47 protein-coding genes (1 of these 47 only partly in view) are annotated in these 57671 nt (G+C 74.2%); 31 read left to right on the top strand and 16 right to left on the bottom strand.

What is annotated here, in order from left to right; all coding sequences use genetic code 11:
• Positions 1-72: 72 nt before the first annotated feature.
• The 6 genes from WME76_RS06390 (at position 73) to WME76_RS06365 (ending at position 9183) form a co-directional block, all read left to right on the top strand.
• Positions 73-1395, top strand: a complete 1323-nt coding sequence (locus tag WME76_RS06390) for a hypothetical protein (RefSeq protein WP_437959299.1) — start codon at positions 73-75, stop codon at positions 1393-1395.
• A gap of 144 nt (positions 1396-1539) precedes the next feature.
• Positions 1540-2766 (top strand): hypothetical protein, encoded by a 1227-nt coding sequence (locus WME76_RS06385; RefSeq protein ID WP_437959298.1) that lies wholly within the window; start codon positions 1540-1542, stop codon positions 2764-2766.
• The gene (locus WME76_RS06380; RefSeq protein WP_437959297.1) at positions 2767-3807 is read left to right on the top strand and encodes a diacylglycerol/lipid kinase family protein; all 1041 of its coding nucleotides are present in this window, start codon (positions 2767-2769) and stop codon (positions 3805-3807) included.
• 242 nt (positions 3808-4049) lie between these two features.
• A complete protein-coding gene (locus WME76_RS06375) occupies positions 4050-5591 on the top strand; it encodes a serine/threonine-protein kinase (RefSeq protein WP_437959296.1) in 1542 nt (513 codons plus the stop codon).
• Between the two features lie 5 nt (positions 5592-5596).
• Entirely contained in the window at positions 5597-8200 is a 2604-nt protein-coding gene (locus WME76_RS06370) for a Kelch repeat-containing protein (protein WP_437959295.1), read from the top strand.
• Entirely contained in the window at positions 8197-9183 is a 987-nt protein-coding gene (locus WME76_RS06365; protein ID WP_437959294.1) for a hypothetical protein, read from the top strand. The genes WME76_RS06370 and WME76_RS06365 overlap by 4 nt, the downstream gene beginning before the upstream one ends.
• Before the next feature lie 31 nt (positions 9184-9214).
• On the opposite strand, the gene WME76_RS06360 is transcribed toward WME76_RS06365, so the two are convergent.
• The 8 genes from WME76_RS06360 to WME76_RS06325 all read right to left on the bottom strand — a co-directional run bounded on the left by WME76_RS06360 (position 9215) and on the right by WME76_RS06325 (position 16768).
• Entirely contained in the window at positions 9215-9691 is a 477-nt protein-coding gene (locus tag WME76_RS06360; protein WP_437959293.1) for a hypothetical protein, read from the bottom strand.
• Positions 9692-10073: 382 nt separating this feature from the next.
• Positions 10074-11264 (bottom strand): hypothetical protein, encoded by a 1191-nt coding sequence (locus WME76_RS06355; protein ID WP_437959292.1) that lies wholly within the window; start codon positions 11262-11264, stop codon positions 10074-10076.
• 85 nt (positions 11265-11349) lie between these two features.
• Positions 11350-11724 carry a response regulator gene (locus WME76_RS06350; protein WP_437289971.1) on the bottom strand — a complete coding sequence of 125 codons (375 nt, stop codon included), beginning with the start codon at positions 11722-11724 and terminating at the stop codon, positions 11350-11352.
• 107 nt (positions 11725-11831) lie between these two features.
• The gene (locus WME76_RS06345) at positions 11832-13199 is read right to left on the bottom strand and encodes an ATP-binding protein (RefSeq protein WP_437959291.1); all 1368 of its coding nucleotides are present in this window, start codon (positions 13197-13199) and stop codon (positions 11832-11834) included.
• Entirely contained in the window at positions 13196-13882 is a 687-nt protein-coding gene (locus WME76_RS06340; protein WP_061619168.1) for a response regulator transcription factor, read from the bottom strand. Before WME76_RS06340 ends, WME76_RS06345 begins: the two co-directional genes overlap by 4 nt.
• A 58-nt stretch (positions 13883-13940) precedes the next feature.
• Complete coding sequence (locus tag WME76_RS06335) at positions 13941-14186, bottom strand: hypothetical protein (RefSeq protein WP_437959290.1); 246 nt, start codon at positions 14184-14186, stop codon at positions 13941-13943.
• A gap of 19 nt (positions 14187-14205) precedes the next feature.
• On the bottom strand, positions 14206-14772 hold the full coding sequence (locus WME76_RS06330) for a Spy/CpxP family protein refolding chaperone (RefSeq protein ID WP_433935121.1): 567 nt from the start codon (positions 14770-14772) through the stop codon (positions 14206-14208).
• Positions 14773-15094: 322 nt separating this feature from the next.
• The gene (locus WME76_RS06325) at positions 15095-16768 is read right to left on the bottom strand and encodes a hypothetical protein (protein ID WP_437959289.1); all 1674 of its coding nucleotides are present in this window, start codon (positions 16766-16768) and stop codon (positions 15095-15097) included.
• A gap of 393 nt (positions 16769-17161) precedes the next feature.
• Here WME76_RS06325 and WME76_RS06320 point away from each other — a divergent pair, with 393 nt between their 5' ends.
• From WME76_RS06320 to WME76_RS06305, 4 genes are read left to right on the top strand one after another with little or no spacing between them, the layout of a single operon-like run.
• Positions 17162-17758 carry a hypothetical protein gene (locus tag WME76_RS06320; protein ID WP_437959288.1) on the top strand — a complete coding sequence of 199 codons (597 nt, stop codon included), beginning with the start codon at positions 17162-17164 and terminating at the stop codon, positions 17756-17758.
• Positions 17755-19329 carry a GMC family oxidoreductase N-terminal domain-containing protein gene (locus WME76_RS06315; protein ID WP_437959287.1) on the top strand — a complete coding sequence of 525 codons (1575 nt, stop codon included), beginning with the start codon at positions 17755-17757 and terminating at the stop codon, positions 19327-19329. The genes WME76_RS06320 and WME76_RS06315 overlap by 4 nt, the downstream gene beginning before the upstream one ends.
• Positions 19330-19384: 55 nt before the next feature.
• Complete coding sequence (gene ltaE / locus WME76_RS06310) at positions 19385-20485, top strand: low-specificity L-threonine aldolase (RefSeq protein WP_437959286.1); 1101 nt, start codon at positions 19385-19387, stop codon at positions 20483-20485.
• Positions 20482-21594, top strand: coding sequence for a tetratricopeptide repeat protein (locus tag WME76_RS06305; RefSeq protein ID WP_437959285.1), 1113 nt, complete (start codon positions 20482-20484; stop codon positions 21592-21594). Before ltaE ends, WME76_RS06305 begins: the two co-directional genes overlap by 4 nt.
• Before the next feature lie 61 nt (positions 21595-21655).
• On the opposite strand, the gene WME76_RS06300 is transcribed toward WME76_RS06305, so the two are convergent.
• A complete protein-coding gene (locus tag WME76_RS06300) occupies positions 21656-22267 on the bottom strand; it encodes a hypothetical protein (protein ID WP_437959284.1) in 612 nt (203 codons plus the stop codon).
• Between the two features lie 7 nt (positions 22268-22274).
• Between WME76_RS06300 and WME76_RS06295 the strand changes: the two genes are divergently transcribed.
• The 8 genes from WME76_RS06295 to trxA all read left to right on the top strand — a co-directional run bounded on the left by WME76_RS06295 (position 22275) and on the right by trxA (position 33035).
• Positions 22275-23039: a hypothetical protein gene (locus WME76_RS06295; protein WP_437959283.1), complete on the top strand. Its 765-nt coding sequence runs from the start codon at positions 22275-22277 to the stop codon at positions 23037-23039.
• Positions 23040-23254: 215 nt separating this feature from the next.
• On the top strand, positions 23255-25147 hold the full coding sequence (locus WME76_RS06290) for an FHA domain-containing protein (RefSeq protein WP_437959282.1): 1893 nt from the start codon (positions 23255-23257) through the stop codon (positions 25145-25147).
• Entirely contained in the window at positions 25144-26961 is a 1818-nt protein-coding gene (locus tag WME76_RS06285) for a Stp1/IreP family PP2C-type Ser/Thr phosphatase (protein ID WP_437959281.1), read from the top strand. The genes WME76_RS06290 and WME76_RS06285 overlap by 4 nt, the downstream gene beginning before the upstream one ends.
• A 33-nt stretch (positions 26962-26994) precedes the next feature.
• Positions 26995-28068, top strand: a complete 1074-nt coding sequence (locus WME76_RS06280) for a S1 family peptidase (RefSeq protein WP_437959280.1) — start codon at positions 26995-26997, stop codon at positions 28066-28068.
• The gene (locus tag WME76_RS06275) at positions 28068-29666 is read left to right on the top strand and encodes an FHA domain-containing protein (RefSeq protein ID WP_437962081.1); all 1599 of its coding nucleotides are present in this window, start codon (positions 28068-28070) and stop codon (positions 29664-29666) included. The genes WME76_RS06280 and WME76_RS06275 overlap by 1 nt, the downstream gene beginning before the upstream one ends.
• Positions 29667-29684: 18 nt before the next feature.
• A complete protein-coding gene (locus WME76_RS06270; RefSeq protein ID WP_437959279.1) occupies positions 29685-31214 on the top strand; it encodes an ABC transporter permease in 1530 nt (509 codons plus the stop codon).
• Positions 31211-32206, top strand: a complete 996-nt coding sequence (locus WME76_RS06265; protein WP_437289957.1) for an ABC transporter permease — start codon at positions 31211-31213, stop codon at positions 32204-32206. Before WME76_RS06270 ends, WME76_RS06265 begins: the two co-directional genes overlap by 4 nt.
• Positions 32207-32393: 187 nt before the next feature.
• Complete coding sequence (gene trxA / locus WME76_RS06260) at positions 32394-33035, top strand: thioredoxin (protein ID WP_437959278.1); 642 nt, start codon at positions 32394-32396, stop codon at positions 33033-33035.
• A 118-nt stretch (positions 33036-33153) separates the two neighbouring features.
• Here trxA and larC read toward each other — a convergent pair whose 3' ends face one another.
• Both larC and larB read right to left on the bottom strand, forming a co-directional pair.
• Positions 33154-34581 carry a nickel pincer cofactor biosynthesis protein LarC gene (larC, locus tag WME76_RS06255; protein ID WP_437959277.1) on the bottom strand — a complete coding sequence of 476 codons (1428 nt, stop codon included), beginning with the start codon at positions 34579-34581 and terminating at the stop codon, positions 33154-33156.
• A 68-nt stretch (positions 34582-34649) separates the two neighbouring features.
• Positions 34650-35402 (bottom strand): nickel pincer cofactor biosynthesis protein LarB, encoded by a 753-nt coding sequence (larB, locus tag WME76_RS06250; protein WP_437959276.1) that lies wholly within the window; start codon positions 35400-35402, stop codon positions 34650-34652.
• A 246-nt stretch (positions 35403-35648) separates the two neighbouring features.
• Here larB and WME76_RS06245 point away from each other — a divergent pair, with 246 nt between their 5' ends.
• Together WME76_RS06245 and WME76_RS06240 are read left to right on the top strand one after the other, a co-directional pair.
• Complete coding sequence (locus WME76_RS06245) at positions 35649-36401, top strand: hypothetical protein (protein ID WP_437959275.1); 753 nt, start codon at positions 35649-35651, stop codon at positions 36399-36401.
• Positions 36402-36493: 92 nt separating this feature from the next.
• Positions 36494-37858, top strand: coding sequence for a TldD/PmbA family protein (locus tag WME76_RS06240; RefSeq protein ID WP_437959274.1), 1365 nt, complete (start codon positions 36494-36496; stop codon positions 37856-37858).
• A gap of 263 nt (positions 37859-38121) precedes the next feature.
• Here the strand turns inward: WME76_RS06240 and WME76_RS06235 are convergent, their stop codons facing one another.
• Positions 38122-38751, bottom strand: coding sequence for a helix-turn-helix domain-containing protein (locus WME76_RS06235; protein WP_437289952.1), 630 nt, complete (start codon positions 38749-38751; stop codon positions 38122-38124).
• 200 nt (positions 38752-38951) lie between these two features.
• A complete protein-coding gene (locus WME76_RS06230; RefSeq protein WP_437959273.1) occupies positions 38952-40547 on the bottom strand; it encodes a lamin tail domain-containing protein in 1596 nt (531 codons plus the stop codon).
• 78 nt (positions 40548-40625) lie between these two features.
• Here WME76_RS06230 and WME76_RS06225 point away from each other — a divergent pair, with 78 nt between their 5' ends.
• The gene (locus WME76_RS06225) at positions 40626-40970 is read left to right on the top strand and encodes a helix-turn-helix domain-containing protein (RefSeq protein WP_437959272.1); all 345 of its coding nucleotides are present in this window, start codon (positions 40626-40628) and stop codon (positions 40968-40970) included.
• 42 nt (positions 40971-41012) lie between these two features.
• Here WME76_RS06225 and scpB read toward each other — a convergent pair whose 3' ends face one another.
• The gene (gene scpB, locus WME76_RS06220; protein WP_437959271.1) at positions 41013-42620 is read right to left on the bottom strand and encodes an SMC-Scp complex subunit ScpB; all 1608 of its coding nucleotides are present in this window, start codon (positions 42618-42620) and stop codon (positions 41013-41015) included.
• The gene (locus WME76_RS06215; protein WP_437962080.1) at positions 42607-44238 is read right to left on the bottom strand and encodes a segregation and condensation protein A; all 1632 of its coding nucleotides are present in this window, start codon (positions 44236-44238) and stop codon (positions 42607-42609) included. The genes scpB and WME76_RS06215 overlap by 14 nt, the downstream gene beginning before the upstream one ends.
• Between WME76_RS06215 and WME76_RS06210 the strand changes: the two genes are divergently transcribed.
• The 5 genes from WME76_RS06210 (at position 44129) to WME76_RS06190 (ending at position 49767) form a co-directional block, all read left to right on the top strand.
• Positions 44129-44536, top strand: coding sequence for a hypothetical protein (locus WME76_RS06210; protein ID WP_437962249.1), 408 nt, complete (start codon positions 44129-44131; stop codon positions 44534-44536). The two genes, WME76_RS06215 and WME76_RS06210, sit on opposite strands and share 110 nt — an antisense overlap.
• Positions 44537-44648: 112 nt before the next feature.
• Positions 44649-47153, top strand: a complete 2505-nt coding sequence (locus tag WME76_RS06205) for a protein kinase domain-containing protein (RefSeq protein WP_437959270.1) — start codon at positions 44649-44651, stop codon at positions 47151-47153.
• A 142-nt stretch (positions 47154-47295) separates the two neighbouring features.
• Positions 47296-47991 (top strand): hypothetical protein, encoded by a 696-nt coding sequence (locus tag WME76_RS06200; RefSeq protein ID WP_437959269.1) that lies wholly within the window; start codon positions 47296-47298, stop codon positions 47989-47991.
• Positions 47992-48168: 177 nt separating this feature from the next.
• Complete coding sequence (locus WME76_RS06195; RefSeq protein ID WP_437289945.1) at positions 48169-49017, top strand: MaoC/PaaZ C-terminal domain-containing protein; 849 nt, start codon at positions 48169-48171, stop codon at positions 49015-49017.
• A 51-nt stretch (positions 49018-49068) separates the two neighbouring features.
• On the top strand, positions 49069-49767 hold the full coding sequence (locus tag WME76_RS06190) for a peptidylprolyl isomerase (RefSeq protein ID WP_437289944.1): 699 nt from the start codon (positions 49069-49071) through the stop codon (positions 49765-49767).
• Positions 49768-49938: 171 nt separating this feature from the next.
• Here the strand turns inward: WME76_RS06190 and WME76_RS06185 are convergent, their stop codons facing one another.
• Positions 49939-51063 carry a DUF6599 family protein gene (locus tag WME76_RS06185; protein ID WP_437959268.1) on the bottom strand — a complete coding sequence of 375 codons (1125 nt, stop codon included), beginning with the start codon at positions 51061-51063 and terminating at the stop codon, positions 49939-49941.
• 11 nt (positions 51064-51074) lie between these two features.
• Here WME76_RS06185 and WME76_RS06180 point away from each other — a divergent pair, with 11 nt between their 5' ends.
• The 5 genes in view from WME76_RS06180 to WME76_RS06160 are tightly spaced (at most 22 nt apart) and all read left to right on the top strand, a layout consistent with a single transcriptional unit that may run on beyond the window.
• Positions 51075-51914 (top strand): pilus assembly FimT family protein, encoded by an 840-nt coding sequence (locus WME76_RS06180; RefSeq protein WP_437959267.1) that lies wholly within the window; start codon positions 51075-51077, stop codon positions 51912-51914.
• Positions 51911-52510 carry a type IV pilus modification PilV family protein gene (locus WME76_RS06175; RefSeq protein WP_437959266.1) on the top strand — a complete coding sequence of 200 codons (600 nt, stop codon included), beginning with the start codon at positions 51911-51913 and terminating at the stop codon, positions 52508-52510. Before WME76_RS06180 ends, WME76_RS06175 begins: the two co-directional genes overlap by 4 nt.
• Before the next feature lie 5 nt (positions 52511-52515).
• Positions 52516-53823: a PilW family protein gene (locus WME76_RS06170; protein ID WP_437959265.1), complete on the top strand. Its 1308-nt coding sequence runs from the start codon at positions 52516-52518 to the stop codon at positions 53821-53823.
• Positions 53820-54419, top strand: coding sequence for a hypothetical protein (locus tag WME76_RS06165; protein WP_437959264.1), 600 nt, complete (start codon positions 53820-53822; stop codon positions 54417-54419). Before WME76_RS06170 ends, WME76_RS06165 begins: the two co-directional genes overlap by 4 nt.
• Before the next feature lie 22 nt (positions 54420-54441).
• Positions 54442-57671: the 5' portion of a hypothetical protein gene (locus WME76_RS06160; RefSeq protein WP_437959263.1), read on the top strand. Its footprint extends 424 nt past the window's final position; only the first 3230 of its 3654 coding nucleotides appear in the window; the start codon lies at positions 54442-54444; the stop codon falls past the right edge of the window.

The following is a 57671-nucleotide window of genomic DNA, read 5'->3' as shown; positions in this document are numbered from 1 at the left end:
GCTCGCGCGCGCCGCCCTCGCGCCGACCTGGCAGGCGGCCTGCCCATCTCCGGTCTTTCCGAGGGAGCGAGCGTGAACGAGTACACCCGGCGCGAGGAGGTCCGCGCCACCTTCATCGCGTCGGCCATCCTCGTCCTGTGCATCGCCGCGGCGGTCCTCCAGCTCGTGACCGTGGAGGGCAGGCTCATCCCCGACCCGAGCGCCCGGCGCCAGGCGGAGGAGTCCGAGGCCCGCATCGCCCCCGCGCGCGCCTGCGCCCTCGCGGGCGAGAAGCTCATCGGCGAGATCGAGGTGTTCAAGAAGCTCGCGGACGCGGCGCGCATGTCCGACCCCGAGAAGCCCGGCGCCGGGGGCGCGCTCAAGAACCTCGAGCCACGCGCGCCCGCAGGCGGGGAGCCCGCAGCGCCGACGACGACCACGAGGACGCGCCCGCTGCGCAACCCGCCGCCGCCGAGGCCCAGCGAGCCCGACAAGCAGCTCGCGTGGGCCTCCGCCCAGCCGGTCTACAAGCAGGCCAAGATCCTGGCGGGCTGCCGCGAGGCGACCGACGCGATCCTGGGGGCGCGGGTGAGCGCGATCCCCGCCTGGGACGCCATCGCCAGGGCGGCCGCGATCACGCCCCCCGGCGCCGCGGAGACCGAGCAGTTCGAGGCGGCGAAGCAGCTCCTGTCGCTGCTCGGCGACATCCCCGCCGACAAGGTGGCGCAGGCCACGAAGGACGCCGAGGCCGCGTACAAGGCGACCGCCGAGCGCGACCGGGAGCGCGCGCTCACCGCGATGGTCCGCGAGCCGCTGCCGCAAGGGGTCTTCTCGCGGCGCGTCGCCGTGAGCGTCGGCGTCGGGCTGACCGTCTGCGCGCTGCTCATCAGCTACCTGGGCGTGCGGGCCGCCTCGATGCGCCGCCTCGCCACCCTGCTGCCGCTGCGCGACGCGGTGCGCAGCGGGCGCCCGGGCATGCAGGCCGCGGAGATCCTGAAGACCGCGGCCGCGCACAACAGCGGCGAGCCCGGCATCGTGATCGGCGCGGCCATCGGCGGGCTCTCCGCCGCCCTCCTCGCCCCCAAGGACGCCGATCTCTTCGTCGCCGGCGTCATGGCCGGCCTCCTCATCGGCCTCGGCGCGCAGTGGGCCTTCCGCCTCGCGCTCGGGGCGAGCCGCTGGCGCGCCCGCGCCACCGAGCTCGCCGACGTCGAGAAGCCCGCCATCCCGATCGTGCTCGTCCTGAGCGGGGTCAAGCCCGGCCTGGAGCCGGAGTTCATCCAGTTCCTGCGCTCGCTGCCCCCCGCCGACGCGGCCGCGGCGGTCGAGAAGCTCGCCTCGCAGGCCGAGGAGCGCATCCTCGCCGCCGCCGACGCGGGCGCCGCCCTCCACCAGGGCAAGCCGCCGCCGCGGTGACGCCGGCCGGCGCGGGGGAGCGCCGCCGGCCCCCTGCGCGCCGCCTGGCTCGCGCGGAGCGCCGCGGCGGACAGGGCGGAGGCGGCGCCCTTGCACCGAGCGCTCGATCCACACGCCGTTCCATGGAATGGAGGCCAACCCGACATGAGACATCCTCTGCAGGCCCGCCGGCCCCTCGGGCGCTGGGCGCTCCTCCCGCTGCTCGCCGCCACCTGGTGGCTCGCCGCGCCCCCTGCAGCGGCGCAGGACCCGGCCGCCCCGCAGGCCAGCGCGCCGCCGGAGCCTCCGCCGGCGGCGCAGGCCGCGCCGCCGGCCAGCCCCCCGCAGGCCGAGAGCCCCCCGCAGGGCGACCAGCCCCAGGCCGAGAGCCCTCAGCAGGTCGAGAGCCCTCAGCAGGTTGACCGCGTGCCGGCGACGGACGCCGCCGGCGCGGAGGCATCGCCCTCCACGGCGGGCGGCGCGGCCGCGGGTGATCGCGCCGAGCGGAGCCCGGCGCGGCGCGAGCGGCCCGGGGCGACGAGCAGCCGCTCCGCCCCTTCGAAGAAGCGCCGCGGCGACATCAACCCGTGCATGACGCCCGACCCGGGCTGGGGCGTCTACGACCGGTGGTCCCGCGCGCCCTCGATCGGGCAGATGATCATGCCGCACCGCGGCGGGGTCACGAAGCGCGGCGGCTTCGACCTCATCATCCACTTCCACGGCCACGAGGCGCTCCGGAAGGAGTTCGTCAAGACGGCCGAGGGCGCCGTCCTCGTCGGCATCGATCTCGGGATCGGCTCCGGCGCCTACACGAGCGCGTTCTCGGCGCCGTACGTCTTCGAGAACCTGCTCGACAGCATCGAGCGCGCCGTGGCGAAGAAGACCGGCAAGAAGAAGGCGTACGTCCGGAAGCTCGGCCTCTCGTCGTGGAGCGCGGGCTACGGCGCCGTCGAGCAGATCCTGCGGCAGCCGGCCGGCAAGCGCGTCGACGCGCTGGTGCTGCTCGACTCGCTGCACGCGGGGTACGTCGACGAGCAGCAGCGCAAGCTCAAGGTCGCGCAGATCGAGCCGTTCATCGCGTTCGCGCGGCGCGCGGCGGCGGGCGAGGCGTTCATGTTCATGAGCCACTCCTCCATCCTGCCGCCCGGTTACGCGTCCACCGCGGAGACGGCGGACTTCATCGTGAAGCAGCTCCGGGGCAAGCCGAGGGGCTCCTCCCGGCGCGACGTGCTCGGCCTCGACATGATCCAGCGCTACGACCGCGGCGACTTCCACGTCCGCGGGTACACGGGCGACGACAAGCCCGACCACTGCGCCCACCTCGGCCTGATGGCGGACGTCATGCGCGTCCACATCAACCCGCGGTGGAAGACGCCGAGAGGACGGCGCTAGATGGGCGGCATCGGCGTCATCATCAACCCCCGCTCGCGCCAGAACCTGAGCGATCCCCGCGCCGCGTTCCGGCTCGCGCGCACGCTCGGGGACCACGGCGTCGTCCGCACCGCGCGCACCCGGGAGGACCTCGCCCGCATCGCCGAGGACTTCCGGAAGCTCGACATCGACGTGCTCGGCATCTCCGGCGGCGACGGCACGAACCACGTCACCATCACCGGCTTCCTCGACGTCTACGAGGACGAGCCGCTGCCGCCGATCGCCTTCCTGCGCGGCGGTACGATGAACACCGTGGCCAACGCCGTCGGCGTCCCGCGCGGGCGCCCCGACGGCCTGCTCGCCGGGCTCATCGCCCGCTACACCGACCGCGGCCGCCACCCGCTGCGCTGCATCGAGCGCCACGTGATGCAGATCGGCGCCCACTACGGCTTCATCTTCGGCACCGGCTGCGTCCACGGGTTCATCGCCGAGTACAACCGCAGCGAGGAGCGGAGCGCGATCTGGGCCGCGAAGGTCCTGGCCCGCGCGAGCGCCGCCGTGCTCCTCAACACCGACACGCAGGTCGCCGCGCGCTGGCAGGGCCGCGTGCACTTCGAGGACGGCTCGGCGTTCCCCGACCGCGACTACCTCGCCGTCGCCGCCGGCACCGTGGACCAGATCGGCCTCGGGTTCCGTCCGTTCCACCGCTACGACGAGCTCCCGGAGAGCTTCCACATGCTGGGCATCCACACCACCGCGCTCGGCTTCGTGAGGAAGCTGCGCGACGTCTGGCGGGCGCGGCCGATGGGCGAGGAGCACACCTTCGAGAAGATCGCGCGGCGCGCGGTGCTCGAGGCCAGGTCAGGCGTGGTCCATTACGTGTGCGACGGCGACGTCCATGAGCACAGGGGTCCGCTCACGGTGCGCATCGGGCCCCGCGTGAGGATCCTCGTGGAGCACAAGGCCGGCCACCGACCCGTCGGAGGTCGTCGCACGTTGCGCGACGTGTGTGCCCCGGGCCACGACGCGCCCGCTCGCGGAGGCCGCGCGCCGTCGGGGTGACCGCGCGCGCCGTTGCGCTGGCCACGTACGTTGAGACCACGCGCGGATCCGCCTCGCGATCGGCCGCGCGAGACCATGGCTGTAGGGAGCGAGCACGGATAGAATACGCTCGCTCCATGCCGCCGCGCTCAACCTCCGCGCCCGCCCCATCGACGGGCTCGACCCTGCGGGCTGAGGACGGGAGCCGCCCCTCCCCTTCTTCGGCGGCGTTCCCGCGCGCGAGCGCCCCCGACTCGAGCGACATGGAGCCGCTCGATGTGTCGCTGCAGTCGCCGCCGCTCCCGTCCTTCGAGCCGTCGCCCTCGCGGTCGACGCGGCGCATCTACCGCGAGGGCGACGTGATCGGCGGCAAGTACCGGCTGCGCTACGTCCTCGGCGAAGGCGGCATGGGCATGGTGTGGCTGGCCCACAACGACGTCCTGCACATCGACGTGGCGATCAAGTTCATCCGCCGCGAGGTCAACTCGACCGAGGCGACGCTGCGCCTCGCGCAGGAGGCGCGCGCGGCCGCGCGCATCGATCACCCGTCGATCGTCCGGGTGCTCGACTTCGGGGAGTCCGATCACCGCGACCCGTACATCGTGATGGAGGTCCTCCGGGGAGAGCAGCTCGTCGAGGCGATCGAGCGCCGGAAGCGCTTCGCGCCCACGGCCGCGCTCCGCATCCTCCTGCCGATCGCGAGCGCCCTCGCCGCCGCGCACGATCGCAGGATCGTCCACCGCGATCTCAAGCCCGAGAACATCTTCCTCGTGAAGAACGACCGCGGCGACATCACCCCCAAGATCGTCGACTTCGGCATCGCGAAGGTGTGGAGCGAGACCGCGGGCGGCGACGTGACCATGGCGGGCACGGTGCTCGGCAGCCCCGACTACATGTCTCCCGAGCAGGCGCGCGGCATCACCGACGTCGACGGGCAGACCGACGTCTGGGCCTTCTCCGTCGTGCTCTACGAGACGATCACGGGCCAGAAGCCGTTCCAGGGCGGCAACTACCACGACCTCGTGGCGGCGATCCTCGTCAAGGACGCGACGCCGATCACCGAGCTCGGCGCCGGCGACGCGGCGCTGTGGAGCATCATCGCGCGCGGGCTCGCGAAGGAGCGCTCCGGTCGCTGGCGGACCATGCGCGACATGGGCGTGGCGCTCGCGCGGTGGGCGACCGAGCAAGGCGTCGAGGAGGACGTGACCGGCACCTCGATCGCCGTGCACTGGCTGAGCGACGGCGGGCAGCGGCCGCTCTCCGAGCGGCCGGCCACGCGGGTGCCGAGGGGCAGCGTGGGCCAGGAGACGCTCGCGAGCGGGGACGTCGCTCACCTCGACGTCGCCCACCTCGACGCCGCGCGCCTGGACGTCGCGCGCCCGAACGGCGGGCGGTGGCTCGTCGCGCTGCTCGCGGTGGCGGCGATCGCGGTGCTCGGCGCGCTCGGCCTCGCGCTCTTCTCCCAGCGCGCCGCGCCCTCGCGCGACAGCGGCGCGGACGCCCCGCCGGCGGCGCAACCCACGGCGCCGCGAGACGCGCCGCCCCCCGCCTCGGCCGCGGCCTCGCCGCCCGTCATCACCCCGGGCGCGGCGCCGCAGCGCGCTGCCGCGCGGCAGCCCGACGGTCCGCAGCGCGCCGCCAGCGAGCCGCGCCGCGATCCGGCGGGCAGCGGCGCCGCGGACGCCGGCGCCAAGGAGGCCGCGACGCCTCCGCGGCCCACCGGCGCGCGGCGCGCCGCGACCCCGCGGACGAGCCCGAAGACATCTGGCGCCGCCCTGCCGGTCCCGGCCCGGCCCAACTTCTGACGTCGATGCCCGCCCAGGAGAGCTCCGCGCGCGGGAGGCGACATGGCGAGGCCACGCTCGGCGCGCGCTGGCCCCTGCTGCTCGCGCTCGCCGTGCTCACCGGCGCCTGCTCGCTGCTCGCGGACAGCGCCCTGTCCGACAAGCCGTCCGAGGCCGCCGGCCCCGGCGGCGGTTGCGCGCCGGACTGCCCGGCCGGCGCCTGCTGCGGCGGCGCGTGCGTCGACCTGAGCGGGGACGCGGCGCACTGCGGCGCCTGCGGCAACGCCTGCGACGCCGGCGAGTCGTGCTGCGGCGGATCGTGCACCGACGTGCTGAACGACCCGTCGCACTGCGGCGCCTGCGGCGCGCCGTGCCTGAACACGCTCTGCGTTGGCGGCCACTGCTCGTCCGAGTGCGTCTTCGGCTTCGACAACTGCGACGGGAACATCGTGACGAACGGCTGCGAGGTCGACCTCACCAGCGATCCCGAGCGCTGCGGCGGCTGCTCCCTCCGGTGCCCCTCGGGCGCCATCTGCGACGCGGGCCAGTGCGCCTGCGCGCCGCCGCTGCTCGACTGCGACGACCGCGACGACACGGGGTGCGAGATCGACGGCTCCTCGAACCCGGAGCACTGCGGCGCGTGCGGCGTCACCTGCGGGCCCAACATGGAGTGCCAGACGAGCGCGTGCGGGTGCAAGCCGGGGTACGGCGACTGCAACGGCTCGCCCGACGACGGCTGCGAGGCCCCGCTCGGCACGAGCGCGCACTGCAGGGGCTGCGACGACGCCTGCGCGGCCGGCATGACCTGCGATCTGCCCGGCGGCTGCGCCTGCGCGGACGGGCTCCTCGACTGCGACGGCGCGCCCGGCTGCGAGTCCAGCAGCACCGACCCGATGACCTGCGGCGCCTGCGGCGCGCCGTGCGATCCGGCGACGCCGTACTGCGACGGGACGAGGTGCGCCGTCGCGTGCGCCGCGCACCTCACGACGTGCGGCTTCTCGTGCGTCGACACGCAGCGCAGCGCGAGCCACTGCGGGGCGTGCGGCGTCGCGGCGGGGCCGCACCAGCACTGCGAGAGCGGCGCGCTGGCCTGCGACGCGGGCTTCGACGACTGCGACCCGGCCGCCCCGGGCTGCGAGACCGAGATCGCCCGCGATCCGCTGCACTGCGGCGGCTGCGGCGTCGCTTGCAAGCCGGGCGCCGCGTGCGTCGAGGGCGCGTGCGCGTGCGAGGGGTTCACGCCGCACGACTGCGGCGACGCCTGCCGCGCCTGCTGCTCGGACGCGGACTGCTCTGACGGCGACGGCTGCACGACGGACGTGTGCGTCGAGGGCGGCGCGGCGTGCCGGAGCACGGGCTGCGCCGCCGGCGAGCAGTGCTGCAGCCTGGTCGCGTGCCGCCAGTGCTGCACCAGCGCCGACTGCAGCGACGGCGAGATCTGCTCCGGCGGCGCGTGCATCCCGCCCTGCGCCACCGGGCTCGTGGCCTGCGACGGGGCGTGCGTCGACCTGGGGTCGACCGACCACTGCGGCGCGTGCGGGAACGCGTGCCTGAGCGGGCGCACCTGCAAGAACGGCGCGTGCACGCCCCAGTGGGTGCCCATGGCGAAGACCGGCGCGCCCGCGCCGCGGCAGCTGGCCGCCGCGACCTGGGTCGGGAGCGCGCTCTTCGTGTGGGGCGGCCGCACGGCGACCGGCGACGTGGACGACGGGGCGATCTACGATCCGGCGCACGACAGGTGGTCGTCGCTCGGCCGCGACGGCGCCCCCACGCCGCGCGTGCTCGCCTCCGCGGCGTGGACCGGCTCCCGGGTGCTCGTGTGGGGCGGCGGCTCGTTCGGGAGCATGTCCGGCCTGTCCACCGGCGGCGCCTACGACCCGGCGGCGGGCGCCTGGCGCGCGATGAGCACCGCAGACGCCCCCGCCCCACGGCGGGCGCCGATCGCCGTGTGGACCGGGACGCGCCTGCTGATCTGGGGAGGGCACGCGGGCGGCTTCCCCGTGGCCGGCGGCGCGCTCTACGACCCGGTCGCCGACGCGTGGACGCCGACAGCGAGCGCCGGCGCGGCCCCTGCGCGCGACGGCGTCGCGTGGGCCTGGTCCGGCACGGAGCTCTACCTGTTCGGCGGGCAGGCCGGCGGCGGCCCGACGAGCGAGGGGCACGCCTACAACCCCACGACCGACGCGTGGCGGGCGCTGCCAGGCGCGGGCGCGCCGAGCGCGCGGCGCGACGCGTTCGCTGTGTGGATGGGCAACCAGCTCCTCGTCTGGGGCGGCGTGGGCGAGCGCGGCGCCGCCCTCGACGACGGCGCGAGCTACGATCCGGCGACCGGCGCGTGGAGCCGGATCACGGAGGCGGGGCAGCCCTCCGAGCGCGGCCGCGTCGAGCGGCTCACCGGCTGGACCGGCTGGACCGGGACGCGCGCGCTCATCGCGGGCGGGTGGAACGGCTCGATGTCCAGGAGAGACGGGAAGCTGTACGACCCGCTGAGCGGGTGGGCCGCGAACATGCCGTCCGCCGACCGGACGCACAGCTACGGCGTGGGGGTCTGGACGGGGACGGAGCTCATCCTCTGGTCCGGGCTGAACGGGCCCGGGCTCACGCCCGACGGGGAGCGGTTCAGGCCGTGACGCCGCGTCGACATCGCCGCGCGCTCGCGGGCGCCCTCGCCCTCCTCGTCGCGGCGGCGGGGGTCCTCTCCGCGCCGGCGCCGGCCGCCGCGCAGAGCGCGGCGGACGTCGCGATCGCGCGCGAGATCTTCATCGAGGGCTCCGAGCTCGCGCGGCAGGGCCGCTGGGAGCAGGCGCGGGAGCGGTACGAGCGCTCCCTCGCCATCAAGCGCGCGCCGATCACGCTCTACAGCCTCGGGGTGGCGCAGCAGCAGACGGGGCAGCTCGTCGAGGCGCTGGAGAGCTTCCGCGCCTTCCTGCTCGAGCCGTCCGCGCCGGCGACGAAGGAGTACGAGCCGCTCGCGCGGCAGGCGGCGCAGGACCTCGAGCGCCAGGTCGCGGCGCTGGACCTCAGGCTGTCCCCAGCCGACGTCGCGGGCCTCGAGGTCAAGATCGACGGCGGCGTCGTGCCCGCGGCGGCGCTCGATCGACCCCGGCCGCTCAACCCGGGGAGCCACACGGTCGCCGTGAGCGCGCCGGGCTACCGCGAGGCGCGCCGCAGCCTCTTCGCGGCGCCGGGGAGCCGCGTCGTCGTCGTGCTGAGCCTGGAGCGCGAGGCCGCGTCGGCGTCCGCGGGGCCGCGGGCGTCGAAGGCGAGCGCGCCGCTCGGCGGCGCCGCCTCGAGCGCCGCGCCCGACGCCGCGACGAGCCGCGTCGTGCCGATCGCGCTGCTCGCCGGCGGTCTGACCACCGTCGCTGCCGGCGTGGCCATCGGGCTGCTCGGGGTCGCGAGCGCGTCGGACGCGCCGACGCGCGACGGGGACGCGGCCGACGCCGCGCGCGCCCAGGCGCTCGCGGGCGACCTCGTCGCGGGCGCGGGCATCCTCGCGGCCGGCGCCGGCGTGCTCGTGCTGCTCCTCGATCGCCACCCCGCCGGCGCGCCGGCCGGGAAGGCCCCGCCGCGCGCCGCGCTCGGCCCGCGCGGCCTCACGGTGCTCTTCTGAGCTTCCGAGCTCCAGCGCGCGGGGGAGATCGCTACGCCTTCGGCATCTCGCTGCGGTCGAGGCTCACAACGACGAACGCGCCGTAGTTGAGGATCGTGAGCGAGTCCTCGTCGAGGATCAGCACGCGGACGCACTGGGGCGGGGACGGGTCGAGCAGGTCGGCGTAGGGATCGCACGGCGCCTCCTCCGCCGGCGGCAGCACGGCGTGCAGGAACGCGTACAGCCGCGCCCGATGGCCGAGGACGATGCTCGCGCCCGGCGGATCCGCGCGGGTCGACGCGGCGCTGCGGAAGAAAAGCCGGCGCGCCGCCGGGGACACGACGAGGATCGCCGCGTCGGTCACGTCGAGCGCGCTGCATGTGCACAGCTCCTCCACGCGATCGCTCACGGCCGTCTCCACCGTCTGGAACAGCCGGAGCCGCCGCCGCTGCCCCTCGGTGAGGCCTGGCTCCTCGAGGTAGGCCTCGAGGCTGCACCCGTGCGTGTTTCGCGCGCACCCGTAGGTCATTCCGCCTGCACCGTGGCTCCGCCTGCTTGCCCGATCCGTCAGCCGGGTCGGACGGCCGTCACGCCTCCCCGCACGGGCGCTCATGCACGGGATTAGCCAACGCGCGCTGCGCGGCCGCGCCGCTCGGGTGCGCGCCGCGGCTGTCCGGATCTTCCAGCCTGGCGACCAGCGACCAGGACGCACGCCCTCGTCGCGGGCAGCGGTGCAGGCGCAGGGGAACGAGATCGAGGGGCGAGCGCCCGCGCCCGGTGCACAGCGGCGAGCGCGGCGCGCTCACACCACCCGATGCGCCGGGCCGCCGGACCGAGCCTGGAGGCGGCGCCGGGGCCGCCCCCGGTCGGCCGGCGCTGCGGGGCTGTCGCCGCCGTCGCGGCGGCCGGCGCTACGGAGCCGCCGGGGCGGCGGCCGGCGCTACGGAGCCGCCGGCCGCGGCGAACTTCGCCGTCAGCTCCACCTGGGCCACGCTGCGCTGGGCGCCCGGCTGGCCGCTGCCGCCGGGCGGCACGAGCAGCGCCTGGAGCCGCTGCGAGGCGTCGGCGGTCCCCGGCGCGAAGGTCGACGGCGACCAGGCGAGCGTGCCCTTGCCCGAGGACTCGAGCCGGTCGATGGTCAGCGTGACCTCGCCGTTCGGGCCCGGCAGCTTGAGATCGGCGCCCTCCGCGTACTGACGCGTGTCGACGCTGATCGAGACGACGTCGCCCTCCACCTTCTCGATCTTGAAGACCCGGTACCGCAGCACGGGGAGCTGCGCGCCCGACGCCACGGCGCGGTCGGTGACCATCCAGTAGGCCCCCGCGCCGACCGGCTTCTCCGGGAGCGGCGGCGTGACGAGCGCGATCGCCTCCCCGAGCGCGGCGAGGAGCGGCTGGAGCCCGGGATCGGCGTCCTTGGCCAGCTCGGGCTTCTGGTTGCTGACCGCGTTCGCCGGCGAGAGGTCGTAGTGCAGCGCGCTCCCCTTCAGCTTCGCGAGCGCGTCCGCGAGCTCCTTCGGCGGGCCGCCGATCGACATCGACGCGAGCGTCGCCGACGTGACCTTCGCGATCACCTTCGTCGGCCCCGCGCTTGCCGCGGGCGCGGCCGCGCCCTCCTTGGGTTTGTCCGCCGGCTTCTCTGCCTTGAGGCTCACGCCGAGGTCGAGGTTCGGCATCCCCTGCGGCCCGCCCATGCGCAGCCCGAGCGTGATGTTGAGCTTTTGCTCGGATTTCGGGTCGATCTTCGGGGCGAGCCTGGCCCTCGGCTCGCTGCCCTCGTCGACGACCTCGATCTTGTAGGGCATGTCCTTCGGGAGCGCGGCGGCCGCGGCCTGCGGCGAGAACACGCCGTTCTCCGGCGGGCCGTCCGTCGGGCCGCCGCCCGGCGCGGGCCGCCCCTCGGCGGGCGCGCCCGACGCCGCCGCCGCGAGCTCCGCGCCGAGCTTGCCGCCGAGCACCGGCTGCGGCGGGCCGGCGTCGAGCGCGTTCGCGTCGGCGGCGACCTGCGCCTTGCTCTTGTCCCCCTCGCACCCCGCGACGAGCCCCGCCAGGGCGACCGCCGCGAACGTCGAAGCCGTGATCCCGCGCCACCGAGTGTGCATGACGGCGGGGTGTAGCCAAATCCCGCGCCATGTTCCAGCGCGCTCTTGCGCCGGCCGGCCGGCCGCGGGTCGCGGCGCCCCTGCCTCAGCCCCGCCGCGCGGCCTTGAGCCCGCCGATGTGCTCCAGGAGCTCGAGGGGCCGGAACGGCTTCGCGTAGTAGGCGGTCGCGCCGAGCTTCTCGGCGCGGGCGCGCGACTCGGCGTCGTCGAGGGCGCTGATCACGATGATCGGCAGGCTGGAGGTGCCGGGATCCGCGCGGAGGCGGGCGCAGACCTCGAAGCCGTCCATGCTCCCGGGGAGCATCAGGTCGAGCAGCAGCACGTCGAACGGCTCCGTCAAGGCGCGCTCGACCGCCTCGGGGCCGGTGCCGACGCCGATGACCTCATGGCCGCTCGCGCCGACCAGCGCCTCGATCATGCGCCGGATCGCGTCCTGATCTTCGCAGAGGAGGATTCGCATGGTCGCGAGCCCAGGGAGGGTCGCACCCGCGCCGCCGCGCGGTCAAGCGGGAACGCCCCCGCCGCGGGCATCGCGCGGGGACGCCCCGCCGCGCTGCCCGCAGCGGGCTACGCGCGGCGAGGAGCGCTCCTCGATCGCGCGTCGCCGGCGGGCGGACGCAGGGCGAGCTCGATGCCCACGCGCGCCCCGCCGCCCTCGCGGCGCTCGGCGAACGCGCGGCCCCCGTGCGCCTCGGCGATGCGCTTGCACAGCGTCAGGCCGAGGCCGAGCGAGCCGCGCTCGGCGCCGCCGTCGCTGCCTTGCGACCGCTCGCGCCGGAAGAACGGCTCGAAGATGCGCGTCTCCTCGCCCTCCGCGAACCCGGGCCCGCGGTCCTCGACCTCGAAGACGACGCTGCGCGGACCGCCGGGACGGACCCGCACCCGATCCGCCCCGCCCCCATGCGCGCGCGCGTTCTCGAGCAGGTTGGCGAGGGCGCGCGCGAGCAGCGTCGCGTCCGCCTGGAACGCCGGCGTCCCCTCGACGACCTCGAGCAGCGTGGGATCCAGCCCGGCGCGCTCCACCGCGCGGACCGCGGTCTCGGCCGGGTCGAGGCGGGTCAGGGTGAGGGCCGCGAAGTCGAGGCGCGAGCTGGCCAGGAGATCGCCGACGAGCGCGTCGATCTCCATGACCTCGCGGTCGAGATCGTCGAGCACGGGGGCGCTCGTCCCGCCACCCCCGCGGGCCATCTCGGTGAGCAGGCGGATCCGCGCGAGCGGCGTGCGGAGCTCGTGCGACACGGCGGCGAGGAGCTCGCGCTGGTCGGCGAGCTGGCGCTCGATGCGCGCAGCCATGTCGTTGACCGCCTCGGCGACCACGCTGACCTCGCCCTGCCCGTGGCGGTCGAGCCGGACGCGGCTCGACAGCTTGCCGGTGCCGATCTCGTGGGCGACGTGGGCCAGATCGACGAGGGGGCGGGCGAGGCGGCGCGAGATGAGGCCGGAGGCCGCCCACAGGACGACGGCCACCGCGAGCAGCGGCAGCGCCAGGCGGAGCGACGCCCCGGAGCGGCCGCGCCCGGGGCAGAGGAGCACGGTGCCGAGCGGACCGCCGTCGCCGCGGACCTGCACGATCATCGCCTGCACCCGGCAGGGCTGGCCGTACCGCGCGAGCCTCCGCCCCGTCGCGTCGAGCAGCTCCAGATCGGTGTCGAAATCCTCGGCGATCACGCGGGCGAGGGCGTCGCGCGCCACGGGATCGCCCCAGACGCGCTGGAACTGGTGGCCCACGAACGACTGGGCGCGGGCGTGCTCGCGCCGCCAGCCGGAGTTGCCGACGCGATCGATGGCGCCGGTCGTCGCGATCGCGGCGACCGCGGTGATGAGGATGGTCGCGCCGAACCACATGAAGATCCGGCGGTGCAGCCGCGCGTTGACGAAGCGGCCGATCGAGACCTTTCGCCGGTTCTCGGAGAGCCAGGACCGGCAACCCTTCACGCGCGGTCCTTGGCGAGCACGTAGCCGACCCCGCGCACGGTCTTGATGAGCTTCGGCGACCTGGGATCGTCGGCGAGCTTCTGCCGCAGGTGCGAGATGTGCACGTCGACCGTCCGCCCACCGACGTTGACGTCGCCGCGGCCAGCCTCCTCGAGGAGCGCCTCGCGGGCGACGACGCGGCCGGCGCGCCGCGCGAGGGCGACGAGGATGTCGAACTCGATGCCGGTGAGATCCGCGGGCTTGCCCGCCACGGTGACCACGCGGCCGGGCACGTCGATCGCGATGTCGCCGGCCACGATCCGCTCGCCGGCGGCGTCGGGCGTGGCGCGGCGGAGCACGGCCCGGAGGCGCGCGAGCAGCTCGCGCGGGCTGAACGGCTTCGCGATGTAGTCGTCCGCGCCGATCTCGAGGCCGACCACGCGGTCGGCCTCGTCGCCGCGGGCGGTGAGCATGAGGATCGGCATCGAGCTCTTCTGCCGGATGCGGCGCACGACCTCGATGCCGTCCATGCCGGGCATCATCACGTCGAGCAGCACGGCGTCGAAGGTGCCCGCGGCGAGGGCCGCGAGGCCGCGCGCGCCGTCGCTCGCGACGGTCACCGTGAAGCCGTTCTGCTCGAGGTAGCTCGCGAGCAAGCCGTGGAGCCTGGTGTCGTCGTCGATGAGCAGGAGCCGCAGCGCCATGGAGGGGACCCGGGTGCAGGGGCGGCAGCGCGCGGCCGCCGCTCCCCGTGTTTATAGCTCAGCGGCCCGCGCCGGTGTCGGCCTCTGACGATCCGGATCGCGCGGGCGAGTCGCCCCGCGGCGGGCGGCGTTCGGCGCGCTCCGAGCGCTCTGCCTGCCGCGCGGCGTCCACGCAGAGGGATGCGACGTGTCGCTGGAAGGCGTCGCGGCGGGCCTCGGTCCGGCAACGGAGCGAGGAGAAGCCGGAGGCGAAGCCGAAGACGGTGCCGAGGACGAGCAGCGTGATGGTGATCTGGCGTCGCATGATGGTCTCGATGCCTCCTTCACGCCCACTCGCCGTGGGTCCTGTAGGGATCGGCGTGATGGCCGCGCCACCCGGCCCTGCCCGACCACAGATCGCGGAACGCGGGCGGCCCGATCTCGATGAGATCGGCGAGCTGCTCGCGCTGGCGGTCGTCGAGCACGGCGTGGATCTTCCCGAGCGCGCCGACCGAGGCCCTGCGCAGGGACTCGATCGCGGCGTCGTGCCGCGCGAAGAGCTCGCCGAGGCGGGTCTCGTCGAAGCTCGGGCTGCGCACCGCGGCGGCGACGTCCACGCGCGTGCCGCGGATCTCGCCCCGCTGCGCGTCGGCGGCGGCGCGGAGCTCGTCGATGGCCGAGACGATCACCTTCTCCTGCGACGGGGTGGTGCCGAGCCGGTCGAAGAGGAACGACAGGAAGAAGCGGCGGCGAAGGCCGAAGCCGCCGAAGCCGCGCCGGCGGTGGACGTGCGGCCCGGCGCCCCAGGGGCCGGCGCCCCAGGGAGCGCCGCCGCAATCGTACCGGCCGCCGCGCCGCAACACCGCGATCAGGCCGATCAGACAGGCCGTTCCAACCAGGAATCCCAACATGATGAATACCCTCCGTGAGCGTCTCCGCTGTCGATCCGTGCACGGGGCAAGTGCGCGCGGCCTCGGTTCCTCGGAACGCGAGCGCGACCCCGGCGGCAGCGCCGGCGCCGCAGACGCGCGGCCCCGGACTGCCAGGGCTCGGGCCGCAGACGCGCGGCCCCGAGCCACGACGAAGCTGCGCAGGGCGTGTGAAGGATGTGCGGGAGCGCGTGTGAAGAAGTGTGAAGCCAGCGGATGCGGCGCGGCGACGGAGCGACACGCCGCGAGCCAGCCAGGTGACGCGGCAGCGAGCGACGCGCGGCGCCCGCGACGGAGCGGCGCGCTACGTCCTGTCGGACGGTTTTCCGCCCTCGGACAGCTCCAGCGCGTCGAGGCCGTCCAGCTCGGCGTCGAGCTTCTTCTCGGCGCCCGCGACCGCCCACGGGTTCGTGCGCTCGCTCTCCGCTCCCGTGTCCTCGTCTCCGTCGCCGTCCTCCGCTTCGAGATCGTCGAGCGACTCGACCCCGGCCGCGGCCGGCGCGGCGCTCGGCGCGGGCGGCGTTGATGCAGGCGGCGTCGACCCGCGCGGCGCCGGCGGCGCGGGCGGCGTCGACCCGCGCGGCGCGGCGGGGGGCGCGGGCGGCGTGGATGCGCGCAGCGCGGGCGGCGGCGGCGGCGTCGACCCGCGCGCTGCCGACAACGCGCCGGGGTCGCTCGGGAGCCTGCCGCGCGCGGGCTCGCCCCCCGGAGAGGCGCCCGCCGCGGCAGCGCCCGGCGCGGACGACGGCCTCGTGACGATCGCGCTCGGCGGCGTGATGTTCCCGGCGGCCCTCGGCGTCGCGGCCGAGCCGCTCGGCGGGCTGCCCACCGAGGCAGCGAGCCCCCCGGGCGGCGAGCTCGCGGCGCCGGACGAAGCCCCGGTCGGAGCGGCGGGCTTGCCAGCCGAGCCGAGGTCGGGCGCCCCGCCCGCCGAGATCGAGATGGGAGCCGACACGGGCGTGCCGCCGGACGAGGCGGGGCCCGACGCCGGCGCCGACACCGGCGCGCCGGCCGCCGTCGCGCCGCCCGGCGACGCGGGAGCCGACGCCGCCGGCTTCGACGCTGTCGCGCTCCCGGGCGACGCGGGGCCCGACACAGGCGCGCCGGCCGCCGTCGCTGTCGACGCGGTCGCGCCGTTGCGACCGGAGGACAGCTCCGCGGGCGCCGCCTTGGGCGCGTCCGCCTTCGGCGCGGCGCGCGACACGTCGAAGCGCATCGCCTTCTGCGCGAGCTGCACCACGGGGAGGATCTCGCGCGGCGGGATGTTCGCGGCGATGACGTCCGGCCCGGCGATCGCGAGCTCGCCGTCGGCGTGGAACGGCACGCCCGGGCGCTCGCGCTCCTGCTTGAGCCGCGCGTTGTCGATCGCGACGCGGACCTCGAGCGGGATCCGGGTCTGCCAGAGCCGGCCGTCGATCGCCGTGCGCACGTCCCACGGCGTCAGGATCGGCGTCCTCCCGATGCCCTCGAACGGGCTCCGGTCCGCGAGCAGCGCCTTGAGCAGCCAGGCGACGATCTCCTGGTGCTGCGGCGTGTCCTCGTCCCACGGCATCGACTCCCGGAAGAACTGCCAGTACGCGCCGGCCGGGCCGTAGACGGCGAGATCGCGCGGGTCGAAGGCGGCCTCGAACGCGCGCGGGGTGATGTCGCCCTCGTCGATGACGGAGTCGATGAGCGCGCCCTGGAAGTCCGGCGTCTTGCGGCGCGCGGCCCGCGGCGAGAGGCCGGTGAGGGACGTCGTGATCTGCTGGCGGATATCGCTCCGCTCGCGGAACCAGCCCATCCGCTCGACCGCGCCGAAGCGCTCGCGCAGCTTGACCGGCGTCCACCAGGGCAGATCGAGCTCCCGCAGCCGCGCCACCAGCTCGGCGACGAGCTGCAGCGCGGGCTCGCTCGCGAGGTGCACGCGCGCCTCTCTCCTCAGCGTCTCGTCGTCTTTGCTGTCAGGATCCCGGTGCTGCAGCGATCGCTCCGCCATCGTTCCTCCGTGTCCCCCTGGCCGCTCTGCTGCATACCAGAACCGGATCCGCGACGGACAGCCCGCGCGCGCCGCCGCGCAGCGCGCTCCCGCGCCGCGCGGGCTCTCCGACGCACTACAGCGAACCGTCAGCGTGTCGTTGTGCAACCACGCGCGAACGTCTCACCGTCGCTTCCGCGGAGCGCGCCCATCACCGTGGCTTCCGCGGAGCGCGCCCGGCGAACGAGGGCGACGGCGCGCCGGGACGCCGAGCGGCGCGCCGGGAGCCGATCCGCAAGGCGCCCCCTCCGCGTGGCCGACGCCAGCGCCCGGGGTCACCCGGCCGCCACGCGCGCTCCGTTGGCGCTCGGCGGCGCTCGGCGCCGGGTCGATTCGGGCTAGGCTCTCGCGGCCATGCAGGACGCGGGTGAGAGCGCGCGCGGGCCCGCCGCGCGAGGGTTCGATCGGCTGGAGCGCCCCGGGCGAGGGCTCGCGCCGTGGACGCGACGCGTCGCGTGGTCCGCGGCCGAGGCGATGCTCTGCGACGAGGACGAGCGCGGAGAGCTCGTCCCGCCCGGCGCCGGCGTCTGCGAGCGCGCGGTCGCGGCGCTGGACCTCTCGCTCGGGCAGGGGAGCCCCGAGACGCGGCGCGGCTTCGCGCTGCTGGCCGTCTGCCTCGAGATCCTGCCGCTCTTCATGATCGGCGCCGTCAGCCGGATGAGCCGGCTCCCGCTCGGCCGGCGGCTCGCCTACCTCGAGGCGCTGGAGTCGAGCCGCTTCGGGCTGCTCGCGATGCTGCTCCTCGCCTTCAAGGTGCCGCTGTGCATCCCGGCGTTCGAGGAGGGAACGGAGCTCGCGCTCACCGGCCTCGACCGCGAGAGCACCGCGGCGCGGCGCAGGCTGCCCGCGCTCCGCGCCGCCGCGGACGCGCCGCTCGCGACGCCGCGCGACGGCGCGCGCGCGCAGCCCGCCGACGCGACGAGCGCGCCGGGCGCAGAGGGGGCGGCGTGAGCGGCGCGATCGCGTCGGGCGAGCCGATCGTCAGCGGGCGCGACCTGCCGGCGGGGTTCGACGAGGCGTGCGACGTCGTCGTGGTCGGCTCCGGCGCCGGCGGCGCTGTCGTCGCGGCGCTGCTCGCCGAGGCCGGGCGCCGCGTGATCGTGCTGGAGGAGGGCCCCTACCACCGCCCCGACGAGTACCAGCGCTGGAAGCCCAGCGAGTCGCTGCGGCGGCTGTTCCGCGACGGCGGCATGCTCACCGCGTTCGGCGTGGGGCAGACGCCGATCATCTCCCTCACCCTGGGGCGCGCCGTCGGCGGATCGTCGGTCGTGACCGGCGGGGTCTGCTTCCGCATCCCGGGGAGCGTCCACGCGCGGTGGGTGCGCGAGCTCGGCCTCGACGAGCTGTCGGAGCGCGCGCTCGAGGCGGCGTACGAGAGCGTCGAGGAGCGGCTCCACGTGCGCGAGGTCCCCGAGGCGCTGCGCTCGGCGTCCACCGCGCGCTTCGTCGAGGGGGCGGCGCGGCTCGGCATCCCGATGCGCCCGCTCCGCCGCAACACCGGCGACGCGTGCGAGGGGAACGGCCGGTGCAACTTCACCTGCCCCGCCGGGGCCAAGCGCTCGGTCGACGTCGCCTACCTGCCGTCGGCCACCGCGCGCGGCGCCCGCGTCGTCGCCGACGCGCTGGTCGAGCGGATCACCGTGGCGCGCGGGCGCGCCGCCGGCGTCGAGGGGCGGCTGCTCGGCGGCGAGCCGGGCGCGCCGCCGCGGCGGTTCCGGGTGCGCGCGAAGGTCGTGGTCGCCGCGTGCGGCACGCTGCACACGCCGCTGCTCCTCGGCGCGGCGGGCGCGTTCCGGTCGAGCGGCGCGCTCGGCCACGACGTGACGCTGCACCCGGCGGTGCGCGTCGTCGCGCGCTTCGACGACGCCCTGAACGGCTGGGACGGCGCGCTCCAGAGCGTGTACTCCGACCACTTCGACGCCGAGGGGATCAAGCTCGTCGGCGTGTACTCGGCGGTCAACGTGCTCGCGGCGGGCCTCCCCGGGGTCGGGCCCGCGCTGCGGCGGCGCGTCCGCGCGCTCCCGCGCTGCGCCGTCTTCGGCGCCATGATCCACGACGAGGGCGGCGGCCGCGTCCGCCGTGGCCTCGGCCGGGAGCCGATCGTCACGTACGCGATGGCGCCGCGGGACCTCGCGCGGCTCCGCCGCGCCATCACGATCCTGAGCGAGATGGCGATCGCCGCCGGCGCGCGCGAGGTCTACACCGCGCTGCTCGGCGCGCCGCCGATCACATCCATGGACGCCGCGCGCTCGGCCGAGCGCGCGCCCGTGGACGCGCGCCGCATCGAGTGCATGGCGTTCCACCCGCTCGGGAGCGCGCGCGTGGCGAACGACCCGCGCCGCGGGATCGTCGACCAGAGCGGCGAGTGCTTCGAGCTGCCGGGGCTGTTCGTGGCGGACGGCTCCATCCTCCCGACGAGCATCGGCGTGAACTCGCAGGTGCCGATCATGGCGATGGCCACGCGCATCGCGTGGCGGATGGCCGAGCGCTTCCCGGCGCTCGCGGCGGCGAGCCCCGCGTAGGGGCGAGGGGCGCGGTGCTAACGTGTCGGCCGGGGCCGACAGCCGAGGTTTCAGCATGCAAACGATGATCGATCTCCGCTCCGACACCGTGACCCGACCGACCGCGGCCATGCGCGCGGCCATGGCGGCGGCCGAGGTCGGCGACGACGTGTACCGCGAGGACCCGACCGTGCGCCGGCTCGAGGAGCGCGCCGCAGAGCTCACGGGCAAGGAGGCCGCGCTGTTCGTGCCGAGCGGGACGATGGGCAACCAGATCGCGCTCCTCTGCCACACGCAGCGCGGCGACGAGGTGATCGCGGGCGAGGGCGCGCACTGCGCCTTCTACGAGAGCGGCGCCGCGCCCGCGTGGAGCGGCGTGCAGTTCGTCTTCGCCGGGCGCGGCGGCCTGTTCACGGCGGCGGACGTGGAGGACGCGATCAAGCCGCCGCAGTACTACCTGCCGCGCACGCGCGTCGTCGCGATCGAGAACACGCACAACCGCGCGGGCGGCCGGGTCTTCCCCCAGGACGACGTGCTCGCGATCGCCGAGGTCGCGCGCGCGCACGGGCTCGCGCTCCACCTCGACGGCGCGCGCATCTGGAACGCGGCGGTCGCCTCCGGCCGGACCGTCGCCGAGCTGGCGGCGCCGTTCGACACGGTGAGCGTCTGCTTCTCGAAGGGGCTCGGCGCCCCGGTCGGCTCCGCGCTGTGCGGCGGCGCCGACGCGGTGCGCGCCGCGCTCCGCTTCCGGAAGATGCTCGGCGGCGGGATGCGGCAGGCCGGCGTGCTCGCGGCCGCCGCGCTGCACGCGCTCGCGCACCACCGCGGCCGCGTCGCCGAGGACCACGAGGCCGCGCGCGCCATCGCGCGGGCCCTGCGCGCGGTCGCGCACGCGGCGCCGCCCGGGCAGGCAGGCGCGCCGGCCGCGGCGATCGAGGAGCCCGAGACGAACATCGTCTACATCGACACGCCCGGCGCCCCGGCCGAGCGGCTCGTCGACGCCGCGCGGCGGCGCGGCGTGCTCGTGAGCGCGTCCGGCAGGAGCACCGTCCGCGCCGTGACCCACCTCGACGTCGCGCCCGAGCAGGTCGCGCCCGCGGCGAGCGCCCTCGCCGAGGCGCTCGCCGAGGTCCTCTCGCAGCCGCGCGGCCGCGCCGGCGCCGGCGCGCGCGCATGAGCCGCGCCGCGAACGCCTCCGCGGCGGCGCTCGCCCTCGCGATCGCCGCGCTGCTCGGCCCCGCGTGCGCGCCGGCGCGCGGCGACGCCTACCTCGCCGCGATGGCCGCGGGCGAGCGCGCCTACCACGCGGGGCGCTACCGCGAGGCGGCCCGCTCGTTCGACGGCGCCGCGGCGCGCGCCGCTCGCGTGAAGGACCGCGACGAGGCGCGGCTCCTGGAGGCGCGCTCCTTCGAGCGCGCGGAGGCCTGGAGCGAGGCGCGCGCGTCGTACGAGCGGCTGCTCGCCGACTCGCCGGACGGGCCGCGCTCCGAGCGCGCGGAGTTCGAGCTCGCCGATCTCGAGATCGAGCACGGGGACGCGGACGCGGGCCACGCGAAGCTGCTCGCGGCGACGCGGCGCCACCCGTCGCACGGGCTCGCGCGCAACGCCCTGAAGCGGCTCATCCGTCGCGAGGAGGAGCGCGCCGGCGCGGGCGGCGCGCTCGCGTGGCTACGGCAGCACGGCCCCGCGTTCCGCGGCACGGCGCTCGATCAGGACGTCGCCTACCACACCGCGCTCCTGCTCGATCGGAGCGGCGATCGCGAGGGCGCGCTGCGCGCGCTCGTCGCCGCCGCGCGCGCGCACCCGTACCCCGCGGGCAACCTGACGGACGACGCGCTCTTCCGCGCGGCGGAGCTCGCGGCCGCGCTCGGCCGCCCCGGGGAGGCGATCGGCTACCTGCGGGAGATGCTCGCGGCGCGCGAGTCCGCCGTCACCGGCAGCTACGACCGCGGGAAGTTCGACGACGCGCAGCTCGAGATCGCGCGCCTCTACCGCGACGCGCTCGGCGATCGCGCGGCCGCGCGCCGCGAGCTGCGCAAGCTCTACACGGACCACCCCGCGTCCATCCTTCGCGACGACGCGCTCTGGGCCGAGGCGAAGCTGTGGCGCGAGGACGGCCGGACCGAGGAGGCGTGCGCCACCGCGGCCCTGATCACCCGGGAGCTCCCCGACTCGCGCTACGCGCGCTGCGCGCGCGCCATCTGCCCGTCGCTCCCCGAGCCGGAAGCGAAGCGCCCGTGCGCCGATTACATCCTCCGCGAGCTCGACGGCGGGAAGGATCCCTGACGCCGGAGCGTCGCGCACGCGTCGCCATGGCGGCGCGTCGCCGCGGCGAGCCCGCCCGCGCTCAGTCGTCCTCGTCGTCCGCGGGCTCGAGCTCGGCGTCGTCGTCGTCGCCCTCCTCGTCGTCGTCGTCGCCGACGTCGTCGTCCTCGGCCTCGTCGAGCTCGTCGTCGTCCTCGCGCGGCTCGTACTTGAGGTCGATGCCGATGTCGCCGAGCTGCGTCTCGAGGAGCTCGAAGAGCTCGTCCACGTCGTCGCCCCCCCACTCGTCGAGCACGTCGGTCAAGAACTCAAAAAAATCACCGCTGTCCAGGCGACGCTCGATCTCTTCGACCTGCTCTTCCGAGAACGCCTCGAGGACGTCCTCGCGCAGCGCTTCGGTGTCGCCTTCCTCAACGGCATCCGCCGCAGAGAGGCGGATCTGCTTTACGGCACGCTTGTCGAGGTGAATCTCCATGAAGGTGGCTTCGTTTAGGCGACCCTCGCATCTGCCGTCAAGCGGCGTATGGGGTCGAGCTTCAAGAGATCGCTCGCCGCCCTTCGACGCCCCCCTCCTCACCCCTTCTTTTCCAAGGGCCTCCCCGACGGCGCCGAGGAGCCCCGGACGGCCGCGCCCGGCCCCGCCGCCCGCGCCGCGAAGGAGCGTTGCCCGCGGCGGATCTCTCGCGTATCTCAACCAACTCGTGCGTTTACGACCTCCGCCCGGCGCGCTCGCGGTCGCGGCCATCGCGGCCGGCGCCCTGCTGTCCTCGGCAGCGGCGGCCGCGCCGCCCGATGGTGAGGTCGAGGGCGCCCTCCCCTCCGCCGCGCCGGACGCCGCGCTGCCAGCGCCGGACGCGGAGGCCGTCTCTGCGCAGCCGCTGGCGCCGGTCAAGCCGCGCGTCGAGCTCGCCACCCGACCGCCGCCGCTGCACGTCGAGTACGCGCAGTATGGCGTTGCGCTCGCGGCGGAGATCAGCCTCGACGCCGGCGCCGCCTGCCCGCGGTCGGGCCCCCTGTACTCGTGCATCCTGGGCAGCGGCGGCGGGCTCGCGATCCGCAGCGGCTACCGCTCGCCGGGCCCCTGGTACTTCGGCGGGGCGTACCAGTTCACCAAGATGGACTCGAGCAACCTCTACCGGCTTGGAATCTTCCAGCAGCTCCGGGCCGAGATGAGGTACCTGCCGGACATCGGCTACCGAGCGGCCCCGTACTTTTCTGCCGGGATCGGCGGCGTCATCTACGGCAACGAGTGGGGCGCCGAGACGGGGGGCGCGCTCATCTTCGGCGGCGTCGGCGTCGAGCTGGAGGTGTCGCGCCGCGCGGTGCTCGGCGTGAGCTGCGTGTACCGGCCGGTGCTGCTCGCGGGCTGGAAGGACACGGCCAACTACGAGCGGGCCACCGCCATCGCGCAGTTCGTCGGGTTCGAGCTCCTGCTCGAGGTGCGGACCGAGCTCGGTCGGCGCTGAGCGGCTCCCCCGCCTGCTCGAGAGAACGCACCGGCTACTTGACTCGACCGTCGCTCCGCGGTCCCCTCGGCAGCGTGATCTGCGATGTGTGCGGTCGCGACAACGCTGGCGATCTGACGTTCTGTCAGGATTGCGGCCGGAGGCTCAAGGCTCGCGAGGCGCGCGTCGCCCCGCCGACGCCTCCGAGCGGCTTGCCGCAGGTGTCGCTCCCGGCCATGTCGGCGCCTGCGCAGACCGACGAGCCGCCGGCGAACGACGCCCGCGTGGCCGGCAGGGCGCCGGGCGCGCGCCACGCCCCGGGGCGGCTTCGCCCGGAGGCGCCGGTGTTCTCGTTCAGCCCGATCAGCTCGGCCAGGACGGAGCCCGCGATGCAGGCGGTGCACGGCCGCGCGGAGGCGACCGCCCGTCCTGCGCGCGACGGCTCGGCCACGGGCGCGCTGGGCAGCGCCATCCAGATGGCGCCGGCCCTGCAAGATCCGCGTGCCGTCGCGGACCGGGTCGGCGCGCCCGTGCCCCCCGCCACGCCGACGATCACCGACGCGCTGGTGGGGGTGCCCTGCGCGAGCTGCGACGCGGACAACCCGCCGGGCTACCGCTTCTGCGTGACGTGCGGCGCGCCGGTCCACAAGAAAGACGGCGCCGCCCCGGCGGGCCCCCCGCCGTCGACGGACCCGGCGCCCAGGAAGGCCAGGGGCAACGAGCCGGAAGCCGCGCTCTCCCCCGGCGCGCCGTACGTGGCGCACCCGCCCATCGAGCAGCTCGGGACGACCGCGCGAGGGCTCCAGGACACCGCGCCCCGCGCCGCGCCCCCTCCCGACGCCGCGCCGCGGTCCGCGCCGATCGAGCAGCCCGGGACGAGCGCGCGAGACCTCCAGGACACCGCGCCCCGGCCGGCGCCCTCGCCGGACGCCGCGCCGCCGCCCGCGCCGCGCGACGATCGCGCCGGCGCCGCGGATGCGCAGCGGCAAGGCGCCGGCGGCGCGCCGGCGGGCAAGCCGGCCCCTGCTCCGCTGCCGCCCGTCGCCTTGCCGCCCCCGCGGCTGCCCCCTGTTACGACCGGCGGGGGCCCCCCCGACAAGATCGTCGGCTCGCCGGTGGTCGACATCGCGTCGTCGCGCCAGGCGCCCGCCCCGCCCGTCGAGTGCGCGCGCTGCCATGGCCAGTGCCTGGCGGGCACGCGGTTCTGCAAGTACTGCGGGGCGCCGCTCGACGCCGAGCGGCCGACCTCCGAGCGCCCCGGGAGGGCCCTCGCCGACCGCCCGTCCGCGCCGTCGAGCGTCCCGGAAGCGGGGCGCGAGCCGCCGCGGCCCCCCCCGGGCGACGGCCCGTGGCCGGGCTCGACCGAGACGGGCAGCACGCCGCCGCCCTCGCCGATACCGCTCGCGCCGCTACGGGCGTCCTACTCGGTCCGGCCGCCCGCGTGGGTTCCCGCCGACACCCGGCCGACCCGGGCGCCCGAGGGCAAGCTCATCGTGATCGTCGAAGACGGGACCGAGGGGAAGAGCTTCCCGCTCTCGGGCCCGCAGATCGACATCGGCCGCAGCGAGGGGGACATCCTCCTCGAGGACGACCTGTACGTCTCGCCGCGGCACGCGCGGATCGTTCCGCAGGCCGGTTCCTGGGTTCTCCGTGACCTGGGCAGCGTCAACCGCATTTACCTGCGCATCAGGAAGACGCACCCCCTCCGAGATGGCGACTTGCTTCTCCTGGGGCTCGAGGTGTTACAGTTTCAGACCGTGAACGACGGGGAGCGAGGCCTCGGCCATGCGATCCAGCATGGAACGTTGCTGTTTGGCTCGCCCGCCATCCACCGGCGGGCGCGACTCTGCCAGCGGACGGTGGAGGGCGTGACGCGGGACGTGTACCACCTCTACCGGGATGAAACGGTGATCGGACGGGAGACGGGAGACATCGTGTTCACGGCCGATCCGTTCCTCTCGCGACGCCACGCAGCCATCCGGAGGAACCCGGCCACCGGCGAGTTCACGCTCACCGACCTGGAGTCGTCGAACGGGACCTACATCGCGATCCGCGAGGAAGTCAGCCTCGTGGATCGCGATTTCGTGCGCATCGGGCAGCACCTGTTCCGCGTGGATCTCGCCCGATGAGCGACCACACCGTCCGCGAAACGCGCGAAACGCCTACCGAGGCGCTGGAAGTCGACGGGCTCCCCGGCGCGGCGTCGGTCGGGGCCGACTCGAGCGGCAACGCGGGCAAGGCCCTTGGTGACTCCCCGCTCGGCGCCGCGTCGCTCGAGTCCGGCAAGGCGGGGTCCGTGGAAGCAGGCAAGCCCGTGAACTGGAAGCCGCCCCCGCCGCCAAAGATGCGTCCGGCCACGAGCGCCGCGCGCGAGCAGAAGGCTGGCATCGCTGTGAAATCCGTGAAGGCGCCCAGCGCCCAGGGCCCCGACAAGGTCGGGAGGAAGCTCCCTCCGCCGCCGCAGGTGCGGCTCACCGCGGGCGGGGTGCGCGGCGAGGACGCGGACGGGCTCGCGACGAGGTCGGACGACCTCGCGGACGCCGTGACGCCCGACGCGCCGGCCGCGTTCGCGCGCGGCGCCGGCGCGGCGACCGCGGCCTCGCACGACGACGGCGCGCTCGACGAGACGCCCGCCGCGGAGGCCGCCCGCAACGGCGGCTCGCCCGCGGCCGCGGGCGACGAGCCAGCGGAGGGCGCGCAGCGCCCCGAGGACATGGACAGCGAGGCTGCAGCGCCGGACGAACCGCGCCGCCCCGAGGTCGTGCTGCGGCTGTTCGGCCGCACCGACGTGGGCCAGGTCCGCGAGCACAACGAGGACAACTTCATCGTCGCGGACCTCACGAATGCGAGCCGCGGCCTGATGGAGATGGACCGCTACCAGGTCGTCGGCGAGCGGGGCGCGCTGCTCGGCGTGTGCGACGGCATGGGCGGCGCCGCGGCCGGCGAGGTCGCGAGCCAGCTCGCCGTCGACATCATCTACCAGCGGATGAGCGCCGGGGGCCCCCCGCAGGACCACGACGAGCTCGCGGCGCGGCTGGTGCAGGCGATCGAGGCCGCCGGGCTCAGGATCTTCAGCGAGGCGAAGCTCGATCGGACCCGGCGCGGGATGGGGACCACGTCGACCATCGCCGCGCTCATGGACGACCACCTGTTCCTCGGCCAGGTCGGCGACAGCCGCGCGTACATCCTGCGCGGCGATCGGCTCGTGCAGGTGACGCGCGACCAGTCGCTCGTGAACCAGCTCATCGAGGCCGGCCAGCTCACCGAGGAGGAGGCCGAGACGTTCGAGCACAACAACATCATCCTCCAGGCGCTCGGCACGGCGGACTCGGTGCAGGTCGATCTCACCTACGTGGAGCTCAAGCGGGGCGACACGCTGATGCTCTGCTCCGACGGGCTCTCCGGCATGGTGCGGAACGAGGAGATCCGCGAGGTGCTGCGGACCGTCGACGATCCGATCGAGGCCTGCAAGGTGCTGACGGATCGGGCCAACCAGGCCGGCGGCCACGACAACATCACCGTGGTGGTCGCGAAGTTCGACGGCGACGGGCTCGCCGCGGCGGAGCTCGAGGACATCGAGGAGCTCCGCTACCAGAAGTACCAGCTGCCCGAGCACCTCCTGGCCCAGAACGCCGCCGCGTCCGAGCCGGCGCGCAAGGTGAAGGAGCTCGACGAGAAGAAGATCTCGCAGCGCCCCCCCTCGCCGAAGTCGTGGATGAGCAGCGCGGACAGCGACATGGACGAGGACGGCGGCGAGTACGACCGCGCCATGTCGGCCCTGACGCCGGACGACGGCCTGGACGAGCGGAGCGCCCGCGCGCCCGTCCAGGGCGACGAGCCGATCATGATCCCGACCGACGGCGCGCCGCAGTGGCTCGTGATCTTGATGATCGTGAGCGCCGTCGCGTGCGTCACCATCGCCGGCTATTACCTGCTTCGCTAGGGCGCGCCCGGCGCACGCGCGCCTTCCATCGCCATGCCGCGCAGCAACGACAAGCGGGGTCCGCAGATCCCGGCCGTCGAGCAGGAAGGGGCGCCGCCGCGCCGCCCGGACGCGGACGGCCGCGTCGACGTCGAGACCGCGCAGCGCATCGTCAGGGATGCGGTGGTGCAGGCGATGCATCGCGAGGAGAAGGCGGTCGCGCTCGTGCGCGCCAAGGCGGACGAGGCGCGGCGCCGGGTGGCGCGCCACAACCTGCTCCTCGGGCTCGGCGTCGCCGCGGCGCTCGTGGCCGTGGCGGTGGCGGGCGTGGTCGCGTACCGGTCGCGCCGGGCGGCGGACGCGCTGGCGGCCGAGGTCGGCCTCGGGCGCGCGCCCGCGGCACGGCCGTCGGGCGCGATCCCCGAGCAGGTGCTCTCGGGCCGCGCCATCTTCGAACAGAACAGGAGCGCGCTCTACGTGATGGGCTACATGGTGGACAACCGCATCGGCGGTTGCTGCTCGGCGTTCGCCGTCGCGCCCGACCTGCTCGCCACGAACGCCCACTGCGTCCGCGACTGCCGCGCGCGCGGCGGCACCTCGATCGCCACGCAGAACGACTCCATGGGGAAGACGCGCTTCCGCATCGTCGCGATGTCGGCCCACCCGGCGTACAGGTCCGGCGAGGGCGGCGCCGGCTCGCCGGACGTCGCCCTGCTGCGCATCGACGGCAAGGCGCCGCGCACCGTGACGCTCGCGAACGAGGCCGAGCTGCGCGCCATCGGTCCGGGCGACGACGCGTACGTCATCGGCTTCCCCGGCCGCCTGATGGATCCGCTGAGCCCCTCGGCGACGTTCCTGGAGGGCCGCATCGGGCGGGTGACCGGCCTCGACGGCGAGGCGACGACGCCGGATCGCGCGGCGCTCATCCAGCACGACGCGGTGACGCGCGGGGGCAACAGCGGCAGCCCCATCTTCAACCAGTACGGGCACGTGATCGGCATCCACGCCGCGCACATCGACGACGAGGACGACGTCACGATCGACGGGCGCAAGACGAAGGTGACGCAGAGCTCACCGTTCCGGATCGGGATGCGCATCGATCTGCTCCAGGGGGTCCCCGCGCCGTGATGCTGCGCGTCGTGCACACGTTCGGGACCAACGCCGGGTCCGTGGCGCTCCATGACAGGCGCGTGGTGCGCTTCGGTCGCGCTCCGGACAACGACGTCGTGTTCGACCCGAACCACGATCGCGACGCGAGCAGCCACCACGCGGAGGCGCGCCTCGAGGCGGCGGGCTGGGTGCTCTACGATCTCGACAGCCGCAACGGGACCTACGCGGGCGGGCAGCGGATCAAGCGGCACCCGATCGTCTCGGGCGACGAGATCACGTTCGGCGCGAAGGGGCCGCGGGTGCGGCTCGAGCTGGTCGAGCGCCGCGCGCCGGGGCCTCCGCAGACGCACGCGGCGCCGGCGCACCCCGCGCCCGGCGCTGCCCATCCCGCGGCGTACCCGGCGTACCCGGCGTCCACCGGCTACCCCGCGCCCGCCGCGTACCCGGCGCCCGCCGCGTACCCGGCGCCCACCGGCTACCCCGCGCACGCCGCGCCTGCCGCGGGCTACCCGGCACACGGCCCCGCGCCCGCCGCTCACGCAGCGGGTTACCCCGCGCCCGCCGTCGCGCCCCCCGGGCACGTGCCGGCGGCGCCGCCGGCCGGCGCGCGGCGGGTCGGCGAGCGGACGATCGCGATGCTGATCTCCTCGGCCGTCTCGGCGGCCACGGGGCGCGCGAAGCCGCGCGGCACCGTCGAGATCAACGCCATGCTCCACAAGGAGGTGCACGCCGCGACCGCCGGCCAGCGTCGCACGACGTACATCCTCGCCCTGCTCCTCGTGGTCGCGCTCGCGAGCCTCGCCGCGCTCATCGTCTACAACCGCTCCTCCCACGACGAGATCGCCCAGCTCCGCGCCGAGCTCGCGCGCCTCCCGCCGGAGGACCCGCGGCGCAAGGAGATCGAGCGGCGCCTCGGGACGCTCCACCCGTCCAACGCCAACTTCGGGCGCAACCTCCACGACCGGTCCCGGAAGGGCATCTTCATGCTCGCGTCCGGGCGCGAGGGGTTCTGCACGGCGTTCGCGGTGCGGCCCTCGGTGCTCGCGACGAACGCGCACTGCATCTCCGCGGCGAAGCGCCGCGGCGGCTCGATCGTGGCGCTCGAGAACGAGGGCCGGGGCCAGGTAAGCTTCGCCGTGACCAGCATGCGGACGCACCCGCAGTACCGCGACAGCGCCGACCAGCTCACCCCGGACATCGGCGTCGTATCGATCACCGGGCGCGCCGCCGCCGTGCTGGAGCTCGCGACCCGGGAGGAGCTCGCCGCCGCCGGCGCCGGCGACGACGTCTACCTGATCGGCTTCCCGGAGCGCCTCACCGACGCCGCGAACCCCGTCGCCACCTTCCTCGCCGCCAACATCGGCCGGATCACCGGCGCGAACGGGCGGCCGGCGGCCTTCGCGGAGGCCTGGCTGATCCAGCACGACGCCCGCAGCACGAGCGGCGTGAACGGGAGCCCCATCTTCAACGGCCAGGGCAAGGTCATCGGCATCAACGCAGGCGGGTACCTCGAGGGCAACGACGAGACGATCTCTGGCCAGAAGACGGAGGTGGTGAAGGCCTCCCCCTACAAGTTCGGGATGCGCATCGACCTGCTCGACGCCATCCTGCGCTGACCCCGGGCGAGTCTAGAGATGCTCCGCCACGCGCTCCGCCGGCTCCTCTGGACGCTGCCCACCCTCGTCGGCGTCTCGCTGCTGACCTTCTTCGTCCTCTCGTTCGTCCCCGATCCCACGGACGACCCGCTGCTCGCGACCTCGCTCTCCAGCGCGGAGCTCGCGCGGCTCCGCCGCGAGCGCTTCCTCGACCTCCCGCGCTTCATCAACCTGGAGCCGCGCGACGTGCGCCTGCGCGCCCTCGAGGCCGCGCAGGCCATCGCGGCCGGCGGCGAGGGCGCGGGCGCCGCGGCCGACGAGCTGCGGCGCCTCGGCGGCGCCGCGCTTCCGCACATCCTGCCGCTCGACGCGCTCGCGCCCGAGCCGCGCACCCGCGTCGCGCTCGCGCTCGCGCCCGTCGCCGCGCGGATGGGCCTGCCGCGGGCCGAGGAGGCCGCCGACCCGGCGCACGCGGTCGCCTTCTGGACGCGCTTCTGGGACGACCGCGGCATCGAGTTCAGGAGCGCGTCGGTCCGGAGCGCGGTGCGGCGCCTCGTCCGCTACGGCTCCTCGTCGCGCGCCGCCGAGCTGCACGAGCTCGACACGTTCGCCCTGCAGCCGGTGATCGCCGCGCTCCAGCCGCCGCGCGACGCCGCGACGCTGGAGCAGGCGCGCGCCCTCGTCGACGTCGCGGCCCACATCGCCGAGATCGACGACCGCATCGCCCCGGGCGAGGACCTCGCGGAGGCGCGCGCGTGCGTCACGCGGTGGAAGTCCTTCTGGAACGTGTACCGCAGCGATTTCGAGGTGTTCACGGGCCCGACGCGGCTCGCCGCCACGGTGCTCGAGACCCGCTACGGCAAGTGGGCGCTCGGCGCGGTCACCCACCGCCTCGGCGTCGCGGCGACCGGCGAGCCGGTGCTCGACGAGCTCGCGCGGCGCGCGCCGGTCACGCTGACGCTCGTCTTCGGCGCGATCGCGCTCGCCTACGCGGTGGCCGTCCCGCTCGGCGCGCTGAGCGCCGCCTCGCGGGGCCGGCGGAGCGACAGCGCGATCGCGGCCGCCGTGCTCACGCTCGCCGTCCTGCCGACCGCCGTCGTCGCCGTGGCCGCCGCGCTCCTCTCGGGCGGCGCGCGGTCGCTGCTCCTGCCGACGTGCCTCATCGCGCTGTCGCTCATCGCGGCGCCCACGCGGCAGCAGCGCGCCGCGCTCGTCGCGGTCCTCACGCAGGACTTCATCCGGGCGGCGCGGGCGCGCGGCGCCGGCGCGGCGCGCGTCATCGCCGTCCACGGGCTGCGCAACGCCGTGCTCCCCGTCGTGACGCTCGCCGTCCTGGAGCCGCCGATGGCGCTCGGCGGCGCGTTCGTCGTCGAGCGCGTCTTCGAGCTGCACGGGCTCGGCGAGCTCACCCTGCTCGCCGTGCAGGCGCGCGACGTGAGCTGGCTCATGGCGATCTCGATCGGCGCGGCGGGCATCGCCGCGCTCGGCGTGATCGCGACCGATCTCGCCTACGTGCTCGTCGACCCGCGGCTCGGCCCGGCGGTGCTCTCCCGGAGGGGCGAGGCGTGACGCACGCAGCGGCGTTCCTCCGCCGGATGGTCGGCAGCAAGCGCGTCGCCGCCGGCACCGTCCTGCTCGGCGTGCTCGCGCTGCTCGCGATCTTCGCCGAGCTGCTCGCCGCGCCCGCGCCGATCGCCCGCTTCGGGCCGGACGGCGCCGAGATCCTCCCGGCCATCACCGAGGCCGGGACGCTCGAGTCGCTCACCGAGACCGAGCTCAGGGCGCGCTTCGACGGGGGCTTCGTGATCTGGCCGCCGATCCGCTACGGCCCGGAGCAGCGCACCGACGCCGGTCCGAACGCGTCGCCCTCGGCCGACCACCCGCTCGGCACCGATTTCGAGAGCCGCGATCTCGCCGCGCGGCTGATCTACGGAGCGCGCACCGCGCTCGGCCTGTCGCTGAGCGCGGTGCTCGTGGGCATGTTCCTCGGCGTCGTGCTCGGCGGGCTCGCCGGCACGCTGCGCGGCTTCTGGAACGACGGCCTCGTCCGCCTCGTCGAGACGGTCGACACCTTCCCGGCGATCCTCGTCGTGGCCATCGTGCGCGCGATCGAGCGCGAGCCGTCCGCGCTGTCGCTGGTGCTCGCGGTCGCCTTCGTCCGCTGGGCGGAGATCGCGCGCCTCGTGCGCGCCGAGGTGCTGCGCGCGTCGAGCGAGGAGTACGTGATGGCCGCGCGCGCGCTCGGCAGCACCCGGCTGCGCGTCTTCTACCGCCACATCCTCCCGAACGCGCTCGGCCCGACGATCGTGAGCTCGGTCCTCGGCGTGGCGTCCGTGGTGCTGCTCGAGGCGGCGATCTCGTTCCTCGGGATGGGCGCGCCCACCCGCGTGGCCTCGTGGGGCGAGACGCTGGGCCAGGCGGCGCGGCACCCGAGCGAGATCCGGCTGCTCGTGTTCCCCGGCCTCCTCCTCCTGGCGACGGTCGGCGGCTCGTACCTCATCGCCGACGCGCTGCGCGACGCCGTCGACGCGCGCACCGTGCGCGCGCGGACGCCGCGCTGAGGGAGCGCGGGCGAGGCGTCCGCCGCCCGGCCGCGGCCGGCGCGGCCTTCGTCGCCCCCGGCGGCCCGAGGTTGTCCCGGGAGCGCCCCGGAAATCCGCCGAAACAGCCCTCGTCCCCGCGATCTGGGCGGCGGGGGCCTCGCGCCACTCGATCTCGATGGGAAGGCCCGCTATGAATTCGGCCGCCATGGCTGTTCCCGAGATCAGCGAGCAGGAGTTCGAGCGCGAGGTGCTCCGCAGCGAGTTGCCTGTGCTCATCGATTTCACCGCCGCCTGGTGCGGGCCGTGCAAAACGGTCGCGCCCGAGGTCGAGGCCATCGCGCGCGAGCTCGAGGGCAAGGCCAAGGTGGTCAAGGTCGACATCGATCGGTCGAAGCGCATCGCCACCACGCTGCGCATCCAGGCCGTCCCGACGTTCATGGTCTTCCACCGGGGCCGCCCGGTGGCCGCGGAGCAGGGCGTCCTCAACCGCAAGCAGTTCCGCGAGATGCTCGAGCCGTTCCTCCCGCGCGCCGAGGGCGCCATCCGGGCGGCCGAGCTGGCGCAGCTCGTCAACGAGGGCCAGGTGGTCGCCGTCGACACGCGCGAGGCCAACGCGTACGGCCGCGCTCACATCCCCGGCGCGGTGCACCTCCCGCTCGAGGAGATCGAGGGGCGGCTCGCCGAGCTCCACATGCTCCCGGGCGCGCCGGTCCTCTACTGTCGCTCCGGCGACAGGTCGAAGGAGATGGCCTCGAAGCTCGCGGAGGAGGGCGTCCCCGTCGCGTTCCTCGAGGGCGGCTTCCTCGCGTGGGAGGCCGAAGCGCTGCCGATCGAGCGCCCGGACTGAGCCTCGGGCGCGCTCGATGCCGTGCGGCGCCGCGAGGCGGGCGCCGCGCGTGAAACGCGGCGCCGCCATGCGGGCGGCGCGCGCCGCGCTCTGACACGAGCGGCGCGCGCGCCTGGCGTCACCCCTTGGCGGCCGCGAGCGCCGCCGAGACGACCTCGCGCACGGGCACGCCGTGCGTCCTCGCCGCCGCGGCGCAGTCGTCGAACTCCGGCTTGATCTGCGGCGGCCCGAACGGCCCCTCGCTGATCTTCACCCGGATGGCGCCGTAGGCCGTCTTCACCGTCGTCATCCGCCGCGGCCGCTCGGTGCGCGCGACAGGGATCTTCCGGAGCCCGATGCTCGTCGTCTCGCGGAGCAGCGCCGTCGCGACCGCGTCGGCCTGGGGCGCCGCCGCGAGCGCCGCGATCGTCAGCGCGGGGCGGCCCTTCTTCATCGTGATCGGCGCCGCCCACGCGTCGAGCGCGCCTGCCGCGAGCAGCGCCTCGATCGCGTGCCCTGCCACCTCGCCCGTGAGGTCGTCGACGTTCGCCTCCACGATCACGTGCGACGCGCTGCCGAGGCTCTCCTCCCCGCCGGAGCGCGTCCCGAGCACGACCCGCAGCAGGTTGGGGCGGTCGGGCAGCTCCCGCGTGCCGGCGCCGAAGCCGATCCGGTCGGGCGCGAACGTCGGCCAGCGCTCGAACCGGCTCGCCAGCGTGGCGATGATCGCCGCGCCCGTGGGCGTGACCAGCTCGGCGTCGATCTCGACGCCGTAGGTCGGGACGCCGCGCAGGCACGCGACCGCGGCGGGCGGCGGCAGCGGGAGGATCCCGTGCCGCGCCTTCACGAACCCGCGCCCCATGGGCAGCGGCGAGCCGACGACCTCCGCCCCGATGTGCACGATGGCCGCGGCGGTGCCCACGATGTCGACGATCGCGTCGACGGCGCCGACCTCGTGGAAGTGCACGTCTTCCAGGCGGATCCGGTGCACGGCGGCCTCCGCCTCGCCGAGGCGCCGGAAGATCCGGCGCGCCAGCGCGGCGACGGGCGGGTCGAGCGGCGCCGCGGCGAGCATGGCGTCGATCGATCCGTAGGTGCGCTCCGGCTGGGGCGCCTCGACGTGGACGTCGAACGACGTCGCCACGATGCCGCTCCGATGCGCGTGCCCGCGGTGGAGGTGGAAGCCGTCGAGGGGCAGCGCGGCGACGGCGCGCTCGATGACGAGGAGGGGCACCCCGAGATCGAGCAGCGCGGCGATCGTCATGTCGCCCGCGATGCCGCTGAACGCATCGAAGAACAGGACCATCCCGGCGCCCGCGCCCTCCTCGAGGAGCGGCGCGCGCGGGTGGTCGTGCCCCTGCGGGTGGTCGTGCCCCTGCCCATGGGAATGGCCGTGCGCGTGGTCGTGCCCGTGGGAATGGCCGTGCGCGTGGTCGTGCCCATGGGAGTGACCATGCGCGTGGTCGTGCCCGTGCGCTTGCGCATGGTCATGCCCATGCGCGTGGTCGTGCCCGTGCGCGTCATGGTCGTGCCCGTGCGCATGCTCGTGATCGTGATCGTGTCCCATGTCTCGCCTGCTCCGTTCAACGGGCGTCGACCCGTCGCGGCGCTCCCGCGGTCGCGCTCGTCCTGCGCTCACGCCTTCGGCAGCATGCGATGGACCACCATCGCCGCGCCGAAGCCGCTGTCGATGTTGACCACGGCGATGCCGGAGGCGCACGACGTGAGCATCGAGAAGAGCGCGGTGAAGCCGCCCAGCGCCGCGCCGTAGCCGACCGCGGTCGGGACCGCCACGACCGGCGCCGCCACGAGCCCGCCGACCACGCTCGGCAGCGCGCCCTCCATGCCCGCGACCACGATCACGGCGGACGCCTGGCGCAGCTCCTCGACGCGATGGAGGAAGCGGTGCAGCCCCGCGACCCCCACGTCGTACATCCGCTTCGATTCGAGCCCAACGGCCCGCAGCGTCTCGATCGCCTCCTCGGCGACCGGGAGATCGCTCGTGCCCGCCGTCACGACGGCGACCGGCCCCGCGGCGCGCTTCGGCGTCGGCGCGACCTCGACGCTCCCGGTCCGCGCGAGGGGAACATAGCGAAACGCGGGCAAGAGCGACGCGACCGCCGCGCCCTTCGCGGCGTCGACCCGGGTCACGAGCACGTTCTGCCCGGCCCCCGAGATCTCCTGGGCGATCAGGGCGATCTGCTCGGGCGTCTTCCCTTCACCGAAGATCACCTCGGGCACGCCCTGCCGGAGCGCGCGGTGGTGATCGACGGTCGCGACGCCCAGGTCCCGGAAAGGCAGCCCCCGGAGCGCCTCGAGCGCCTCCTCGATGGCGGTCTCTCCGTTACGGACGCGCTCCAGCAGCTCTCGGACGAGGCGCGGCTCCATGTGCGCAGCCGCTTAGCGCGGCAGCGACCCCACCGCAAACCTTCCGCCTCGCCCGCCGCCACCGCTGTGGCCGCCAAGGCGGGGCCTCGGCGCGCTTCCGGCGCCCCCCGCGCGCGCCTCCCGACGCGCGTCCCCCCGGCGCGCCCTCGCCGATGCTCCTCCCTCGCCGGCAAGATCGCGCGCGCCGCGCAAACCGGTCCAGGCTCTTTGCGCAGGAGGGGGCGGCGGGGCTACTTTCCGCGCCGCGTGCCCGCCTTCGTCGCTCCCCTCGTCGGCTTTGCCCTCGGCGCGCTGCTCGCCTGGTTCAGCGCCGCAGCCCCTCACCGCCCTGGCGCGCTGCGCGCGACGGAGCCCCGGCTCTCGCCGGGCCCGCGCGATCGGCCGCTCGCCCTCGTCTCGCTGTTCGCCGTCCTCGTCTTCGCGCCGGTCTGCGCCTACTTCCTCGTGTTCGCGCCCGACTGGAGCTTCGCGTACCTCGTCGACACCCGCCGGATCCCGTCCGCGGTCGACCTCCTGCTGCTCCTGCTCGACGCCGCGTCCGTGCCCGCCGGGTTCGCCGCCGCGCACCGCTTCGCCTCGAGCGCCGGCGGCAGGCCCACCGCGCAGGGCGCCGTGCGCGCGCTGGCCGTGTTCGGCGGCGCGCCGATCGCGATCGCGCTCGTCGCGGTCCTCGCCCTCTCGCGGCGCCTCGCGCTCGACGGCACCTACCGGCAGGTCGAGGGCGACTTCGGCGTCCACCCGGTCGCCGGCGGTCCGCTCGGCTACGCGCTCCTCTGGATGTACACCATGCTCGCCGCCGGCTTCGCGGTCACCGTGAGCGCCCTCCTCCGGCGCGATCCGCCGGGCAGCGCGGGCAAGGCCGAGCCCCCCGGCGCCCCGCGCCCCCGCGCCGTCCCGAGCGAGCCGGCGCGGGGGGTCGATCCGCCCCGGCCCGCCTCGACGCGCCCCGAGCGCCGGCTCGGCCTCGGCAAGGGCGGGCGCTCCAACCGACCGGGCTGAGACGCGTCCGGTCGGGCGCCGCGGCTCTCCCGCCGCGTTGACGGAGCCACCGCGCTCCACCACCCTGTCGCCCCATGTCCGAACGAGCCCGCGTGGATCAGCAGATCGAAGAACTGATGGAGCTGGCCGACCAGGTCGTGACGCGCGCCAGGAAGGGAGGCGCCGACGTCGCGGAGGCGATCGCTCGCTCCGGGTCCGAGCTCTCCACGAAGGTGCGGCTCGGCGAGCCCGAGCTCGTCGAGGAGGCCGTCCACAAGAGCCTCGGCATGCGGATCATCAAGAAGCAGCGCGTCGCGCTGACCTCGACGTCCGACCTCACGCCGCGCGGCATCGACCGGTTCGTGGCGGACGCGCTCGAGCTCGCCGACATCTCCCAGGAGGACGAGTTCGCCGGCCCCGCCGATCCCGAGCTCATCTCCAGCGGCCCCTTCCCCGCGCTCGAGCTCTACGATCCGTCCGGCGGCTCGGTCACGGCCGCGCAGGCCATCGACATCGCGCGCCGCGGCGAGCAGGCCGCGCGCGACGCCGATCCTCGCATCACGAACAGCGACGGCGCGACGTTCTCTCGGACCGCGAGCGCCTTCGCCCTGGTCCTGTCCGGCGGCTTCCGCGGCGGCTACGCGGGCTCGTACGCGTCGCTCGTGGTCTCCCCGGTCGCCGACGACAGCGGCGGCAAGAAGCGCCGCGGCTTCCACTTCAGCGCCCGGCGCCACCTCGCCGATCTCGACGCCCCGGACGCCGTCGGCCGCGAGGCAACCCGCCGGACGCTGCGCAAGCTCGGCGCCCGCAAGGTGCCCACCTGCGAGGCGCCTGTCGTGTTCGACCCGGACGCTGCGCGCTCGATGCTGGGGCTGCTCGGCTCCTGTCTCATGGGCAGCTCGATCTGGCGCAAGTCGAGCTACCTCGTCGGCCGCGAGGGGACGCGCGTCGCCAGCGAGCTCATCACGGTGGTCGACGACCCGCTGATCGCGCGCGCGCCCGGCTCGCGCCCTTTCGACGGCGAGGGCCTCCTGGCCCGGCGCAACGTCGTGGTCGAGCAGGGCATCCTGAAGACCTACCTCTGCGATAGCTACAGCGGCCGGAAGCTCAAGCGCGCGTCGACCGGCAGCGCGGCGCGTGGCGCGGGCGGCGGCGTGGGCCCGTCGACGTCGAACTTCATCCTGCAACCCACCGCCACGCCGGCGGAGGAGATCGTCCGCTCCACGCCGCGCGGGCTGTACGTCACCGAGATGATGGGCTTCGGCTTCAACGCCGTGACCGGCGACTTCTCCCGGGGCGCGTCCGGCTTCTGGATCGAGAACGGCCAGCTCACTCACCCCGTGAGCGAGGTCACGATCTCCCTGAACCTCGACGAGCTCCTCCAGCGGATCGACGCCGTCGGCGACGACCTGGATCTCCGGACGGCAACGGCGTCGCCGACCTTCCGCGTCTCCGCCATGACCATCGCTGGAAGCTGAGCTGCTTCGGTCCGAGGAGCCTGCGGTCCTCGGACTCGTACCTTTCCATATATCGGAGGGATGGGCTGGCTGCGGGGGAACGAGCTCAGCAGCGTGGCTGCGAGCGACCTGTCAACCGGCCCCAGGTTGCGCTGCGGGAGGGGGGGACTCCGTCCGCAGCGGGTCGCTCGGCAGTGCTGCGGCTCGTGGCGGATCGCCCCGCAGCCGCCCGCGGCCGTCCTCGCCGGGCCTGTCTGCCGGGCGTGGACGGCCGGGGCCCTCGCTCAGCGCGAGGACCCGCCAGCGGCCAGGCTGCGCGGCGGCTCTTCCGAGCCCGCGCCGGCTGCCGCCTGGAGGGGCGCCCCTGCCTGCGCGGCCGCTTCAGGCATCAGGAACGCCTTGAGCTGCTGCGCGTCGTTGCGCCCGATCCGGCCCACGAAGGTGGGCAGGCTGATGGGCTCGTCCGACAGCGCGACGAACGTCCCCTGCGAGTTCGCTCGGTGGAGCGCCTCGAAGAGGGAGGTGACGTCCACGTCGCTGGACACCGCCCGCACGTCGACGATGTACACGTCCGCGGGGTCCGCCCCCGCGTAGATCAGCGCGTCGTACGGGTGGCTGGCGTGCCGGATGGGCACGCCTTCCCCGAGGGAACGCGCCGCGTGGGTCATCGTGTCCTTGGTGCCGATGACCATCATCGACTTGGAGGTCGCCTTCGCGAGCTCCCGGGGCACCGAATAGCCCCATGCGCGGAGGAACTCGGCCACATCCGCCGCCTTGAAGCGCAAGTGTCTCCCCGGCGTACGGAAATGGGCAATCCTCCCCCGATCTACCCAGTTATGGATTGTCTTCAAGTCGACCTCGCACAAGGCTGCGAGGTCCGATGCCGTCAACAGCTTTTCACGAACACCAGCCATCGCCGAACTCCACGCGAAAGGCACCTGCCGCACAGCTCGCGTTCACAGCGCGGCAGCGTCTCCTCAGGTGGCGGCCCCCCCCACCCGTCTGTCTACTCGATTGAAACCTAGCTCTCACGGACGGGTCCGTCACCCGCTTTGCTCGAATTTTCTCGGCCCCTTGGAGAGAACGCCCCGCGCGGAGGCAGACTCCCCCGTCTTCAGGGGATCTCCTGGTTCATTATGTTCACGCGACCGGGTGTCGGCCACCCGGTCACGAACGAGCCGGCCGAACCATCGGGGGCGCGCGGCCCCACACGAGCCAGGCTCATCCCCGCTTTCGGCTCCGGCAAAGCGGGCGACCTGGACATCACTGCACCTCCTCCATCCTTCAATTTGAGCGGTTCTCCCGAGTTCGACAGCCCATGGTTGCCAAGTTTTGGAACACGGAGCAGCAGCGTATCGGGAGGAGCCGGAGGATCGAGCTCATCTTCAGCGACATAGCCCTCGTTGACGACCAGCGCGTACGTGCCGGGGCTCAGGGAGATGGAGGGCAATTCGGTCTCTCCGCCCACATCTGCGAGCACATACCCTGTGAGGTCGGCTGGGACATCTCCGTCGTTGTAGAGCTCGACCCACTCCTGAGACGGCTCAGCTCCTACAGGATTCGCCAGCACCTCATTGATAACCACGTGGGGCATGGGCGCACGCGTCATGGCTGAGAACGTCCGTCTCTCCACGTGCCCGGCATTGTCGATGGTGGCCACGGCGAGCTGGATGGCCGTGAGAGGCGGCAAGGGGGCGAGGACGAACAGCTCGCCCGGCGGCGCCGCGCGGACTTCATCGAGCCCCTCGCCCGCGACCGCCCAGAGCAGCGGCGCGTCCGCCGAACGGACGCGAATCTGATCGTCGGCGACGTGAGCGCAGCCGGGTCCCATGGGGACCTCGTCCAGCGCGCAGGCGATCGCTGCGGCAGGGAAAGGCTCCGATTCCATCGCAAACGGACGCGGGTCGAGGCTCACGGCTCCTGGCTCATCGGCGAAAGCGATGGGTGGGCCAACGAGGCGCAGCTCGTCCGTCTGGTTGGTCGCCGCGGGCGCCGGCTCCCCTTCGAAGCGCACGCAGCGCGCGCCGATGTCGTCGACGGCCCCGCGGCGCAGCTCGCCCGCCGGTCCGCCGGGGGCCAGCGCCGCTGCGGCGGCCATCTCGGGGAGGGGTGAATCGCCGCACCACACGCCGAAGGTGAGGCTCGCGCCGGCGTCGGGCGGCGGCCACAGCCGTGGGAGCACGGGGGGCGAGCCCTCGGTGGCGACCTGGATGTGGTGCGAGAAGGCGGGGCTGCCGCTGGCCACGGCGTACGTCTCTCCGGGCGCGAGCGGCGCGAGCGGGGCCACGGTGAGCCAGAGATCTCCCGCGGGCGCCTCGTTCAGCCAGGCGATCGACGGGACCACGCGCTCCGCGAGCGCGTTCGACAGATCGCCTTGCTCTATCTGCCGCAGGTGCGCGGCGCCGATCTTCCCCCGGAGGATCAGCGCCCGACCGGGATCGACGCTCCCGGCGGCGGCGGCCGGGAGGCGCACCCGCAGCCGCAGCACCGGGGGCGCGGCATCCAGCGGCGCAGCGGGCTCGATCTGGAGCTCGGGGATCATGTCCGCGTCGCCGGCGGTCGCGGTGACCTCGTCGTCATCGAGGCGAGGGGGAGCCGCGAGCTCCGGCGCGCAGGACAGGGGGGAGGCCACGAGCGGCGCGAGCGCGAGCGGCAGGACGTGGGCAGCGCGCGTCGCGCGCGAGGGGCGAGTCAGGGGACGATGGGTCATGACGCGGAGTTCGGCGGGAGCTCGCCGCCGGTTGCCTCGACGTCGCTTTTTTTTCGGAGGCCGCTACCCTCGCCTCGCATGGCCCCCGAGGACATCAAGAAGCTCCGGCAGGAGCTTGGCTGCACGGCCCGCGAGCTCGCCGGAGCGCTGGGCATCGAGCAGGAGACGGTGCTCGCCTGGGAGCACGGCGATCTCTTTCCGACGAAGCGCTTCGTCGGGATGATGGAGGAGCTGCGGCGCAAGGGTCCGGAGGCGATCCCCCGCAAGAAGAAGAAGCAGGCGAACGCCTCGCCGCTCCAGGTGCTCGCCGACCCCGAGCTCTGGCGGCTCTTTCGCAAGCTCCTCTCCCACCCGGAGCTGAGGAGCGCGGCGCTGAAGCTGGCGGATGCCTATCCGGATCCGACGGACGCGCCGCCGTCATGAACGGGGGATCGACGCGCTTGAAGGTCAGAGGGCGGTGACGACTCAGTCCTCGTCGTCTTCCTCTTCGTCCTCATCCTCATCCTCGTCGTCGTCGTCGTCGTCCTCGTCCTCGTCCTCGTCCTCTTCGTCGTCGTCCTCTTCGTCCTCGTCGCCGCCTTCCTCGTCCTCTTCGTCGTCGTCCTCGTCGTCCTCGTCCTCGTCCTCGTCCTCTTCGTCGTCGTCCTCGTCCTCGTCGCCCTCTTCGTCGTCGTCCTCGTCGCCCTCTTCGTCCTCGTCCTCCGCGCTGCGCACTTCGTCCTCCTCGAGCTCGCTCGAGGGTCCGACGGCGTCCTGCGCGCCAGGTTCGGCATGCACCCCAGGGACCGGACTCTCCACGCGCACCTCGTCTTCCATCATTGCTTCCATGGCAACCTCTCCCTCCCGCGGCGCTGTAGGCGACACGCCGACGTCTTCCGCTGGCTTCTCTCCTGCGCTGGCGACGCTCGTCCTGATCGTACCTTCCGCGCCGGCGAAGCTCTCCTGTTCCGATGTCACCACCGCCGCGTCCGGCGGCTCTTCGCCGAGCTCACGCTCGTAGGCGCGACGAGATTCGTCGGTCAGCTCGGTGAACTCGCGCAAGGTCGGCAGCTCGCCGAGCGCCTTCAGGCCGAAGAACTCGAGGAACTGCGCCGTCGTTCCGTAGAGCATCGGTCGCCCGGGCTCGTCCTTCTTGCCCAGGATCCTCACGAGATCGCGCTCGAGGAGCGACTTGAGCGCGGCGCCGGAGTCGACGCCGCGGATCTCGTCGATCTCGGGCCGCGTGATCGGCTGCCGGTACGCCACGATCGCGAGCGTCTCGGTCTGGGCGCGCGACATCTTGATCGGCTTCTGCTCGGTCACCTCGCGGACGAACGGCGCGAACGCGGGGCTCGTTCGAAAGACGTACCCGCCGGCGACCTCGTCCAGCCGGAACCCCCGCCCGTCGTACTCCGCGACGAGCTCGGCCAGCAGCTCCCGCACGACGCGGTGCTCTGCGTTCGCCGAGCGCGCGAGCTCGCGGGCCGGCACCGGTCGCTCCGCGACGAAGATGAGCGCCTCCAGGACCCCCTTCAGGTGCTTGCGCGCGACCGCGGACAGCCCCGGCACCTGCGCGGCCGCCGTCGCGCTGCGGGCCGGAGCCGCGGCGCGCCGCGCCGGATCACCGAGCTGGGCCCACGCGACGGCGCGGAAGCGAGCGACAGGATCTTGCCGTGCCGCCCTCGATGCGCGCGGCTCCTTTTTCGCCGCCCGCGGCCGCTTCGCCCCGCCCAGCCACGCGTGCGCCGCCGCCCTCAGCCGCGCTGGCGTGCCGCGTCCGCTCGTCCTGGCCGGCGTGCCCTGCCCCGGTGTCCTCGGCGCGCGCGGCTCCTTCTTCGCCGCCTGCGGCCGCTTCGACCCGACCAGCCACGCGTGCGCCGCCGCCCTCAGCCGCGCCGATGCGCGCTGCGCGCTCGCCCTGGCCGGCGTGCCCTGCCCCGGTGTCCTCGGCGCGCGCGGCTCCTTCTTCGCCGCCTGCGGCCGCTTCGACCCGACCAGCCACGCGTGCGCCGCCGCCCTCAGCCGCGCCGATGCGCTCTGTCCTGCCGTCTTCGAAACGCGCCGCCGCTTCGCCGCGGCATCAGCCACCGTCACGGCCACTCCCTGCGTCTACTTCATCCACCGCAGCCGGCGGCGCCGCGACGTCCTCCGGGGCCGACAGGTCGCGCGTCTCCGCGACAGCATCGCGGCTCGGCTCCTCCAGAGGGGCCAGAGCGGCGCCCGCATCCGCTTCCCTCGCTGGATCGTCGCCTGCGATGTCATGCGCGTTGCCCGTCTCCTCCACCGCCTCGGCGAGCTCCGGGGGCGCGGGCCCGCCGCTCGGATCCACGGATGGCTCGGCCAGCTCAGGCTCCGCCGGCTCGCCGCTCTCGGCTTCCGCTTCCGCGGTCTCGGCAGCCTCGGGCGCCGCCGGCGCGCTGCTCTCGGCTTCCGCTTCCGCTGTCTCGGCAACCTCAAGCTCCGCCGGCTCGCTGCTCTCGGCTTCCGCTTCCGCAGCTTCCGCGGTCTCGGCAGCCTCAGGCTCCGCCGGCTCGCCGCTCTCGGCTTCGGCCTCCGCAGCTTCCGCGGTCTCGGCAGCCTCAATCTCCGCCGGCTCGCCGCCTTCTGCTTCCGCTTCCGCAGCTTCCGCTGCCGCGGCAGCCTCAGGCTCCGCCGGCTCGCCGCCTTCTGCTTCCGCTTCCGCAGCTTCCGCTGCCGCGGCAGCCTCAGGCTCCGCCGGCGCGCCGCTCTCCTCTTCGGCCTCCGCAGCTTCCGCTGCCGCGGCAGCCTCAATCTCCGCCGGCTCGCCGCCTTCTGCTTCCGCTTCCGCAGCTTCCGCTGCCGCGGCAGCCTCAGGCTCCGCCGGCGCGCCGCTCTCCTCTTCGGCCTCCGCAGCTTCCGCAGTCTCGGCCACCTCAGGCTCCGCCGGCGCGCCGCTCTCGGCTTCCGCTTCCGCAGCCTCCGCCACCTCAGGCTCCGCCGGCGCGCCGGCAGGCGGCGCTGCCGCCTCATCGCTCCCGGCCGTCTCGCTCCGCTCCGCCGTCGGCGCGCCGTACTCCGGGTCGAAGTCCACCGGGGGCTCGCCCTCCGCCACCGAGAGCAGGATGTGGATCGGCGCCAGCGAGTCCGTCTGGTGGACCCGGATGAGCCTCAGCTTGCACATCTCGAGCACGGCGAGGAACGTGATCACGACCTCGAAGCGAGGGATGACGCCCCCCTTCGAGACGCTGTCGAGCAGCAGATCCTCGAAGCGCATCGCACGCCGCGCCGAGAGCTTCTCGGTGAGCTCGACGATGCGATCCGTGATGCTGATGCGATCGAAGACGACCTCGTGATCGATCTGGACGTTCGTCCGCTTCAGCACCCGCTCGAAGGCGTCCAGCAGGCCGAAGATCGACGTCGACGCGAACGGCGCCGGGCCCTTCGGCACCTCGCTCTCGCTCATGCCGCGCGTGAACACGTCGCGCCCCAGCGTGCCGCGCTCGGCCAGATCGGCCGCGGCGACCTTGTATTTCTGGTACTCCAGGAGCCGCCGGACGAGCTCGGCGCGCGGATCCTCCTCCTCGCCGGGCATCCCGTCGTCGTCCTGCCCCGCAGGCACGCTCGGCAGCAGCATCTTCGACTTGATGTGCGCCAGCGTCGCCGCCATCACGAGGTACTCGCTCGCGAGGTCGATCGACAGCGAGCGCATGATCTTCAGGTACTCGAGGTACTTCTCCGTGACGAAGCTCACGGGGATGTCGAGGATGTCGAGCTCGTGCTGCTGGATGAGGTGGAGCAGCAGGTCGAGCGGCCCCTCGAACGTGGGGAGCGAGACGACGTACTCGCCCTCGCGCGGCCCCGCGTCCGCCGCCTCGCCGGCCGCCGTGGACGCCTCGGCCACCTCGCGGGGCGGCGTGGGCGCCTCGCGCGCCCGGGAGGCCGCCGCCCCGCGGGAAGCGGGCGCAGGAGCGGCGCCCGCGTTGCCGCGCCCTTTGCCGCCGCGCGCCCTTGCTGCGCCCGCCTTGGAACCGCTCACGCGGCGACCGTAATCGCAAGGCGCCGGTCGGTCCATTCCGGAGCGTGCCCCGGCGCCGCGACGCGCCGAAACGCCGCTCCGTCCGACAATTTATGGCGGGAGCGGTGCTAGCATCAGCGCTGTCGATGAAGCCGTCCCCCGCGAAGAGCTGCCCCTCGTGCGGCGAGCGATACGACGCGGGCGTCCTCTATTGCCCCCGCGACGGCACCCCGCTCGCGAGCTCGCGCAAGAGCCCCGCCTTCGGCGCCGCCGAGCGCGATCCCTACGTCGGCCTCACCCTCGGCGGGCAGATCGAGGTCCGCCACCTCATCGGCATCGGGTCGATGGGCCGCGTCTACCGCGCCTTCCAGGCAGGGATCGAGCGCGACGTGGCCGTCAAGATCCTCCACCGCGAGCTGAGCACCAACGCCGAGCTCGTGAGCCGCTTCCACCGCGAGGCCAAGATCGCGAGCCGCCTCGTCCACCCGAACGTCGTCCAGGTGCTCATGACGGGGAGCGTCCCCGCCACGGCCGACCCCCGGATCGGCGGCGAGCTCTACCTCGTCATGGAGCACCTCGACGGCATCTCGCTCCTCTCCGCGCTCGCCGCGGCGGGCGCGGGCGGCGAGAGCGAGGCGCTCCCGCTCCCGAGGGCGCTCCACATCACCCTCCAGGTCTGCGACGCGGTCGGCGAGGCGCACGCGCAGGGCATCGTCCACCGGGATCTCAAGCCCGAGAACATCATGCTCGTCCGCCGCGGCGAGGATCCGGACTACGTGAAGGTCCTCGACTTCGGCATCGCCCGCCTCGACTGGGCCGACAAGGCGATGACCACCCAGGCCGGGCTCATCTTCGGCACCGCCAAGTACATCTCGCCCGAGGGCGCCGAGGGGCACCGCGTCGGGCCGCCGGCGGACGTCTACTCCATCGCGACGATGCTCTACCAGTGCCTCGCGGGGCGCGCGCCGTTCGAGGGCGACTCGCCGGTCGCGCTGCTCGTCCAGCACACGCACGCCCCGCCGGCGGACCTGCGCAGCATCGCGCGCTCGAGCTACGTGCCCGCGCCGATCGCGCAGCTCGTGATGCAGAACCTCGCGAAGAAGCCCTCGGAGCGCGCCCCCGACGCGCGCGCCCTCGGCCGCGACCTCGCCCTCGCCGTGCGCGCGAGCGGCCTCGATCCCGACGAGATCGCCGCCCAGCCCGGGCTCCTGCGCGCCAGCGCGGTCATGAAGCTCGCCTCGAAATCGCGCACCAAATCGCTCGACCTCTCCCCGGCGCTCGCCGCCCAGATCGGCGGCATCCCCGCGCCCACGCTGGAGAGCGCGCACATCAGCGATCTCGGGTCGCTCCCCCCGCACGCCGCGGTCGACCGCTACGGTGACCTGTCGGCGCATGGCCCCGAGGAGGAGCGATCCTCCTCGCCGAGGTCGAGCGGCGTGGAGCGCTCCTCCTTCGGCAGCGCGGAGCGCTCGTCGAGACCCAGCGGCGCGGAGCGCCCCTCCTTCGGCAGCGGAGAGCACGCCTCCTTCCGCAGCGGAGAGCACTCCGCCTCCGGCGCCGCGGAGCGCGCCTCGTTCGGCAGCGGAGAGCACGCCTCCTTCGGCGCCGCGGAGCGCGCCTCCTTCGGCAGCGGAGAGCACTCCGCCTTCCGCAGCGCAGAGCGCCCGTCGGGGGCCAGCGGCGCGGAGCGCTCCTCCTTCGGCAGCGCAGAGCGCGCGTCGAGACCCAGCGGCGCAGCGCCCGGCGGCGCCTCGGCGCCCTCCTGGTCCACCCCCTTGCCCGAACATCCCGCGCGGACGGCGATCGGCCTCGGCATCGAGCCCTCGCGCGACTCCGCGCCGGCGCCGTCGACCATGCACGGCGTCGAGTCCGCCGCGCGGCCGCTCCCGCGCCGCGCCGTGATCGCCCGCGCCGCCGCCCTGCTCGCGTGCGCCGGCGCGCTGGGGCTCGTCGTGTTCCTCGGCGGGCGGCACCTCGGCGCGTTCGGCGGGCCGGCCGCGATCGACTCGCTGGACGCGCACATCGAGCGCGCGCGCGACTGCATGGGCAGGCACGCGTGGGACGCCCCCCCCGGCGAGAACGTGAAGGACATCCTCTCGCAGGCGCTCGCGCGCTGGCCGAGGGACCCGCGGCTCGTCGCGCTCCGGCGCGAGTCGTCCGAGCGCATCGTCACCGACGCCCTCGGGCGCAAGTATGCCGGCGACAGGGCCGGCGCGATCCGGCTGGCGAAGCTCGCCGTCGAGCTGCACCCGGAGCTCACCACCGCCCAGCACCTCGTCCTCGAGCTCTCGAGCGGCCCGCCCGGCGCCCCCCCGGAGCCACCCCCGCAGGTCTCCCCCGAGAGCTCGGCGGCCCCGGCCGCAGGCCCCGACCGCAGGCCGCCGCGCCGGCCCGCGCCGCCCGAGGCCCGCGGCGCGACCCCCGGCGCCGCCGCTGGCCAGCCGCCCGCGCCCAGGGGCGCGCCTGCCACGCCGACGCCGGCGCCCAGGAACGCGCCGGCGCCGCCCGGGGACGCGGGCTCGCCCAGGAGCGGCGCCGCCTCGCCGCCGGCCAGCGCCGCCACCCCCGCGCCCGCCCTGCCCCCCTCGCCGCCGCCGTTGCCCACGGAGTCCCTGTCGCCGCTCCCCTCCTCGACGGGTCCGTGGCTATAATCCATCGAAGGTGAATCCAGGCCGTTCGTACCCCACGTCGCGAGCGCCCACCAACGATCGCGCTGGGGAGGGCGACCGTGCGTCACCGCGCCGCGAGAGAGCCCGACCCGCGTGCGGCGCCGCGTGCGGCGCGGCGGTCGCGGTGCTCCTCATCGCGGCCCCCGGTCGCGCCGACGAGAGCAGGGCCGCCCGCCGGGCCGCCGCCGCGCGCGAGCTGGACCGCCCCTACACCATGGTCGAGGTGAGCGGCGGCGTGATGACGCTCCCCGGCGCCGACGTCTGCCCCGTCTCGCTGTCCCCGGACACGTGCGAGCAGGGCGAGACGAGCGTCTCGTTGGGCATCCACAACCTCTACCGCTGGGGCGACATCGGCTTCGGCGCGGGCATCTTCTGGGCCGCGACGCTGAGCACCGAGGCCGCGCGCGGCGCGCCCGAGCTCGAGCGCGATCACGCGCGCCGCTACTTCATGCTCGACGGGGTGTTTCGCTACTACGGCATCCGCACGGAGACGTGGGAGTGGTGGGGGGGCGCGACGCTCGGCGGCGTCGTCGTCAACGACTCCTGGTCGGTCGAGGCCGACCGCGACCCGTACTCGGACACCGCCTACGTCGGGCCCAGGGCCGCGACGATCGGCACCGAGGGCGTCGCCGTGGGCCTCGCGATCGGCGGCGAGTGGACCTTCGCCGACAACTGGAGCTTCGGGAGCCACATCCGCTACTCGAGCTGGTTCCTCCCGGAGCAGCGCAAGGTCTCGCCGACAGGCGATCGCGCCTCGCTCTCCGAGCGCGTCGACATGTTCAACATCGGCGTCCTGATCGCCTACCGCGTCGCGCTCTGACGCCGCGCGCGCCGCGACGGACGCGCGCCACGCGACCACCGCGGATCGCGCGGTTCGCGACGACCGGGCGGCCAGGGAACGGCCGCCGCCCGCGCGCGGCGCCGGAGCGCGGCAGTTGACGCGACATCGCCAGGTCTGTACGCCTCCTCGGCCGTTCCACCCAGCGAGGAGCCCCCGATGCCGCTGAATCTCTCGAAGGTCGGCCACACGACCCAGCCCAGCGCCTTCACCTTCACCTGGAAGACCCTGGCCACCTACGCGCTCGGCATCGGCGCCCGGCGCGACGAGCTCGAGTACCTCTACGAGGGCACGCCGGGCGGCATGAAGGTCTACCCGACGTTCGGCGTCATCCCGACCCAGGGCACGGTGTTCGAGGCGCTCGAGGTGGCTGGCGCCGAGCTGCCGCTCATCGTGCACGGCGGGCAGACGCTGCGGGTGCACCGCCCGCTCCCGACGAGCGGGACGCTGTTCACGACCGCCACCCTGTCGGGCATCTACGACCTCAAGAAGTTCGCGCAGGTGATCGTCGAGACGAAGACGACGCTCGAGGGCGAGCCGCTCTTCGACACGGTGTGGTCGATCATCGTGCGCGGCGTCGGCGGCTTCGGCGGGCCGCGCCCGCCGCACGCCGAGTCGGAGGCCCCCGTGCCGAAGAACCGCGAGCCCGACTGGGAGGTCGAGCAGGCGACCTCGCCCGAGCAGGCGCTGCTCTACCGGCTCTCGGGCGACGAGAACCCGCTCCACGCCGACCCCGAGGTCGCCGCGAAGGCGAGCTTCGCCCAGGGGCCCATCCTGCACGGCCTCTGCACGTTCGGCTTCGCGGCGCGCGCGATCATCCAGAAGGCGGCCGGCGGCGACGCGAGCAAGCTGCGGGCCTACGGCGCGCAGTTCCGCAAGCCGGTGTGGCCCGGCGACACGCTCGTCACGCGCGGCTACGCGCTGGACGGCGGCAAGGTCGCGGTGGTCACGTCGGTCAAGGAGCGGCCCGACCCGGTGCTCACGAGCGCCTGGGCGGAGATCGGCTGACGGCCGGCGCGGCTGCGTGCTAAGGCCCGAGGCCCGGATCAGGGAAGCGATATGAGCAAGAAGACCGAGAAGGACAGGGCCAGGGACGACGAGGACCTCGAGGACGAGGACGGGTCGACCGACGAGGACAACGACGACGACGGGGAGGAGGAGGCGAAGGCCACCGCGGTCCACGGCCGCGACGACGACGACGACGACGGCGCCGAGCCGGAAGATCCGTACTGGTGGACGCCGCACGCGGTGCTCAGCGCGCTCGTGCTGATCGGGCTCCTCGGCTTCTTCGGCATGTTCAACAAGACGCCGCTCTCTCGCCTCGCGGCCCCTGTCGCTCCGGCGCCGGACGAGCACGAGCACGCCGCCGCGTCGCCCGCGCCCCCGCCGACTCCGACGCCCCGCCCGGCGCAGTCAGCGCAGGCGCCGCGGGAGATGTTCGGCGCGAAGCACCTGCTCGTCATGTACAAGGGGAGCCGCCGCGCGCCCCCGACCATCGAGCGCACGAAGGAAGAGGCCCAGGCCCGCGCGACCGAGGCCATGAAGAAGGCCAAGGCCGACCCGAGCAAGTTCGCGGACATCGTGAAGGAGTACTCGGACGAGCCGGGCGCGGACAAGCGGGGCGGCGACCTCGGCAAGTTCCCGAAGGGCGCGATGGTCCCGGAGTTCCAGGCGGGCCTCGAGACGATCAAGGTCGGCGAGGTGAGCGACCTCGTCGAGACGCCGTTCGGCTTCCACGTCATCCTCCGCACGCAGTGATCGCACGGCGCCTCGCGGCGCGCGCCCGGTGACCGGCGTCCGGTGACCTCGCGGCGCACCGAAGCGCCGCCGCGCGCCCCCGGCGCTCCGCGCGTCCCCCGCGGCGCAGGCGCCGGCGCGGCGACGTTCCGCCGCGCCGCCCCTCTCTCCCCTGGACAGCGACCGCGGCGCTCAGGGCGCCGGCGCGGTGACGAGCTTCTTCAGCCGCGCCGACTTCTCTTCCTTGGTCAGCGTCACCTTGGCGTGCTCGTCGGCGGTCATGCCGCTGCGGAGCACGCGGGCCTCGTCGCCGACGCCGTAGACGGTCTTGTCGGCGCGCGCGAAGATCCACTCGGTGGCGGGGCCGTCGCCCTCCTTGTGCATCAGGCGCACCGCGCCGTCGCCGATGCCCTTCTCCCGGGATGCGCCCGGCTGCTTCGCGAGGGTCGACAGCACGTCCTTGGCCTGGTCGACGTCGCCGCGCACGACCGAGAGCACCCGGTAGCGCTTGTCGACCTCCTTGTAGTAGCCGAACGCGCCTGGCCCCGCGCCGTCGACGCCGAGCACGTCCTTCGTCTCGTAGCGGATCCCGAGCGGGATCATGTTGTCCTTGGGCAGCGTCGCCGCGGCCGGGGGCAGCGTCGCCTCGCCAGGCAGCTTCGCGCCCATCTCCTTCACGAGCCCGGGAAGGACCTTCTCGCTCGACGACTTGAGCGCCGCCTCGGCGAGCGCCTCGTCGTTGTACGTGATCTCGGCGAGGTACTGCCCGCGCCAGAGGTACGCGTTGCCGACCCCCATCGCGGCCGCGCCGCCGCCCTCGATGGGGCGCGGCGTCGCCTCGTCGGCGGGGTCGCCGTCGCCCACGGTGCGCTTCGTGAACATCCCGTAGGCGCCCTCGGTCGACCCGAACTTCGAGAGGTGGACGTCGACGGTCGCGGAGCCGCCGGCGCCGCTCACGTAGCGCGCCTCGACCACCCGCCGCACGCCGAATCCCTTGTAGATCTCGCACTCGCCGTCGAACATGTCGCAGATGCTGTCGAGCGGCAGGGGCGCCGATTCTCCGAACGTCTTCTCGGCGCCGTTCGGGTCGAGGCAGAACCCACCGATCGTGCGCGGGAAGAACGGCGCGCTCGCCGCGTCGCTGATCGTCCCCCCTCCGCCCGAGCACGCCGCCGGCTTGGCGGCCGGCGCAGGCGGGGGCGGCGCGCCCATGCGCTCCTCCTCCTTCTTGCCGCAGCCCACGACCAGCGCGGCCGTGAGCGCCCCGGCGAGCAGCACGCCGAGCGTGCTCCACGCGGGAGACGCGCTGTGGGCCAACAGGACTCTCGATGAACACCTTTCCGGCGGGAATCGCATGGCCCGTCCGCCTTGCACCTTTTTTCATAGCGCCGCAATCGTTAGCGCCCGCCGCGCGGTTCTTTGAGAGATTCCCCATGAAATTCCACAACTTGGCGCGAATCGGACAGGGCACGCGGCTTGCCTTTGCCCGGCATTCGGTGCGTTCTTCCTCCTGGTCGCGACCTGCGCTTGGCGATCCCGGCGGCCCTCGGGCCTGCTCTCCGACGTGGCGCGCGTCGCGCGCGCGGCGCCGGCGCGCGCGCGGCTTCACCCTCCCGGAGCTGCTCGCGGTGGTCGTCCTCATCGGGATCCTCGCGGCCGCGGCGTCGCCGAGCTTCGTCAACGGCATGCGCGATCGCCGCGTCAACCGCACCGCCATGGAGATCAGCGGCATCTACCGCCTCGCGCGCCACCAGGCGATGGGCCGCGGGACGGCGGTCCTCGTGCGGTGGACGGCCTCGACCGGCGAGTTCGAGGTGCGGCAGGCCCGCGTGGAGCCCATCGGCCCGGACGCGATGCTCTCGAAGAACTGCAAGGACGTGGGCAACTGGATCGATCCCGCCGAGACCGAGCCGGTCACGCGGTTCAACGTCACGGGCATCGAGCTCGCCGCGGTGGAGCTCCGCGACCCGACCGACCCCGATGGCGTCGTGCGCGATACCGCCGACGTCTGCTTCACCCCGCGCGGGCGGACCTTCGTCCGCTACGACCTCGGCGCCGAGCTCGTGCCGCTCCTCGGCGCGATCCGCGTCAACGTGACCAACACCGGGACCGGGCTCCTGCGATCGGTCTTCGTCCCGCCGAACGGCGTCGCGAGGCTCGGCCTGTGAGCGCGGCGCGAACAGGGCGGCCGGCGAGCCGCGGCTACACGCTCATCGAGGTCATGGCGGCGCTCGGCGTGCTCGCGATCGGCGCCACGGGGGTGCTCGCGCTGCAGAAGGCGACGCTCATCAGCAACACGAACGCGCGCAACATCGCGATCGCCAACAACATCGCCATGACCTGGGCGGAGCGGCTGCGGGTGGACGCGCTCCAGTGGAACGATCCCAACCGGGTCCCGGACCGTGACAGCGACACCGACTGGCTCAGCCTCATGACCATCGCCCCGTTCCCGGAGAAGCTGACGCCGACGCTGATCCCCGCGCTCGGGGCGCCGAGCGCCGACGTGTTCGGGACCGACATCTACGCGGGCGACGCGTCGCAGCCCGCGTTCTGCACGCACGTCCGCTTCGGCCAGTTCACCGACGCCACGTCGGGCGCGCGGCGCTGGCCGACCCTCATCCGGGCGGAGATCCGCGTCATCTGGGAGCGGAGCGGCAACCCGATCGACTGCGCGGTGGCCCCGGTCGTCGTCGACGCGGAGCCGGAGCGCTTCGGCGCGGTCTACGTCACGACGGCCGTCCGCCGGAACACGACCGAGGAGTGACAGCGATGCGAGAACGACGCACCTCCGCCGCGCGGGCGCGCGCTTCAGGACAGCGAGGCTTCACGCTCGTGGAGCTGCTCGTCGCCATGGCCGCCGGTCTCATCGTGTCGCTGGCGGCCTTCCTGCTGTCGAAGAACGCGACCCGCTTCTTCCAGAACGAGGCGCGGGCCTCCGCCTCGCACCTCGGCGCGACGATCGGGCTGAACCGGCTCGCCGCAGACCTGCAGCGCGCCGCCTACCTGTCGACCGGCAACATCCAGGTCACGGCAGACGCCCAGCGCTGCGGCGCTCCGCCGGTCGCGCCGACCGGCCTCAGGCTCCTCGCGGGCGTCGCGATCCAGCGCCAGGGGTCTGTGTTCCTCCACCCTTCGGAGCTCGGCCAGAGCATCGTCAACGGCATGTGGCCGGACGCGATCGTCATCGGCGGCAGCTTGAACAGCACCGAGGTGTTCGAGGCGCGCGTCGTCAACGACGGCGGCACCTGGTACGCGCTGCTCCTCGACAGCGCCGCCTCGCGGCGCACGAGCGAGCGCGCGCAAGGCGGCGCCGAGAACCTGAGCGGGATCTTCCAGGCGGGGCGCATCCTGCGGATCAGCCGCCCGAATCAGCCGCACCTGTATGCCGTCATCGACCGCATGGAGCCAGGGAACCTCGTTTACCTCAAGTCCCCTCCCGGGGTGACGACGCGGGAGGTCGAGCCCGATTGCGGCCTGCCCCTCAGCGGCGCGCACGCGTGGGTGAGCGTCATCTCCCGCGTCCGCTACGACATCCGGAGCCTCGTCGGAAAGTCGACGTCCTATCGCTCGCTCGTGGCGCCCATCAGCCCGGCGCTCACCGGCGACAACGGGCGCACCGAGCTCGTGCGGGTCGAGCTCGACGACGAGGATCAGGAGAAGCCAGAGACGCTCGAGCTCATCGCGGAGTACGCCGTCGACCTCAAGTTCGGGATCTCCGCCGTGCAGGCGGACAAGGCCCAGCAGAGGACGAACCCGCAGATCACGCGCTATCCGATCACCGCGACCGACAACGCGAACGTGTACACCATCGCCGCCGCGAACAACCAGCCTGGCGCCAGGCCGGAGGACGTGCGGTCGGTCCAGATCCGGCTCTCGACCCGCACCCGGGCGCCCGACCGCGACGTCGGCTTCCCCGTGGGCACCGACGGCCGCAGGCTCAGGTTCCTGATCCCCGGCATCGTCGCCGGGGTCAACACACCGGCAGACACGGTGCCGGCGGGCGCCTCTCCGGTGTTCGCCCGGATGCGCACGCTCTACGCCGATGTCGCGCTCCCGAACCAGGCAGAACCGAGATGAAGAACGCAAGCATCGCCCGGTCCCTCCGGCGCTCCCGCGAGCGGGGCGCCGCCGTGTTCATCGTCGTGCTGGTCATCACGATGCTCACCGCCATCGGCCTGTTCGCGGCCCACGCCGCCACGCTGTCGACCATCGCCAGCGGCCATGCGCGCCGGATGACGCAGACGCACTACCTCACGGAGTACGCGATGCAGCTCGCGCTGGCCGAGATCGAGGAGAAAGGCGGCCTGAACGGCGGGTTCGTCAGGGGGGAGAACTGCCTCGGCACCCCCATCGAATGCTGGACGATCAACTCGAGAGAGCTCCAGCAGCGCGCGGCGGAAGATCTGCTGGAGTCCGACGCGCCCGGCGCGCCAGGGAGCCTCGGCCGCAAGGACCTCCGGTGGAGCTTCAAGGTGGAGATGACGGACAGGATATCGCCCGCGCTCGGGAAGCACGAAGGCTCCTCGGTGGAAGGTGAGTATTGCACGGTCGCCATGAACGGGCGGCTCGTCGCCTGGCCCGACCCGGGCAACCCGGTCGGTGAAGACGAAGTCCTCGCCACGGCGGGCAGCCAGGAAGCGCTGTCCCTCGTGGCCCATGTCCTCTGCAAGTGAACGCGACGAACCGGAGCGCACGATGCGAAACCTGACGAAGGTGCTTGTCACGATGGGCTCCGCGGCGACGGTCGGCCTCCTCGCCCCGCGCGCGCGCGGGCAGGCCATGGATGTCGAGCCGCCGCTCCCCAACGTCCTCCTGCTCGTCGACACGTCGGGATCGATGGAGAAGACGGTGGCGGGCGGCGAGCCGGACTGCAACCCGCTCAACGCCCCTTCCAGCGAGGCCCTGAAGAGCCGCTGGGCGAAGCTCGTCGAGTCGCTCACCGGGCCGATCACGGACTTCTCGTGCTACGCGCAGCCCCGCACGAGCTCCGAGTTCGTCGACGAGTTCAGCCTCGGCACGGAGCCGCCCTACGACAGGAACTACTATATCCCGTTCCATCGCATGCTCTCCCGCGGCTGCACCAAGGGCCCTGGTGCGGACTACAACTCGCTGCGAGAGCACCCCTTCGACGACGCGACCCAGCCCTGCGCGCCAGGGATGGGGTGGGAACAAGCCACCTCCGGGCTGCTCGACGTCTACGGCGACAGGATCCGGTTCTCGCTCATGACGTTCGACACGCTCCCCGACGCGAGGACCGGGCTCAGCGCCGGCACGCCCGATCCCGTGGGCGGCATGGCGGGGATGTGGAGCTACTTCCTCGAGTTCCAGAGCGGCGCAGGGTACCCGGCGCGGGGCAACCCGCCCGACTGCGCCGTCGAGGACATGGAGGTCGGCGCCAAGAACCCGGCCGCGCCGCTGTGGGAGGGGCCGCTCGTCCCGTTCCCGTCCTACACGGCGGACATCACCGAGGTCCGCGCGACGAACCAGCGCATCCAGGACGCGCTGATCGCGACGCGCCCTTACGGCGCGACGCCGCTCGCCGGGATGCTGACCGACGCGCGCGACTACATCCTCAACGAGGCCTCGACCTGGCAAACCCGGCCGCTCGGCCCGCGCGACGATCCGTACATCAGCGGCGGCTGCCGCAAGACCTCGATCGTGCTCATCTCCGACGGCGAGCCCAACCTCGACCTGCGCCCGACGTGCGCGCAGGGGCCGGGCCCCGGCCCGGAAGGGACGGGCTGCCCCTACGAGGAGCCGCACGTCGTCGCGCACTCGCTCAACACCCACGTGAACCCGAACCGGCGCGTGCGGACCTATACCGTCGGGTTCGGCCTCACCACCCAGGCGCGGCAGGAGCTCAACGATCCGACCTTCAACTGCGCGACGATCTCGAGCAGCGACTTCCTGCCCGGCGGGCGCTGCGACAGCGCCTCGAACGCGCTCAAGGCGTGCTGCACGCTGGCGCGCATCGCGATCGAGGGCGGGACGGACCGCGGCTATTTCCCGGACGACGCCAACGAGCTCTCCGCGGTGATGTCGCAGATCTTCGCGCGCATCGCCTCGAACTCGACGAGCCGAACCATCCCCGTCTTCGCCAACGCGGTCACGACCGCGGACACCGGCAGCGACGCCGCGGGCGTCGCCTACCAGTTCGGCTCGTCGTTCAGCCCGCCGCCGGACGGCTCGATGTGGAGCGGCAACCTCGAGCGCAAGCGCTTCGTCTGCGAGGCGGTGAACGGCGTGATGACGACGCAGCTCGAGGACGTCGACCCCGGCAAGGGCGACGACTTCGCGGCCAACGTCAACTCGAACGACTTCTCGCGGCCCCGGAGGTTCTTCACCGTGATCGGCGACGCCGACGCCGCGCAGAACATCTGGTCGCAGCGGAGCATCCGCCCCGCGACCGTGGCCGCGGACGGCCTCGGGAGCTACACGGGCTCGGTGACCGGCGGCGGCGCGCCGGCGCCGGCCTCCTTGTTCGCGAACGAGCTCTCCCAGGCGGCGCGCGCGCTCAACCTCGATCCCGGCGCGGGCACCGTCCCCCCGCAGTGCTCTGGCGGGCTGCGGGTGACCACCGCCGAGCAGTGCGCCGAGCGCCTCGTCGCGTGGGAGATCGGCGAGCCGATGCCCCCGGACGTCCCGTCCCGCGACGGCAACGAGCTCGGCAGCATCTACCACTCGACCCCCGTCATCGTGGGGCCGCCGCGCGACACCATCCCCGACGAGTCCTACAGGCTCTTCGCGGAGCACCCGGATCGGGCGAACCGGCCGCTCGTGCTCTACACCGCCACGACCGACGGGCAGCTCCACGCCTTCCAGGTGACGGCGGCGACCGCGGCCGACCCGCTCAAGGTCGATCGCGTCCAGAACAACGAGCTCTGGTCGTTCCTGCCGCCCCAAGTGCTCCCGCGGCTCCTCCAGACGTTCAACCAGCAATCCATCCTGCTCGACGGCGCGCCCGTCGTGAAGAACGTCGTCTTCGAGCGCACGGGCGCGCAGGCGGCCGCCGGCTCGTCGACCTGGAACACCGTGCTGGTCGCCGGCGGCGGCGGGGGCGGCGGCTTCTACTACGCGCTCGACATCACGAACCCGCGGGAGCCGCGGTTCCTCTGGCAGCTCTCCACGGACGACAGCGGCAACGACCTGTTCGGCGAGACGACGCCGACGCCGGCGATCGCGACCGTGACGCTCGAGGCAGGCAGCGGGTTCCGGGAGGTCGCGGTCGCCATCCTGCCCGGCGGCTCGGCCCCGCTCGACCCGAACCAGAGCGCGTGCCCCCGCAAGAGCGCGACGCACCCGTACTTCCAGCCGACGGGCAGCCTGTCGGTCCGCGACTCGGTCCGGTGCTGGGGCACCGCGAGCACCAACGGCCAGGTCGGCCCGGCGCGCTCGCTCACGATCGTCCGGCTCGACACCGGCGAGGTGCTCCGCACGTTCCGGGGCCACGCCGACGAGGGGCCGGCCGGGCTCACCTCTCGGACCGAGGTGGTCGACTTCGACTCGCCGATCACCGGCGTGCCCGTGCCGTTCCCGTCGGGCGTCGGCGAGGTCGCGGAGCGCATCTACGTCGGCGACGCCGACGGCACGCTCTGGCACGTCCGCCTGGCGAGCCCCAACCCGGACAACTGGACGGTGAGCCTCGCCTGGGACGCGTACTCGTTCGAGAGCGACACCGCGGCGAGCAGCCAGCCGATCCAGACGACGCCGGTCGTGAGCACCGATCCGCTCGGCAACACGGTCGTCCTGTTCTCCACCGGCGATCAGGAGGCGTTCACCGCGGGCACCGTCGAGACGCGGGCCTGGTCGATCACCGAGCGGCCCGCCAACAACGGCCTCCGCTTCACCGAGAACTGGGTCGTCCCCTTCACGAACGGCAAGCGCGTGACCGGGCCGATCTCCCTCTTCAACGGCTGCGCGTACTT

It is taken from the genome of Sorangium sp. So ce119 (assembly GCF_051524405.1).
Lineage (GTDB): Bacteria > Myxococcota_A > Polyangia > Polyangiales > Polyangiaceae > Sorangium > Sorangium cellulosum_G.
This window is presented reverse-complemented; position numbering and strand designations above follow the sequence as displayed.

What these genes read in the sequence shown, in the direction of transcription:
- WME76_RS06385 (WP_437959298.1), top strand. Translation starts at nt 1,540, where the DNA reads ATGAGACATCCTCTGCAGGCCCGCCGGCCCCTCGGGCGCTGGGCGCTC.
- WME76_RS06380 (WP_437959297.1), top strand. Translation starts at nt 2,767, where the DNA reads ATGGGCGGCATCGGCGTCATCATCAACCCCCGCTCGCGCCAGAACCTG.
- WME76_RS06375 (WP_437959296.1), top strand. Translation starts at nt 4,050, where the DNA reads ATGGAGCCGCTCGATGTGTCGCTGCAGTCGCCGCCGCTCCCGTCCTTC.
- WME76_RS06370 (WP_437959295.1), top strand. Translation starts at nt 5,597, where the DNA reads ATGCCCGCCCAGGAGAGCTCCGCGCGCGGGAGGCGACATGGCGAGGCC.
- WME76_RS06360 (WP_437959293.1), bottom strand. Translation starts at nt 9,691, where the DNA reads ATGACCTACGGGTGCGCGCGAAACACGCACGGGTGCAGCCTCGAGGCC.
- WME76_RS06355 (WP_437959292.1), bottom strand. Translation starts at nt 11,264, where the DNA reads ATGCACACTCGGTGGCGCGGGATCACGGCTTCGACGTTCGCGGCGGTC.
- WME76_RS06350 (WP_437289971.1), bottom strand. Translation starts at nt 11,724, where the DNA reads ATGCGAATCCTCCTCTGCGAAGATCAGGACGCGATCCGGCGCATGATC.
- WME76_RS06340 (WP_061619168.1), bottom strand. Translation starts at nt 13,882, where the DNA reads ATGGCGCTGCGGCTCCTGCTCATCGACGACGACACCAGGCTCCACGGC.
- WME76_RS06335 (WP_437959290.1), bottom strand. Translation starts at nt 14,186, where the DNA reads ATGCGACGCCAGATCACCATCACGCTGCTCGTCCTCGGCACCGTCTTC.
- WME76_RS06330 (WP_433935121.1), bottom strand. Translation starts at nt 14,772, where the DNA reads ATGTTGGGATTCCTGGTTGGAACGGCCTGTCTGATCGGCCTGATCGCG.
- WME76_RS06325 (WP_437959289.1), bottom strand. Translation starts at nt 16,768, where the DNA reads ATGGCGGAGCGATCGCTGCAGCACCGGGATCCTGACAGCAAAGACGAC.
- WME76_RS06320 (WP_437959288.1), top strand. Translation starts at nt 17,162, where the DNA reads ATGCAGGACGCGGGTGAGAGCGCGCGCGGGCCCGCCGCGCGAGGGTTC.
- ltaE (WP_437959286.1), top strand. Translation starts at nt 19,385, where the DNA reads ATGCAAACGATGATCGATCTCCGCTCCGACACCGTGACCCGACCGACC.
- WME76_RS06305 (WP_437959285.1), top strand. Translation starts at nt 20,482, where the DNA reads ATGAGCCGCGCCGCGAACGCCTCCGCGGCGGCGCTCGCCCTCGCGATC.
- WME76_RS06290 (WP_437959282.1), top strand. Translation starts at nt 23,255, where the DNA reads ATGTCGGCGCCTGCGCAGACCGACGAGCCGCCGGCGAACGACGCCCGC.
- WME76_RS06285 (WP_437959281.1), top strand. Translation starts at nt 25,144, where the DNA reads ATGAGCGACCACACCGTCCGCGAAACGCGCGAAACGCCTACCGAGGCG.
- WME76_RS06280 (WP_437959280.1), top strand. Translation starts at nt 26,995, where the DNA reads ATGCCGCGCAGCAACGACAAGCGGGGTCCGCAGATCCCGGCCGTCGAG.
- WME76_RS06275 (WP_437962081.1), top strand. Translation starts at nt 28,068, where the DNA reads ATGCTGCGCGTCGTGCACACGTTCGGGACCAACGCCGGGTCCGTGGCG.
- WME76_RS06270 (WP_437959279.1), top strand. Translation starts at nt 29,685, where the DNA reads ATGCTCCGCCACGCGCTCCGCCGGCTCCTCTGGACGCTGCCCACCCTC.
- trxA (WP_437959278.1), top strand. Translation starts at nt 32,394, where the DNA reads ATGGCTGTTCCCGAGATCAGCGAGCAGGAGTTCGAGCGCGAGGTGCTC.
- larC (WP_437959277.1), bottom strand. Translation starts at nt 34,581, where the DNA reads ATGGGACACGATCACGATCACGAGCATGCGCACGGGCACGACCATGAC.
- larB (WP_437959276.1), bottom strand. Translation starts at nt 35,402, where the DNA reads ATGGAGCCGCGCCTCGTCCGAGAGCTGCTGGAGCGCGTCCGTAACGGA.
- WME76_RS06235 (WP_437289952.1), bottom strand. Translation starts at nt 38,751, where the DNA reads ATGGCTGGTGTTCGTGAAAAGCTGTTGACGGCATCGGACCTCGCAGCC.
- WME76_RS06230 (WP_437959273.1), bottom strand. Translation starts at nt 40,547, where the DNA reads ATGACCCATCGTCCCCTGACTCGCCCCTCGCGCGCGACGCGCGCTGCC.
- WME76_RS06225 (WP_437959272.1), top strand. Translation starts at nt 40,626, where the DNA reads ATGGCCCCCGAGGACATCAAGAAGCTCCGGCAGGAGCTTGGCTGCACG.
- WME76_RS06205 (WP_437959270.1), top strand. Translation starts at nt 44,649, where the DNA reads ATGAAGCCGTCCCCCGCGAAGAGCTGCCCCTCGTGCGGCGAGCGATAC.
- WME76_RS06195 (WP_437289945.1), top strand. Translation starts at nt 48,169, where the DNA reads ATGCCGCTGAATCTCTCGAAGGTCGGCCACACGACCCAGCCCAGCGCC.
- WME76_RS06190 (WP_437289944.1), top strand. Translation starts at nt 49,069, where the DNA reads ATGAGCAAGAAGACCGAGAAGGACAGGGCCAGGGACGACGAGGACCTC.
- WME76_RS06180 (WP_437959267.1), top strand. Translation starts at nt 51,075, where the DNA reads ATGAACACCTTTCCGGCGGGAATCGCATGGCCCGTCCGCCTTGCACCT.
- WME76_RS06170 (WP_437959265.1), top strand. Translation starts at nt 52,516, where the DNA reads ATGCGAGAACGACGCACCTCCGCCGCGCGGGCGCGCGCTTCAGGACAG.
- WME76_RS06165 (WP_437959264.1), top strand. Translation starts at nt 53,820, where the DNA reads ATGAAGAACGCAAGCATCGCCCGGTCCCTCCGGCGCTCCCGCGAGCGG.